The sequence below is a fragment of the Pseudomonas sp. TYF_14 genome (assembly GCF_043105275.1).
In the GTDB taxonomy this organism is placed as follows: Bacteria; Pseudomonadota; Gammaproteobacteria; order Pseudomonadales; family Pseudomonadaceae; genus Aquipseudomonas; species Aquipseudomonas alloputida.
Map to the genome: position 1 here is coordinate 1 of NZ_JBICLK010000054.1, position 57047 is coordinate 57047.

At 62.9% G+C, this 57047-nt stretch carries 47 protein-coding genes; 22 read left to right on the forward strand and 25 right to left on the reverse strand.

The features are described 5' to 3' along the window. On the forward strand, positions 1-999 hold a 999-nt coding region (locus tag ACF8O8_RS13680; RefSeq protein WP_392509846.1), incomplete at its 5' end, for a YifB family Mg chelatase-like AAA ATPase. Positions 1000-1067: 68 nt separating this feature from the next. On the opposite strand, the gene ACF8O8_RS13685 is transcribed toward ACF8O8_RS13680, so the two are convergent. Beyond that, complete coding sequence (locus ACF8O8_RS13685) at positions 1068-1436, reverse strand: response regulator transcription factor (RefSeq protein ID WP_010955756.1); 369 nt, start codon at positions 1434-1436, stop codon at positions 1068-1070. Next, positions 1433-2425: a response regulator gene (locus ACF8O8_RS13690; RefSeq protein WP_049588349.1), complete on the reverse strand. Its 993-nt coding sequence runs from the start codon at positions 2423-2425 to the stop codon at positions 1433-1435. Before ACF8O8_RS13690 ends, ACF8O8_RS13685 begins: the two co-directional genes overlap by 4 nt. A gap of 239 nt (positions 2426-2664) precedes the next feature. On the opposite strand from ACF8O8_RS13690, the gene ACF8O8_RS13695 reads away from it, so the two are divergent. Further along, entirely contained in the window at positions 2665-7713 is a 5049-nt protein-coding gene (locus ACF8O8_RS13695; RefSeq protein ID WP_392509847.1) for an AAA family ATPase, read from the forward strand. A gap of 88 nt (positions 7714-7801) precedes the next feature. Here ACF8O8_RS13695 and ycaC (ACF8O8_RS13700) read toward each other — a convergent pair whose 3' ends face one another. Both ycaC (ACF8O8_RS13700) and ACF8O8_RS13705 read right to left on the reverse strand, forming a co-directional pair. Continuing rightward, positions 7802-8428, reverse strand: a complete 627-nt coding sequence (ycaC, locus tag ACF8O8_RS13700) for an isochorismate family cysteine hydrolase YcaC (RefSeq protein ID WP_003253573.1) — start codon at positions 8426-8428, stop codon at positions 7802-7804. A gap of 71 nt (positions 8429-8499) precedes the next feature. Further along, complete coding sequence (locus ACF8O8_RS13705) at positions 8500-8862, reverse strand: AraC family transcriptional regulator (RefSeq protein WP_020192890.1); 363 nt, start codon at positions 8860-8862, stop codon at positions 8500-8502. A 180-nt stretch (positions 8863-9042) separates the two neighbouring features. On the opposite strand from ACF8O8_RS13705, the gene ACF8O8_RS13710 reads away from it, so the two are divergent. The 3 genes from ACF8O8_RS13710 to ACF8O8_RS13720 all read left to right on the forward strand — a co-directional run bounded on the left by ACF8O8_RS13710 (position 9043) and on the right by ACF8O8_RS13720 (position 12991). Further along, a complete protein-coding gene (locus tag ACF8O8_RS13710) occupies positions 9043-10029 on the forward strand; it encodes a GlxA family transcriptional regulator (RefSeq protein WP_392509848.1) in 987 nt (328 codons plus the stop codon). 198 nt (positions 10030-10227) lie between these two features. Continuing rightward, positions 10228-12015: a monovalent cation:proton antiporter-2 (CPA2) family protein gene (locus ACF8O8_RS13715; RefSeq protein ID WP_010955761.1), complete on the forward strand. Its 1788-nt coding sequence runs from the start codon at positions 10228-10230 to the stop codon at positions 12013-12015. A 682-nt stretch (positions 12016-12697) separates the two neighbouring features. After that, the gene (locus tag ACF8O8_RS13720; RefSeq protein ID WP_392509849.1) at positions 12698-12991 is read left to right on the forward strand and encodes a hypothetical protein; all 294 of its coding nucleotides are present in this window, start codon (positions 12698-12700) and stop codon (positions 12989-12991) included. A 176-nt stretch (positions 12992-13167) separates the two neighbouring features. On the opposite strand, the gene ycaC (ACF8O8_RS13725) is transcribed toward ACF8O8_RS13720, so the two are convergent. Next, positions 13168-13797, reverse strand: coding sequence for an isochorismate family cysteine hydrolase YcaC (gene ycaC / locus ACF8O8_RS13725; protein WP_010955763.1), 630 nt, complete (start codon positions 13795-13797; stop codon positions 13168-13170). Between the two features lie 228 nt (positions 13798-14025). Here ycaC (ACF8O8_RS13725) and ACF8O8_RS13730 point away from each other — a divergent pair, with 228 nt between their 5' ends. From ACF8O8_RS13730 to ACF8O8_RS13740, 3 genes are all read left to right on the forward strand, one after another. Then, the gene (locus ACF8O8_RS13730) at positions 14026-14937 is read left to right on the forward strand and encodes a LysR substrate-binding domain-containing protein (RefSeq protein WP_010955764.1); all 912 of its coding nucleotides are present in this window, start codon (positions 14026-14028) and stop codon (positions 14935-14937) included. Between the two features lie 203 nt (positions 14938-15140). Next, positions 15141-16403: an OprD family porin gene (locus ACF8O8_RS13735; RefSeq protein WP_392509850.1), complete on the forward strand. Its 1263-nt coding sequence runs from the start codon at positions 15141-15143 to the stop codon at positions 16401-16403. A gap of 1 nt (position 16404) precedes the next feature. Then, a complete protein-coding gene (locus tag ACF8O8_RS13740; RefSeq protein WP_392509851.1) occupies positions 16405-18003 on the forward strand; it encodes an MFS transporter in 1599 nt (532 codons plus the stop codon). Positions 18004-18180: 177 nt separating this feature from the next. Here ACF8O8_RS13740 and ACF8O8_RS13745 read toward each other — a convergent pair whose 3' ends face one another. From ACF8O8_RS13745 to ycaC (ACF8O8_RS13760), 4 genes are all read right to left on the reverse strand, one after another. Continuing rightward, complete coding sequence (locus ACF8O8_RS13745) at positions 18181-20163, reverse strand: amidohydrolase (protein ID WP_010955767.1); 1983 nt, start codon at positions 20161-20163, stop codon at positions 18181-18183. A 199-nt stretch (positions 20164-20362) separates the two neighbouring features. Further along, on the reverse strand, positions 20363-21181 hold the full coding sequence (locus ACF8O8_RS13750; protein ID WP_010955768.1) for an alpha/beta fold hydrolase: 819 nt from the start codon (positions 21179-21181) through the stop codon (positions 20363-20365). Between the two features lie 40 nt (positions 21182-21221). Next, positions 21222-21530, reverse strand: coding sequence for a hypothetical protein (locus ACF8O8_RS13755; RefSeq protein ID WP_020193757.1), 309 nt, complete (start codon positions 21528-21530; stop codon positions 21222-21224). A 117-nt stretch (positions 21531-21647) separates the two neighbouring features. Then, a complete protein-coding gene (ycaC, locus tag ACF8O8_RS13760) occupies positions 21648-22277 on the reverse strand; it encodes an isochorismate family cysteine hydrolase YcaC (RefSeq protein WP_003253552.1) in 630 nt (209 codons plus the stop codon). A 320-nt stretch (positions 22278-22597) separates the two neighbouring features. On the opposite strand from ycaC (ACF8O8_RS13760), the gene ACF8O8_RS13765 reads away from it, so the two are divergent. Next, positions 22598-24025, forward strand: a complete 1428-nt coding sequence (locus ACF8O8_RS13765) for a mechanosensitive ion channel domain-containing protein (protein WP_392509852.1) — start codon at positions 22598-22600, stop codon at positions 24023-24025. A gap of 108 nt (positions 24026-24133) precedes the next feature. On the opposite strand, the gene ACF8O8_RS13770 is transcribed toward ACF8O8_RS13765, so the two are convergent. Together ACF8O8_RS13770 and ACF8O8_RS13775 are read right to left on the reverse strand one after the other, a co-directional pair. After that, on the reverse strand, positions 24134-25420 hold the full coding sequence (locus ACF8O8_RS13770) for an FAD-binding oxidoreductase (RefSeq protein WP_010955771.1): 1287 nt from the start codon (positions 25418-25420) through the stop codon (positions 24134-24136). Between the two features lie 157 nt (positions 25421-25577). Beyond that, positions 25578-27068, reverse strand: coding sequence for an aldehyde dehydrogenase family protein (locus tag ACF8O8_RS13775; RefSeq protein WP_003253547.1), 1491 nt, complete (start codon positions 27066-27068; stop codon positions 25578-25580). Between the two features lie 135 nt (positions 27069-27203). On the opposite strand from ACF8O8_RS13775, the gene ACF8O8_RS13780 reads away from it, so the two are divergent. Further along, positions 27204-28094, forward strand: coding sequence for a LysR family transcriptional regulator (locus ACF8O8_RS13780; protein ID WP_010955772.1), 891 nt, complete (start codon positions 27204-27206; stop codon positions 28092-28094). Positions 28095-28269: 175 nt separating this feature from the next. Next, positions 28270-29664, forward strand: coding sequence for a VOC family protein (locus ACF8O8_RS13785; protein ID WP_004575228.1), 1395 nt, complete (start codon positions 28270-28272; stop codon positions 29662-29664). 98 nt (positions 29665-29762) lie between these two features. On the opposite strand, the gene ACF8O8_RS13790 is transcribed toward ACF8O8_RS13785, so the two are convergent. Beyond that, complete coding sequence (locus ACF8O8_RS13790; protein ID WP_010955774.1) at positions 29763-30689, reverse strand: LysR substrate-binding domain-containing protein; 927 nt, start codon at positions 30687-30689, stop codon at positions 29763-29765. A 157-nt stretch (positions 30690-30846) separates the two neighbouring features. Between ACF8O8_RS13790 and ACF8O8_RS13795 the strand changes: the two genes are divergently transcribed. Next, a complete protein-coding gene (locus tag ACF8O8_RS13795) occupies positions 30847-32235 on the forward strand; it encodes a NorM family multidrug efflux MATE transporter (protein WP_392509853.1) in 1389 nt (462 codons plus the stop codon). A 31-nt stretch (positions 32236-32266) separates the two neighbouring features. Here the strand turns inward: ACF8O8_RS13795 and ACF8O8_RS13800 are convergent, their stop codons facing one another. Beyond that, positions 32267-33934, reverse strand: coding sequence for a putative bifunctional diguanylate cyclase/phosphodiesterase (locus tag ACF8O8_RS13800; protein WP_392509854.1), 1668 nt, complete (start codon positions 33932-33934; stop codon positions 32267-32269). Between the two features lie 296 nt (positions 33935-34230). On the opposite strand from ACF8O8_RS13800, the gene rep reads away from it, so the two are divergent. Both rep and ACF8O8_RS13810 read left to right on the forward strand, forming a co-directional pair. Beyond that, positions 34231-36240 (forward strand): DNA helicase Rep, encoded by a 2010-nt coding sequence (gene rep, locus ACF8O8_RS13805; RefSeq protein WP_392509855.1) that lies wholly within the window; start codon positions 34231-34233, stop codon positions 36238-36240. A gap of 64 nt (positions 36241-36304) precedes the next feature. After that, on the forward strand, positions 36305-36877 hold the full coding sequence (locus ACF8O8_RS13810; RefSeq protein ID WP_003253535.1) for a xanthine phosphoribosyltransferase: 573 nt from the start codon (positions 36305-36307) through the stop codon (positions 36875-36877). Between the two features lie 109 nt (positions 36878-36986). Here the strand turns inward: ACF8O8_RS13810 and ACF8O8_RS13815 are convergent, their stop codons facing one another. The 6 genes from ACF8O8_RS13815 to dadA form a co-directional block, all read right to left on the reverse strand. Next, positions 36987-38846: an acetyl-CoA hydrolase/transferase C-terminal domain-containing protein gene (locus tag ACF8O8_RS13815; protein WP_392509856.1), complete on the reverse strand. Its 1860-nt coding sequence runs from the start codon at positions 38844-38846 to the stop codon at positions 36987-36989. A gap of 78 nt (positions 38847-38924) precedes the next feature. Continuing rightward, the gene (locus ACF8O8_RS13820; RefSeq protein ID WP_392509857.1) at positions 38925-39764 is read right to left on the reverse strand and encodes an RHS repeat-associated core domain-containing protein; all 840 of its coding nucleotides are present in this window, start codon (positions 39762-39764) and stop codon (positions 38925-38927) included. 226 nt (positions 39765-39990) lie between these two features. Further along, entirely contained in the window at positions 39991-40395 is a 405-nt protein-coding gene (locus ACF8O8_RS13825; protein WP_033723760.1) for a cytochrome c5 family protein, read from the reverse strand. A gap of 154 nt (positions 40396-40549) precedes the next feature. After that, on the reverse strand, positions 40550-41098 hold the full coding sequence (locus ACF8O8_RS13830) for a cupin domain-containing protein (RefSeq protein ID WP_003253526.1): 549 nt from the start codon (positions 41096-41098) through the stop codon (positions 40550-40552). A gap of 107 nt (positions 41099-41205) precedes the next feature. Beyond that, positions 41206-42279, reverse strand: coding sequence for an alanine racemase (alr, locus tag ACF8O8_RS13835; protein ID WP_010955779.1), 1074 nt, complete (start codon positions 42277-42279; stop codon positions 41206-41208). Between the two features lie 144 nt (positions 42280-42423). Next, positions 42424-43728, reverse strand: coding sequence for a D-amino acid dehydrogenase (gene dadA, locus ACF8O8_RS13840; protein ID WP_010955780.1), 1305 nt, complete (start codon positions 43726-43728; stop codon positions 42424-42426). A 156-nt stretch (positions 43729-43884) separates the two neighbouring features. Between dadA and ACF8O8_RS13845 the strand changes: the two genes are divergently transcribed. Next, a complete protein-coding gene (locus ACF8O8_RS13845; RefSeq protein WP_003253520.1) occupies positions 43885-44373 on the forward strand; it encodes an Lrp/AsnC ligand binding domain-containing protein in 489 nt (162 codons plus the stop codon). Positions 44374-44375: 2 nt separating this feature from the next. Here ACF8O8_RS13845 and ACF8O8_RS13850 read toward each other — a convergent pair whose 3' ends face one another. After that, a complete protein-coding gene (locus ACF8O8_RS13850; protein WP_003253518.1) occupies positions 44376-44729 on the reverse strand; it encodes a YkgJ family cysteine cluster protein in 354 nt (117 codons plus the stop codon). Positions 44730-44859: 130 nt separating this feature from the next. Between ACF8O8_RS13850 and ACF8O8_RS13855 the strand changes: the two genes are divergently transcribed. Both ACF8O8_RS13855 and ACF8O8_RS13860 read left to right on the forward strand, forming a co-directional pair. Further along, the gene (locus ACF8O8_RS13855) at positions 44860-45837 is read left to right on the forward strand and encodes an RHS repeat-associated core domain-containing protein (RefSeq protein WP_392509858.1); all 978 of its coding nucleotides are present in this window, start codon (positions 44860-44862) and stop codon (positions 45835-45837) included. 78 nt (positions 45838-45915) lie between these two features. Further along, the gene (locus tag ACF8O8_RS13860) at positions 45916-47208 is read left to right on the forward strand and encodes an NAD(P)/FAD-dependent oxidoreductase (RefSeq protein WP_392509859.1); all 1293 of its coding nucleotides are present in this window, start codon (positions 45916-45918) and stop codon (positions 47206-47208) included. A 143-nt stretch (positions 47209-47351) separates the two neighbouring features. Here ACF8O8_RS13860 and ACF8O8_RS13865 read toward each other — a convergent pair whose 3' ends face one another. Continuing rightward, entirely contained in the window at positions 47352-47582 is a 231-nt protein-coding gene (locus tag ACF8O8_RS13865; protein ID WP_003253515.1) for a DUF1127 domain-containing protein, read from the reverse strand. A gap of 178 nt (positions 47583-47760) precedes the next feature. On the opposite strand from ACF8O8_RS13865, the gene ACF8O8_RS13870 reads away from it, so the two are divergent. Both ACF8O8_RS13870 and ACF8O8_RS13875 read left to right on the forward strand, forming a co-directional pair. Then, a complete protein-coding gene (locus ACF8O8_RS13870) occupies positions 47761-49191 on the forward strand; it encodes a PLP-dependent aminotransferase family protein (RefSeq protein WP_392509860.1) in 1431 nt (476 codons plus the stop codon). A 60-nt stretch (positions 49192-49251) separates the two neighbouring features. Then, on the forward strand, positions 49252-50805 hold the full coding sequence (locus ACF8O8_RS13875) for a phospholipase D family protein (protein WP_392509861.1): 1554 nt from the start codon (positions 49252-49254) through the stop codon (positions 50803-50805). Positions 50806-50839: 34 nt separating this feature from the next. Here the strand turns inward: ACF8O8_RS13875 and ACF8O8_RS13880 are convergent, their stop codons facing one another. After that, positions 50840-51979, reverse strand: a complete 1140-nt coding sequence (locus ACF8O8_RS13880; RefSeq protein WP_392509862.1) for an MFS transporter — start codon at positions 51977-51979, stop codon at positions 50840-50842. Positions 51980-52089: 110 nt separating this feature from the next. Then, the gene (locus ACF8O8_RS13885) at positions 52090-53583 is read right to left on the reverse strand and encodes an aldehyde dehydrogenase (protein WP_010955785.1); all 1494 of its coding nucleotides are present in this window, start codon (positions 53581-53583) and stop codon (positions 52090-52092) included. Between the two features lie 196 nt (positions 53584-53779). Here ACF8O8_RS13885 and ACF8O8_RS13890 point away from each other — a divergent pair, with 196 nt between their 5' ends. Both ACF8O8_RS13890 and ACF8O8_RS13895 read left to right on the forward strand, forming a co-directional pair. Beyond that, positions 53780-54139 carry a cupin domain-containing protein gene (locus ACF8O8_RS13890; RefSeq protein WP_010955786.1) on the forward strand — a complete coding sequence of 120 codons (360 nt, stop codon included), beginning with the start codon at positions 53780-53782 and terminating at the stop codon, positions 54137-54139. Positions 54140-54234: 95 nt separating this feature from the next. After that, the gene (locus ACF8O8_RS13895; RefSeq protein ID WP_020190325.1) at positions 54235-54438 is read left to right on the forward strand and encodes a hypothetical protein; all 204 of its coding nucleotides are present in this window, start codon (positions 54235-54237) and stop codon (positions 54436-54438) included. A 67-nt stretch (positions 54439-54505) separates the two neighbouring features. Here ACF8O8_RS13895 and rpmG read toward each other — a convergent pair whose 3' ends face one another. Further along, positions 54506-54661 (reverse strand): 50S ribosomal protein L33, encoded by a 156-nt coding sequence (gene rpmG, locus ACF8O8_RS13900; protein WP_003253507.1) that lies wholly within the window; start codon positions 54659-54661, stop codon positions 54506-54508. A gap of 11 nt (positions 54662-54672) precedes the next feature. Beyond that, positions 54673-54909 carry a 50S ribosomal protein L28 gene (gene rpmB / locus ACF8O8_RS13905; RefSeq protein ID WP_003253504.1) on the reverse strand — a complete coding sequence of 79 codons (237 nt, stop codon included), beginning with the start codon at positions 54907-54909 and terminating at the stop codon, positions 54673-54675. A gap of 361 nt (positions 54910-55270) precedes the next feature. Between rpmB and ACF8O8_RS13910 the strand changes: the two genes are divergently transcribed. Further along, positions 55271-56860, forward strand: a complete 1590-nt coding sequence (locus ACF8O8_RS13910) for an ABC transporter substrate-binding protein (RefSeq protein WP_392509863.1) — start codon at positions 55271-55273, stop codon at positions 56858-56860. Positions 56861-57047: the final 187 nt, after the last annotated feature.

Below are 57047 nucleotides of genomic sequence, written 5' to 3' on the forward strand. Positions count from 1 at the left end.
GCCCACCTGAACGGCCAGGTGCCGCTGCCGCCCTACGCTGCCAACGGCCTGATCCTGCAGCAACGCCCCTACCCGGATTTGAGCGAAGTGCAGGGCCAACTGGCAGCCAAGCGCGCCTTGCTGCTGGCTGCGGCCGGGGCGCACAACCTGCTGTTCACCGGGCCGCCCGGCACCGGCAAGACCTTGCTCGCCAGCCGCCTTCCCGGGCTGCTGCCACCGCTGGACGAGCACGAAGCGCTGGAAGTGGCGGCAATCCAGTCGGTCAGCGGGAAAGCGCCGCTGAACAGCTGGCCACAGCGACCCTTTCGCCACCCCCATCACTCTGCGTCCGGCCCGGCGCTGGTCGGTGGCAGTAGCCGACCGCAACCAGGTGAAATCACGCTCGCCCATCACGGCGTGTTGTTTCTCGACGAGCTTCCGGAGTTTGAGCGGCGCGTACTGGAAGTGCTTCGCGAGCCACTGGAGTCAGGTGAAATCGTGATTGCCCGTGCCCGCGACAAAGTGCGTTTCCCCGCGCGTTTCCAGCTGGTGGCAGCGATGAACCCCTGCCCTTGCGGCTACCTGGGCGACCCCACTGGCCGCTGCCGTTGCAGCACCGAGCAGATCGCGCGCTATCGCAACAAGCTGTCCGGGCCACTGCTGGACCGCATCGACCTGCACCTGACCGTGGCTCGCGAGAGCACTACATTGAACAACCAGCCTTGCGGTGAAACCAGTGCCGATGTCGCCGTCAGGGTGGCTGAAGCGCGGGAGCTGCAGCACAGGCGACAAGGGTGTGCGAATGCATTTCTCGACCTTGAAGGTTTAAGGCATCACTGTGGGTTGGTAGCGGCGGACCAAGTCTGGCTGGAAGGGGCCTGCGAGCGGCTGACCTTGTCGCTACGGGCGGCGCACCGGTTGTTGAAGGTGGCGCGGACACTGGCGGACCTGGAGGGATGCGAGACGATTGGCCGGGCGCACCTGGCCGAGGCCCTGCAGTACCGACCGGGGAGCAGTTAGATTGCCAGGGTTGTGATGCCCCCCTGCAGGAGCGGGTTCACCCGCGAAGAGGCCGGCACAGCCATACCTCACTGACCGCCAGCCAAAGCCTCTTCAACCACCTTCAGCAGCACCTCTTCAGAAAACGGCTTGCCCAGGCAGGCCAGTGCCCCAAGGCCCATCGCTGCCCGTACCGAGCCATCGTCCCAATGTGCCGACATACAGATCACCGGCAAGCGCCACCCCCGCTGTGCCAGCTCACGCTGTACCTCCAGCCCGCTCATCCCCGGCATTTTCAGGTCCAGCAACACACAGCCCGCCTCGCCCGCCAGTGGCGAAGCCAGGAATGCGTGCCCGGCGGAAAACGACAAGGTCTCGAACCCCGCCGAGCGCAGCAGGTTGGCCAGGCTTTTGCGCACCGAGGCATCGTCGTCGACGATGCACACCCCTCTGCTCATGCGCCGCCCAGGCTCGCAGACCGCGCTCCGAGGAGGTTGTGCATGGCCGCAAGCTCCAGCAGCGAGCGGGACTGCATCTTGTTCATGATGTTCTTCTTGTGCACCTTGGTCGTCACCTCGCTGGTGCCGATCTGCCTGGCGATCTGCTTGTGCGACAAGCCGCCTACCACCAGCGAGAAGACCTGGCGCTCACGCTGAGTCAGGCGCTGGTACTTTTCCTCGACCTGCCGCGCCTGCAGCCACTTGTGGCCTTCGGCCACGGCCCGGGCGCGCACTGTCTGCAACAGGGTCAGCAACTGGTCTTCATCGAACGGCTTGGTCAGAAATTCCACCGCCCCGGCGCGCATGGCCTGGACGGTCATCGGGATGGTGCCGAAACCAGTCATGAACACGATCGGCCAGGGCAGCGCCAGCCGGCACAGCGCATCCTGTACCTCCAGGCCACTTGTGCCAGGCAAGTGCATGTCCAGCAGCAGGCAGGCACAGGGGGTTTCCAGGCGGGCCTCGAACAGCGCCTCGGCACTGGCAAACAAGTGGTGCGGGATGTCCTGCGAGCGCAACAGCCGGCCCAACGCGGTGCGCACCGACGAGTCGTCATCCACCACCAACACCGGCACATTCACGCGCTCATCGAGCGGCTCGACAGTCTCGGCCAGGCTGCGCAGCAACGACCTGCCCAATGCCTCACCAGGCTCCTCGAGGCTGATCTGCGCGGCCAGGCGATAGCCCCGGCGCGGAACGGTCTGGATCAGGCCACGGTCGCCAAAGGCCTTGCGCAGCAAGGACACCTGAACCTGCAAGTTATTGTCCTCGACCACCGTGCCGGACCACACCTGGCTGAACAACTCGTCCTTGCCGACCACGCGGCCCTTGGCCCTGATCAGCGTGGCCAGCACGTCGAAAGCACGCCCACCCAACAGGATCGGCTTGCCGTCGACAAAGACTTCGCGCCGCTCCAGCGACACCTGGGCATTGCCTATTCGGATCATGGCTTCCTCGCGCGGGCACGGGCGTTTTCGCTGCCCTGGGCAGCCTAGGCCAGCGTTGGCGTTCAGACAATTATCCCGAGGGATAGGTTGGCCCAAGGACTATACAAAAGCCCGCCTGCCCCAAGGGGACGATAACGGACAACAGCGTGCCCGTTCCTGCCAAGCAGGCTGTAACCCGCATCCATGCTGGGCCCGCTGCGTATACTCGCGCCTCAGGATGTCGCTAGCGGGGGTGCTTTATGCTCGATGAACGCCTTGCCCACAGGCCCATCGATTACGACCAGTCAATCGACGAGGGCTGGCTGAAGCGGTGCGAGGTCAGCGCGCTGGGCCAGGAAGGTGAACTCAGCTATTTCCGCCTGCGCGACCCAGCCACAAATCAGGCCTGGATCGCCGTGCGCGCGCCGCTCGAGGCCCCTTCCGCCTGTCAGCGCCTGGAACGTGACTACCGCCTGCAACTGGACCCGCAGTGGGCGGTGATCCCCTCGGCGTTCGTGCGCTCGGCCGAAGGCCCGTTGCTGGTGTACCCGGCCGGGCGCTCAGTCGCCGACCTGATCGCTGAAGGCCCTGCTGCACTGGAGCCGTTTCTCGACATCGCGGTGAACGCTGCCCATGCGTTGGCGCAAGCGCACGAACGCAATGTGCTGCACGGTACATTGCAGCCTGAACATGTGTACCTGCGCGCCCACCAGCGGGTGCGCCTGGGCTTCTTTCGTGCCGACCCAGCAGAGCGGATCAGCGAACAGGGCACCCCGCTCGGCAACTGGGCCTACCTGGCGCCGGAGCAGGTTTGCCCGCACGGTAGCAGCAGCGACCGACGCAGTGACATCTATGCCCTGGGGGCAATCCTCTACCAGTTACTGGTAGGCGAACTGCCGCTGGCCGGGCGCGACACCCTGCACTGGCGACAGCTGCATGCTGGTGTGCAGCCGCGGGCGGCCAGCGAAGCGGACAGCAAGGTGCCGCACTCCCTCAGCCTGGTCCTGGCAAAGGCCTTGGCCAAAGAGCCGGACGCCCGCTACCAGAGCGCGCGCGCCTTTGCAGTGGACTTGGCTCACTGCCAGCGGCAGTGGGCCGCCCACAAAACCATGGCACCCTTCACCCCAGGCTGCGCCGACCCGGTAGCGCCCGGCCACGCGCGCCTGTTTGGCCGCGGCGCCGAGCAAAAGGCTATCACCCTGCTGCTCAAGGCCTTGAATCGCGATAGCAAACCACAAGCCCTGGTCATCAACGGCGCTGCTGGCATGGGCAAGTCGAGCCTGGTCGAAGCCGCTCTCAAGGCCAACGCCGAAGGTTACTGGGCCGTCGGCAAATGCAACAGCCACACCCAAGCAGTGCCCTACACGCCCTGGATCGAAATACTCAGTGCCCTGACTACCCAGTTGCTGGCCAAGAACAGTCAGGACCTCGTCACCCTGCGCCGCGAAATCCAGCGCCGCATCAAAAGTCATGGTCGTCTGCTCGGCAAACTGGCCCCGGACCTGCAACTGATTCTCGGCCCCCTGCCCCAATTACCCGCCAAGCCCACGCGCCTTGCGTTGCAGAAGGAACTGCACGCGATCATTGAATTCCTGCAGGTTTTCAGCCGGCCTGGCCAACCGCTGGTGCTGTTCTTCGACGACCTGCAATGGGCCGACGACGCCACCCGGCAACTGTTGGCCCAACTGCTGGCTGAAGCGCCGGCCAACCTGCTGCTGATTTTCACCCGGTGCAACGATACGCCCACCACCAGCGCACCGCTGGCCATACCCGCAGCGGTGCGCAGCACCACGCTGAACCTGCGGCCGCTGGCCGTTGGGGCGGTGGCCGAGCTGATTGGCGAGCGCTTCCATGTTGCCCCCGAGGCCGCATTTCAACTGGCCGAACGGGTGCATGGCAAGACGGCGGGCAACCCGTTTTTCATCAACCAGATCCTCAGGGCCATGGTCGAAGACCAGCTGTTCATCTTCGACACCCAGGCCATGCGCTGGTCTTGGTGCCTGCAGGCCGTGGCCCGGCACTGCTACTCCGACAATGTCGCCGACCTGATGGTCCACCGTCTGGAGCGCCTGCCGGCACCGCAACGCGACCTGTTGCGGGTCGTCAGCGCGGCGGGCAGCCACTGCGATGAACACCTGCTTCGGCAAGTGCTCGCCCAACCGCCAGGCGAACCCTTGAAAGCCTTGATTGGCGCTGGCTTCCTGCAACCGGGCCAGAACGGCTTGGGCTTCACTCATGACCGGGTGATGGAGGCCGCTTATGCACTCACGCCCGTGCACCAGCGCGCCTCGCTGCATGCACGTATCGCCCTGGCCATGCGCCAGGCTTGGCCAGGGCGAACGCACGAGGTGTTGTTCGAGCTCGCCAGCCAGCTACAACGCGCCAGCCCCTGCGGGTTTGCAGCGGATGACTGCGAAGCGTTCCTGCAGCTTTTACGCGAAGCCGCATCATGCGCACGCGACGCGGGCACCTTCGAGCAGGCCGCTGGTTACCTGCACACCGCCGAGCAGTTGCTGCAGCACAGCGCCACGCTGGAAAGCCGCGCCACGCATGGCTTTGCCATCGCCTGCATGGCGACGGAGTGCGACATGCAACTGTCACGCACGATCGCGGCCGAGGCCCGCCTCACTGAATGCCGCCAGCGTGCTCGCTCGGTGTTGGACCAGGCACGGGCGTGCCGGCTACAGGCGCTGCTGTACACCTTGCGCGGTGACTATCAGGCGGCCATCGACAGCGCCCTGGCCGGCCTGGACTTACTGGGTATCAGCCCGGTGCGGGGCCTCGACTGGCAGCAGGTCGAGGCCAGTCATGCCCATGTGCAGGCGTTGATCGAACAGAAGGACCGGCATTGCCTGGAGTCACTGCCGCGCACCGACTCGGAGGAAGTGACGGTTGCCATCAGCCTGCTGGCCACTCTGTCATCATCCTTCTTCGTGAAGGACGACATCAGCTTCCTGCACCTGGCCAAGCTCATGGAGTTGTCGCTACTGCACGGCGTTGCCCCTGGCAGCACCTACGGCATGGCCTGGTACGGCGTGATGATTGCCGAGCGTTTTGGCGCTTACCATGATGGCCATGCCTGTTGCCTGGCCGCGCTCAAGCTGATCGAACGGCACGGTTTCGACGCTGATCTGACCAGCGCGCTGCTGGCCCTGGATCAGGTCAGCGCCTGGACCTCGCCCATGGAATTCGCCCGACGTACCGCGCTGGACGCGGTCGACTCGGCGCGCCTGAGCGGTGACCTGGCGATGAGCTGCTATGCCTGCAACCACCTGGTTTCAGATTCGCTGTTCATGGGCCGCTACCTGCCGGACGTGGTCGAGGAAGTGGCGCAAGGCCTGGCCACTGTACGTCGCCACGGCTACGGCGATATCGAGCAGATCCTGCTGGCACAGCAAGCGTTCGTCGCCAACCTGAGCGGCACGCCCTGCCCCGCCCCGGCCACCGCCTCGAAGTCGCCCACCACGCGGTTCTTCCAACACCTGTTCGCCGCCATGTGCGCCTTCTACATGGGCAATATCCCAAAGACCATGCGCGACCTGGCATTGGCCGGCGACAACACCTGGGCCGCACCGGCGCACATCAACCTGGCCGACTATCACCTGTTCCGCGGCCTGGCCCTGGGCAGCCCCGAGGCCCACGGCAGCCTTGCCGACAAGCTGCGCGAGCTGCAGGCCCTGCGCGAGCGATTCAGCCGCTGGGCCGGCTTCAACCCGGCCACCTTCCGCAGCAAGCAGTTGCTAATCGAGGGCGTGATCGCCAAGCTCGAAGGCGACGGCCTGGCCGCGATCCGCTGCTTCGACCAGGCGCAAATCGCCGCCACCGCTGCCGGCTTCATCCACGAGCAGGCGCTGGCCCATGAACAGCTGGCCGAGGTGTGCATCCCCAGCGGCCTGATCTCGGGCGCCAACCTGCACCTGCGCATTGCCCGCGACTGCTTCCACATCTGGGGCGCGACCGGCAAGGTGCACCAGTTGGAGACGTTGCATCCGTTTTTGCGTACCCAGCCGATTCAGGAGACCTATCGCGCCACCCACCAGGCCAGGCTGGACCTCGAAGCCGGCATCGAAGCCGCGCGGGCGCTGTCCGAAGAAGTGCTGCTCGAAGGCCTGATCGAAACCCTGATGGGCCACCTGACCCAGCACTCCGGTGCCGACCATGGCGCGCTGCTGATTGTAAGCGGCGCCGAATTCCAGATGGCCGCCCTGGCCTACATCGACGATGCCGGGCTGCACGTGAGCATGGACAACTGCCAGAAGTTCATGACCCAGGCACCGTTGTCGGTCATCAACACCACCATGCGCACCCGCAAACCGCTGGTGCTCAACGATGCCCTCAGTGAGTGCCCGGAGGCCTTCCGCCAACAGCTGCAGGCGCGCAACGCCCGCTCGGTGCTGTGCCTGCCGCTGGTGATCCAGGGCGTGCTGATCGGCCTGGTGTACCTGGAAAACCGCCTCGTGCCCAACCTGTTCGGCAGTCAGCGCCTGGCCATGCTGGAAATCCTCGCCTCGCAGGCAGCGGTGTCGCTACAAACGGCCAAGTTCTACACGCGCCTGGCCGAGGAAAACCAGATCCGCACCCAGATGGAGGCCGAGTTGCGCCGCTCGCGTGCGGAACTGGCGCGCAGTGCGCACTTGCAGGCGATGAATGAGCTGTCAGCGTCCATCGCCCACGAGATCAGCCAGCCGCTCCTGGGCATCGCCTCCAATGCCGCGGCCAGCCTGCGCTGGCTGAAACGCACCAAACCCGACCTGGAAGAAGCGATTGCCGGCCTGGAAGACATCCGCAACGACAGCGAACGGGCCGGCAACATCGTGCGGGCGCTGCGGTCCCTGGCCAAGCAGTCACCGATGCAACTCAAGGCGGTGAAGCTGGACGAATTGATCCGCGAGGTGGTGCGCCTGACCTCGGCCGACGCCGCCAAGGGCAAGGTGGATGTGCAGACACGGTTGAAGGCCGGGGTGTGCGTGACAGCCGACCCGGTGCAGTTGCAGCAGCTGGTGTTCAACCTGATTACCAATGCCCTGGAAGCGTTGGCGGGGTATCGCTGTGACGGGGTGCTGAAGATTACGTCGGCGGTAGTCGAGGACGAGGTGGAAATCTGCGTGGACGACAACGGGCCGGGGATCGCGGCGGACGAGCGTGAGCGCGTATTCGATGCGTTTCATACCACCAAGACCGGTGGCATGGGGATGGGCTTGGCGATCTGTAGTTCGGTGGCTCAGGCCCACGGCGGGCAGCTGCAGGCGCTGGTGTCGCAGTTGGGTGGATGCCGGATTCGTGTCAGTCTGCCTTTGAATCACGCATAGCCTGTGCCGGCCTCTTCGCGGGTAAACCCGCTCCTACGGTCGGCTGTAGGGGCGGGTTTACCCGCGAAGAGGCCAGTACAGGTTTACATCAGCGCGAGGCCAGCGCTGCGTAGCTGTTCATCAGGTTGCGGTAGTTGGGGATACGCTGCGACAGCAGGTTACCCAGCCCTTCGATGTCGTTGCGCCAGTCGCGGTGCAGTTCGCAGGCCACCGAGAACCAGTTCATCATCTGCGCACCCGCCTGGGTCATGCGTACCCAAGCCGCTTGCTGCACGGTTTCGTTGAAGGTGCCCGAGGCATCGGTCACCACGAACACTTCAAAGCCTTCCGCCAGCGCCGACAGGGTCGGGAAGGCCACGCACACATCGGTCACCACACCGGCGATGATCAGTTGCTTGCGGCCCGTGGCCTTGATTGCCTTGACGAAGTCTTCGTTGTCCCAGGCGTTGATCTGGCCGGGACGGGCAATGTACGGCGCATCCGGGAACATCTCTTTCAGCTCGGGCACCAGCGGGCCATTCGGGCCTTGCTCGAAGCTGGTGGTGAGGATGGTCGGCAGGCCAAAGAACTTGGCCAGGTCGCCCAAGGCCAGCACGTTGTTCTTGAATTCGTTGGGCGAAAAATCCTGCACCAGCGAGATCAGACCGGTCTGGTGGTCGACCAGCAGCACCACGGCGTCGTCTTTGTTCAGGCGCTTGTAATCGGGTTGGCTCATGGGGTGACTCCTTGGGTTGGGATAACGGGCCGGCACTGTCCGCAGGGGTTATACCGGTGGATAGCATTGGCTTAAGAAAGTGTCTGCGCCTGCCGCCAGGCCTTGGGTGGCTGGCCGACCAGGCGGCTGAAAGCACGGGTGAAATGGGCCTGGTCACAAAAGCCGCATTCCAGGCTCACGTGGGTGATAGGCGCCTCGGTGGCAAGCAAGCGCTTGGCCTTTTCCATGCGCGCCAGCAGGCGCCAGGCCTGCGGCGAAAGGCCGGTGTTGACTTTGAACGCGCGGGAAAAATGGCTGCGGGTAAGGTTGCATACCGCGGCGATCTCGATGATCGACAACGGGCTATGCAACATCAGCTCCTTGGCCCGGCGCAGCCGCGCGGGCGTGAGTGCGCCGGGGGTTTGCAGCGGCGCTTCGGGCGTCCCAGGGTACATGGCGACTCTCCTGTTCAATGCAGAAAGTCTCGCCCCCGGCACATGACGAAGTCCTGAGCCAAACCTGAATTGTTGTTAATTGTGCGCTGCTGGCCCTGGGCGTTTTGCCGATACCTTAAGATGCGTTTCGTATTCAGCTTCTGGCCGCTACCCGCGGTCGGCATTCAAGGCGAAAGAGGTATGCAGGAAAAACCCGCCCACCGCACCGTGGCCATGGTGCTGTTCAACGATGTGTTACTGCTGGATGTCACCGGTCCCATGGATGCATTCGCCATCGCCAACCGGTTCTTGCCTGCAGCACGGCAATATCGGCTGCTGACCTTGGCCGAGGGGCAAGCAGTGGTACGCGGCTCATGCGGCCTGAAGGTAGTGGCCGACCGGCGCCTGGAAGACTTGCCGGAGGCCGTCGACCTGTTGCTGGTGCCGGGCGGCCCTGGGGCCTATGACATCGCCCTGCCAGGGATCGAGCGCTGGCTGCCCAAGGCCGTGCGCCAGGCAAAGCGCTTCGGTGCCATCTGCACCGGGGTGTTCCTGCTGGGGCGGGCCGGGTTACTGAATGGCTATCGCTGCACCACCCACTGGAACTACGTGGAGCGCCTGGCACAGGCGTTTCCCGAAGCCAAGGTGGAGACCGAGCAGATTTACGTGATGGACCGCTGCCTGATCACCTCGGGCGGTATCACAGCAGGGATCGACCTGGCACTGGCGGTGGTCGCCGAGGACCATGGCAAGGCGCTGGCCCTGGAAGTAGCCAAGGTACTGCTGGTAGCCCGCCACCGTCAGGGTGGGCAGACACCCTACGGGCCATTGCTGGCTGCGGTACCACGCGATGACTCGCCGATTGCCCGGGTGCAGGCCTATATCGTCGACCACATCGATCAGGCGTTCACCGTGCAGAAAATGGCCGAACTGGTGGCCATGAGCGGGCGTAACTTTGCCCGGACGTTTCTGCGCGAGGTGGGCATTACGCCGCTGCAGTACCTGCAGAATGCGCGCATCGACCGTGCGCGCAAGCTGCTCGAATGCGGTGACCTGCCGATGAAGGTGGTGGCGGCGCAGTGCGGGTTTGGCAGTGATCGACACATGCGCAAGGTATTCTTTGAGCGAATTGGCATGACGCCGGCGCAGTATCGGGCACAGTTTGGTGGCGGTGAACAGTCCGATTAGCGCTGCCTTCTTCGCGGGCGCGCCCGCTCCCACAGAGATAGCACAGGCCTTGAGCCCAGGTAAGCGCCGGCACCGATCGTCACTCTGAACAGGACAATGTTTCTTCCCGTCAGATGATTGTCTGACCCCACCCCACCCCTCAGAATTGTCCGTCAAACTGTTCGAACGCTGCCCCGGCAGCTCATGGAGTACGAGCCAATGCCACACGAAGGCAGCCTTCTACAAACCGCGGTGATCTTCCTGCTTGCCGCCGTCCTCGCCGTCCCTCTGGCCAAGCGCCTGCAACTGGGTGCCGTGCTCGGCTACCTGCTCGCCGGTGTGGTCATAGGCCCGCAAGCACTTGGCCTGATCCGCGACACAGAAAGCGTGGCGCACATTTCCGAACTGGGCGTGGTTTTGCTGCTGTTCATCATCGGCCTGGAACTGTCGCCCAAACGCTTGTGGCTGATGCGCAAGTCGGTGTTTGGTGTCGGCACTGCCCAAGTGGTGCTGACCGGCGCAGTCATCGGCGCCATCGCCCTGTTCGGCTTCAGCCAGACGCTACCAGCAGCCATCGTGCTCGGTCTGGGCCTGGCGCTTTCGTCCACCGCCCTTGGCCTGCAGAGCCTGGCCGAGAGCAAGCAGCTCAATGCACCGCACGGCCGTCTGGCGTTCGCCATCCTGTTGTTCCAGGACATCGCCGCGATCCCGCTGATCGCCTTGGTACCGCTGCTGGCCGCCAGTGGCCCGGACACCAGCCAAGGCGACAGCCTGCAACACGGCCTGAAGGTATTCGCCAGCATCGCCGTGGTGATCATCGGCGGTCGCTACCTGTTGCGCCCGGTGTTCCGCACCGTGGCCCGCACCGGCCTGCCAGAAGTGTCTACTGCCACCGCACTGCTGGTAGTGATCGGCACCGCCTGGCTGATGGAAGAAGCGGGTATCTCCATGGCCCTTGGCGCTTTCCTCGCCGGCCTGCTGCTGGCCGACTCGGAATACCGTCACGAGCTGGAATCGCAGATCGAACCCTTCAAGGGCCTGCTGCTGGGGCTGTTCTTCATCAGCGTGGGCATGGGCGCCAACCTGCGCCTGCTGCTGGAAATGCCACTGGTGGTGCTGGGCCTGACCCTGTTGCTGGTGGCCGTGAAGCTGCTGTTGCTGATAGGCGTCGGCCGCTTGGTCGGCGGCCTGAACAGCGCCAGCGCCCTGCGCCTGGGCATGGTGCTGGCGGCCGGTGGCGAGTTCGCCTTCGTGGTGTTCAAGCTGGGCAAGGACCAAGGCCTGTTCGATACCCAGACCTACGACCTGCTGCTGATGACCATTACCCTGTCAATGGCCATCACCCCGCTGCTGATGCTGGGTTGCGCCCGCGCCCTCAAACGCCCGCAACCGGCGCGTGAAGTGCCCGAGCAGTACAAGCAGATCCAGACGGATACACCGCGGGTGGTGATCGTCGGCATGGGCCGCATGGGCCAGATCGTCGCGCGCATCCTGCGGGCACAGAAGATCCCGTTCATTGCCCTGGAAACCTCGGTGGACACCATCGAGATGACCCGCATGTTCGAACAGGTGCCGGTGTTCTACGGCGACCCGCTGCGCCCGGAGGTGTTGCACGCCGCCAAGGTGGGTGAAGCGGAGTATTTCATCATCACCATTGATGACCCTGAAGCCGCCATTCATACCGCCGCACGGGTGAAGCGTCTGTACCCTCACCTGAAGGTGCTGGCCCGGGCGCGTAACCGCCAGCATGTGCACAAATTGGCGGATGTGGGCGCCGAGCCGATTCGCGAGACGTTCTACTCCAGCCTGGAAATGACCCGCCGGGCACTGGTGGGGTTGGGCCTGAGCGATGAACAGGCGGCGGACCGCATTGCACGGTTTACCCAGCATGACGAAGAGGTGCTGGAGGCCCAGGGGCAAGTGCGTGATGACCGGGCCAAGGTGATGCAGACGGCCAAGGAGGCGCGGGTGGAGCTGGAGCGGTTGTTTGATTCGGATGCGGACTGAGGCCTTTTGGCGCATGCCTTGAGGGTTGTAGTGCCTGTGAGATCGAGCGCCGCCCGCGCGGCGCTTCGCGAGCAAGCTCGCTCCTACATCTGTTTCGGGCCAGTATCGCCTGTGCCTGCGCGCGCGACCGCCTTGTTTGTACGACACGATATCGAGCCATGCGCCAAAGCGTTCGCGCGCAAATCCCACAGGAATAATTGGCCCGAAACAAATGTAGGAGCGAGCTTGCTCGCGATGCGCCGCGCGGGCGGCGCTCGATCTCATGGGCGCCCAAAAACTATCGCCAGGCACCTAGAAGCCATCATGCAATTTCCTGACGATCACCTCGCCGCCATTACGCACAAAAAACCATCACAAGATCGTCTAATTCTCAGCGGGGTCCTACTTCCCCGCGAACCATTTCCTACGTTCGCGCCAATCCCGAGGAATTATCCTACGCATCGTGTCGACGCCCGTCTGATTGTCCGGGAAAGGCCTGCTCTCTAGGCTGACCAGGTCGCTGTCGGTTCAGCGATCGGGTGTGGAAACCCGTCTGATCTGAGGTGCTGTCTTCAATGGCAGTTGTGCGCGGGAGGCCGTATGGCCTACCGGGTTGCCTCTCACCGGTTTTCCACCCCGCGTACAACTGCCACCCTTCGCGTGGAAACGGATGGTTGCAGTACAACCTAGAGAGCTTACTGCAATGAAAAAGATTGTTCCGGATCCCCCCCTCCCCAACACCACCCAACGCTCTTTCAGCCGCTGCGATGCCGGCCATCCTGCATTGTTTACCGTAAACCCCGGCGTCTCGGCCCACGATGCCCTGGTGCATGTCGCCCAATACCTGCGCGGCGCCTACGACTGTGGCTACAAAGCCCTGGAGCATCTGGATGACACAGGCAAGAGCCTGTTCTGGAGCAACCTGAACGCACTCGAAATGGCAGAAGGGTTGGTTGAGGCATTGCTGGATGGGATTGAGTCACAGCCCATGAACTGAGTCGCCTGCACCGACCCTTTCGCGGGCACGCCCGCTCCCACAGGTACTGCACTGGCGTTGAATCTTGCGCGATCCCTGTGGGAGCGGGCTTGCCCGCGAAGAGGCCGGTACAGCAAACAAGAAAGGCCGGCTCCCTACAGAGAGAGCCGGCCTTTGTGCACGTTGCTGGTGGTTGATTACTTACCCGCAGTCAGCGCGTTATAGCTGGTCATCAGGTTGCGATAATCCGGAATGTGGTTGGAGCAAAGTGCAGCCAGCCCTTCGACATCGTTGCGCCAGTCGCGGTGCAGCTCGCAGGCCACGCCGAACCAGGTCATCAGTTGGGCACCCGCCTGGCTCATGCGGTCATGCGCGGCATCACGGGTCATCTCATTGAAGGTGCCGGAAGCATCGGTCACCACGAATACCTCAAATTCTTCCTCCAAGGCCGACAGCGCCGGGAACGCCACGCAAACCTCGGTCACAACACCTGCAATGATCAGCTGCTTCTTGCCGGTCGCCTTCACCGCCTTGACGAAATCCTCGTTGTCCCAGGCGTTGATCTGGCCAGGGCGGGCAATGTACGGCGCATCCGGGAACAGGGCTTTCAGTTCCGGCACCAGCGGGCCGTTGGGGCCTTGCTCGAAGCTGGTGGTGAGGATGGTCGGCAGGTTGAAGAACTTGGCCAGGTCAGCCAGCGCCAGCACGTTGTTCTTGAACTTGTCTGGCTCGATATCGCGCACCAGCGACAGCAGGCCAGCCTGGTGGTCAACCAGCAGTACGGCAGCGTCGTCTTTGTTCAGGCGGTTGTAGGTGAATTTGCTCATGGTCTGTGCTCCTAAGGGTTATGAACTTTTCAGCAATCCGGGGTGTTTCGCGTTGATGGGCACAGATTAAAATCATCACCTTTGCGGCGGTAGTTAGCAGAATCTGGCTTTAGCGTTCTGATTTATGAACGATGGATTTGTAGGGGCTGTGTCGGCCTCTTCGCGGCTAAAGCCGCTCCTACGAGCGAAGAGGCCGGTACAGGCAACCCAATACCCGGAGACCGATCATTGGAAGACCTCAACTCCCTCTACTACTTCACCCAGGTCGTCGAACATGGCGGCTTCGCCCCGGCCGGGCGGGCGCTGGACATGCCCAAGTCAAAACTCAGCCGGCGAATCGCCGACCTTGAAGACCGCCTGGGTGTGCGGCTGTTGAACCGCACCAGCCGCCACTGCTCGCTGACCGAAATCGGCCAGGCCTATTACAACCGCTGCCTGGCCATGCGCGTGGAGGCCGAGGGCGCGGCGGAAATCATCGAGCGCAACCGCAGCGAACCGCGCGGCCTGGTGCGCATCAGTTGCCCGACCACCCTGCTCAACTCCTGGGTCGGGCCGATGCTGACCCGCTACATGCTCAAGTACCCGCAGGTGGAGCTGTTCATCGAAAGTACCAACCGCCGTGTCGACCTGTTGCACGAGGGCTTCGACATCGCTCTGCGGGTGCGCTTTCCGCCGCTGGAGAACACTGACATGGTGATGAAGGTGCTGAGCAACAGCACCCAGTGCCTGGTCGGCCAGCCTCAATACCTGGCGCAACTGCCCAAAGGGTTTGACCCACAGCTGCTGGGCACACTACCCAGCGTGCATTGGGGCAGTGCACAGCGCGAGTACCAGTGGGAACTGTTCCAGGGTGAGGACAACAGCCGCAGCATCGTCATCCCGCATACACCACGCATGGTGACTGACGACCTGTTTGCCCTGCGCCATTTCGTGGTGGCCGGAGTGGGGATCGCCCACTTGCCGCGGGTGGCGGTGCGTGAGGATCTGGCGGCGGGACGTCTGGTTGAGCTGATTCCGGACTGGCACCCGCGTTGCGGTATCGTGCATGCGATCTTCCCATCGCGACGTGGGTTGCTGCCTTCGGTGCGAGCGCTGATCGATCATCTGGCTGAGGAGTTCGCCATCAGCGACATGGCTTGAGTGCCTGGCTGGCTGAGCCGGCCTCTTCGCGGGCATGCCCGCTCCCACAGGTATTGCACAAGGCTCGGGGCCAGTGGCAAACCCGTAGGAACGCGCGCGCCCGCGAAAAGGCCGGCACAGGTAAACCGCTCCCCCAGCACACCCTTACAAGACCCCTGGCCTATCCTTGCTCCACAGTCCCGGATCATCCCCCGGAGCTCCCCATGATCCGCGCCACACACGGACCAGGCCGCGCCCTGCTCGCCACCCTCGCCCTCTGGCCGGCGCTGAGCCACGCCGAAGCGCCCGGCTGGTCGCTGCTCAGCCGCAACTATTTCCTGCACAGTGACTTCCGCTCGCCCTCCGGCAGCGGCCAGAACTATCGCCAGGAATGGGCCCAAGGCTTCATCGGCGAGGTGCGTTCCGGTTTCACCGAAGGCACTGTCGGCGTCGGCATCGATGCCCATGGCTTTCTTGGCCTCAAGCTCGACGGCGGCCGCGGCCATAGCGGCACCGGCCTGCTGCCACGCGACAGCGATGGCCGCGCCGAGTCCGAGTACTCCAGCGCCGGTGCCGCGCTCAAAATGCAGTTAGGCAACACCCAACTGCGCTATGGCGAGATGATGGTGGAAACCCCGGTGTTCGACACCGGTGACAAACGCCTGCACCCGGAATACGCCACCGGCTGGTGGGTGGAAAACACCGACCAGCCCGACTGGCGCCTGCAGGCCGGGCGTTTCACTGCCTTCAACAACCAGGACAACAGCTCCACCCACGACGACTTCAGCGGCTACGGCGCGACCACCCACAACCGGGCCATCAGCCTGGCCGGTGCCACCTTCGCACCCAACGGGCCGTTCGGCGCCGCACTGTATGCCGGGCAACTGGAAAACACCTGGCGACAGGCCTACCTCAACCTGAACCTGGCCCAAGGCAACTGGCGCCTGGACGGCAACCTGTACAAAACCCGCGATACCGGCAACGCCAGCGCCGGGGCGATCGACACCCTCGCCTATAGCCTGCTGGCCAAGTACAGCTTCGGCGCCCAGGCGCTTAGCCTGGCCTACCAGAAGGTCGAGGGCGACACCCCGTTCGACTTCGTCGGCGGCGACTCCATCTACCTGGCCAACGCGATCAAGTACGCCGACTTCAACGGCCCTGGCGAGCACTCGTGGCAACTGCGCTATGACCTGAACTTCGCCACCCTCGGCGCACCTGGCCTGAGCCTGATGGGCCGCTATGTCAGCGGCCGCGGCATCGACGGCAGCCATGCGCCTGCGGGCGGCGCCTATGTGAACCAGTACGGCGACGGCGGCAAGCACTGGGAACGCGACATCGACCTGAAATACGTGGTGCAGTCGGGGGCTGCCAAGGACCTGAGCCTGTCGTTCTCCCACGTCAGCCACCGCGCCAACCAAGCCCAGGCGGGCGATGATATCGACCGCGTCTACCTGATCATCGAATACCCACTCAAAGGCAGCTTCTGACATGAGTACATCCCCTTCAGGTGCCTGGAGCCCGTTGCGTAACACCACCTTCCGCATGCTGTGGATCGCCACCATCGCCTCCAACATCGGCACCTGGATGCACGAGGTGGGCGCCGGCTGGCTGATGACCACGCTGTCGGCCAGCCCGCTGCACGTGGCGTTGATCCAGGTAGCCGGCTCGTTGCCGATGTTCTTCCTGGCCCTGCCGGCGGGCGCAGCGGCGGACATCGTCGACAAACGCCGCTACCTGTTGCTGGTGCAACTGTGGATGTCTTGCGTAGCGGTTGTGCTGGCGGCCCTGACCTTGCTCGGGATGATGAACGTCACCTTACTGCTGGTGCTGACCCTGGCACTGGGCATCGGCACAGCGCTGATGATGCCGGCGTGGAGCGCACTGACACCGGAACTGGTGGGCAAGGAGGACCTGGCCAACGCGGTGGCGCTTTCCAGTGTCGGCATCAACGTGTCACGGGCCATCGGCCCGGCACTGGCGGGGGTGGTGGTGAGCATGGTCGGCCCGTGGCTGACCTTTGCCCTGAATGCCATCTCGTTCGCGGGTGTGATCCTGGTGTTGTTCCTGTGGAAGCGCGAGGTGAAGGAACCACTGCTACCGGCCGAACGCTTCGTTGGCGCCATGCGCACTGGGCTTCGCTTTGCCCGCAGTGCCAAGCCTTTGCAGGCCGTGATGCTACGCGCGTTGGCGTTCTTTTTCTGCGCCAGCGCCGGCACTTCGCTGCTGCCACTGATCGTGCGTGGCGAGATGCACGGCACTGCAGCGGACTTCGGCCTGCTGCTGGCGGCCATCGGTATTGGCGCAGTGGCGGGTGCCACCTTGCTGCCGCGCCTGCGTGAGCGCATCAGCCGTGACCGGCTGGTGTTACTGGCCAGCCTGCTGTATGCCCTGTTCCTGCTGGCCCTGGCGTTGGTGCGCAATTTCTATGCGCTGCTGCCCGCGATGCTGCTCAGCGGCGCGGCGTGGATCGCGGTGCTGTCCAACCTGCAGGTGGCTGCACAGACTTCGGTGCCAGCCTGGGTAAGGGCGCGGGCTTTGTCGGTATACATTCTGATTTTCTTCGGCGCCATGGCCTGTGGTGGCCTGCTGTGGGGCACGCTGGCCAGCCATGCAACGCTCACCTTCAGCCTGCTGGTGGCCGCAGGCGGCCTGGCGCTGGGTACCTTGCTGACCTGCAAGGTGGCGCTGCCGGAAACCGAGGCAGAGGAGCTGACGCCGTCGCTGCATTGGCCGGTGCCGGTGTTGAGCGATGATATGGACAAGGAAGCCGGACCGGTGATGGTCACCGTCGAGTACCACATCGCCCCCACCAAGGCCGAGGCCTTCCAGCAGGCGGCGCGGGAGCTGGAAGCGATGCGCAAGCGCAATGGCGCATTGTCGTGGGGGTTGATGCGGGACAGTGCTGATCCGGCGTTGTGGCTGGAGTTCTTCTTCGAGGAATCGTGGCTGGAGCATCTGCGGCATCACCACCGGGTGACCCGTGGTGAACTGAAGATCGAGGCGCGGGTCAGGATGCTGCAGACCGATGGGGTTGAAGTGCGGATTCGGCATCTATTGGCTGGTGGGGAGCATAAGGCACACCATTGATGCCGGCCCTTACGGCCCATTCGCGGGTGAACCCGCTCCTACACATGATCTGCGGTAGACACACACCGGACGTTGGAAACAGGCCGTTGTAGGAGCGGGTTTACCCGCGAAAGGGCCGGCACTGAAGACACAAGAAAGGGGCCAGTTATTGGCCCCCGTTCGTCACATCAGCTCAGCTTAGAAAGCGAAGCACGAACAGCCCAGCGCCCCCCAGAAGCCCTGGAAGTCATTTACCGGCACGCTCGAATGCCGCGCCTTTTCGTGGCTGTGCGCATGCACACCACAAGGCCCGCTGCACTGGTGCACCGCGGCTGCCAACGATGGCGTACCGACACGCCAGTGCCCAGGCACCTTGGTCACCGGCGACCACTCCGGCAGCACCGGCACCTGCGGTGGGCCAAACTTGTCGAACTCGCCAGCACCGTACACCACCTTGCCATCAACGATGGTCAGCACCGACTCGATGCCCTTGATCGCCTCTTCATCGACACTGAAGAAGTCCAGCGACAATGCTGCCAGGTCAGCCAGCTGGCCCACCTTGATCTGGCCTTTCTTGCCTTGCTCACTGGAGAACCAGGCGCTGCCCTGGGTGAACAGTTGCAGCGCGGTGTCACGGCTCAGGCCTTCCGGGTACAGCTCCATGCCACCGACCGTCTTGCCGCTGACCAGCCAGTACAGTGAGGTCCATGGGTTGTAGCTGGACACCCGAGTGGCATCGGTACCCGCGCCAACCGGCACGCCCATCTCGAGCATGCGTTTGATCGGCGGGGTCTGCTCGGCGGCCTTGGCGCCGTAGCGGTCGACGAAGTACTCACCCTGGAAGGCCATGCGGTCCTGGATGGCAATACCACCGCCCAGCGCACGCACGCGCTCGATGTTCTGCGGGGTGATGGTTTCGGCGTGGTCGAAGAACCAGGGCAGGCCGTTGAATGGAATGTCGCGGTTGACCTTCTCGAACACGTCGAGCATGCGCGTGATCGATTCGTTGTAGGTGGCGTGCAGGCGGAATGGCCAGCGCTGCTCGACCAGGTGGCGCACCACCGGCTCCAGTTCTTCTTCCATGGTCTGCGGCAGGTCCGGGCGCGGCTCGAGGAAGTCCTCGAAGTCGGCGGCAGAGAACACCAGCATTTCGCCCGCGCCATTGTGGCGCAAGAAGTCGGTACCGCTGTGCAGCTTGACGCTGGAGGTCCACTTCTTGAAGTCGTCCAGTTCTTCCTTGGGCTTCTGGGTGAACAGGTTGTAGGCGATGCGTACGGTCAATTGATCGTTGTCGGCCAGCTCCTGGATCACGGAGTAGTCGTCGGGGAAGTTCTGGTAGCCGCCGCCGGCGTCGATGGCGCTGGTCAGGCCCAGCCGGTTGAGTTCACGCATGAACTGGCGAGTGGAGTTGACCTGATACTCCAGCGGCAGCTTAGGCCCCTTGGCCAGCGTGGCGTAGAGGATCATCGCGTTAGGGCGGGCGATCAGCATGCCGGTGGGGTTGCCGAACTTGTCGCGCTGGATCTCGCCACCTGGCGGGTTCGGCGTTTCCTTGGTGTAGCCGACGGCCTTGAGCGCGGCGCGGTTGAGCAACGCGCGGTCGTACAGGTGCAGCAGGAACACCGGGGTGTCGGGTGCGGCCTGGTTGATTTCCTCCAGGGTGGGCATGCGCTTTTCGGCGAACTGGTATTCGTTCCAGCCACCGACCACGCGCACCCACTGCGGGGTAGGCGTGCGCGCAGCCTGGTCCTTGAGCATGCGCAGGGCATCGGCCACTGACGGTACCCCTTCCCAACGCAGCTCGAGGTTGTAGTTCAGACCGCCACGGATCAGGTGCAGGTGCGAGTCATTGAGGCCCGGGATCACCGTGCGCTGCTTGAGGTCGATGATCTGCGAGGCTGCGCCCTTGTGGGCCATGGCCTCGGCGTCGCTGCCCACGGCGATGAAGCGGCCGTCCTTGATGGCGACGGCGGTCGCGGTGGGCTTTTCGCGGTCAACGGTGTGCAGTTTGCCGTTGAACAGAATCAGGTCGGCGGTCATGGAACCTCCTTGCGTGGATGCGTGAGCGGAACCGGCTTGGCCGGTAAAAGGCAATGCGGACCAGAGTGCGCCAGCGGCACCAAGCACAGTGCTGGTGGCGAGGAACTGGCGACGGGTCTTGTCGTTGCGATCCTGGGACATGGGCTTCTCCGACTAGGGGCCGGCAGGGGGACTGCGAAGCATGCCGGTTGATGCAAGGCCTGGGCTTGAATGGATGTGCGGTGGGTTGAAGAAGGTTAGCCCTGGTCAAGCTTTTTGCTGCCTGGGCCGGCCTCTTCGCGGGTAAACCCGCTCCTACAACGTCTGTAGGAGCGGGTTTACCCGCGAATGTTTCCCACAATTACCGCTGAAGGAACGCCAGCAAGTCCTCATTCAGCTGCTGCGCATGAGTCACTGCAAAACCGTGCGGCGCCCCGGCATACACCTTCAGCTCGGCGCCACGAATCAGCTCCGCCGCCTGCTTGCCAGTGGTCTCGAACGGCACAATCTGGTCGTCATCGCCATGGATCACCAACGTCGGCACATCGACCTTGGCCATGTCCGGACGGAAATCGGTCTCCGAGAAGGCCGTCACACAATCCAGGGTGCCTTTGATGGACGCCATCAGCGCAATGTTCAGGGTCTGCGTCTGCACACCCTGGGACACCTGCTGCCCATGGTTCAGGCCGTAGAACGGCGTGGCGAAATCGGCGATGAACTGCGCGCGGTCGGCACGCAGGCCGGCCCGGATGCCCTCGAACACCGACAGGTCGACACCGTCAGGGTTATCGTCACGCTTGCCGAACACTGGCGTCACCGCGCCCAGCAACACCAGCCCGGCCACCCGCTCGCTGCCGTGGCGGGCGATATAGCGGCTGACATCACCGCCCCCCATCGAGAAGCCCACCAGGGTGACGTCGCGCAGGTCGAGGTGCTCGATCAACTGGGCAATGTCATCGGCGAAGGTGTCGTAGTCGTAACCGTTCCACGGCTGGCTCGAGCGGCCGAAACCCCGGCGGTCGAAGGCGATGGCGCGGTAACCGCGGCTGGCCAGGAACTCCATCTGCGAATCCCACATGTCGGCATCCAGCGGCCAGCCGTGGCTGAACAGCACGGGCTTGCCGCTGCCCCAGTCCTTGAAATAGATCGAAGTGCCATCGCGGGTAACGAACGTGCTCATAGCGGTATCTCCTTGAAAGTGTCGAGATGAAGGCGTCGGCTCAGCCGCGCAGCCAGTTGGCGCAGCGGCGGGTTACCCAAGGCATGATGTAGAACACCACGGGCAGGATGACGAACAGGTTGACGATCAGGTTGCCGGTAATCACGCCGCCCAGCTGCGGGAAGCGCGCAAACAGCGGCGCCAGCAGTTGCGGGATGACCATGGTCATCGGGCAGATCACCAGGTAGGTCAGCAGTGCCTGCTTCCAGCGCGGCGGTTGCGCTGCCGGGGTGCCCGGCGAGCCATCAAGCACCTTGTGTTGCAGGCATACGGTGACCACTTCGCGGTTGTCATGGAGTGCGGTGTTCATCGGCGTTCCTTGGGATGAGCTTGCCCGCATCCACTGTGCTACGGCGGACGGGCGCTGGATTGAATAGGTGTGCTGCCCTGGGCGGGCACCGATTGGCGGTGCCCGCGGCAATTGCGCTTACTTGTTGGCGTTGAAGGCGTTGTAGCTGGTCATCAGGTTGCGGTAGTCCGGGATGTGGTTGGAGCACAGCGCGGCCAGGCCTTCGATGTCGTTGCGCCAGTCGCGGTGCAGCTCACAGGCCACGCCGAACCAGGTCATCAGTTGCGCACCTGCCTGGCTCATGCGGTCGTGGGCGGCGTCGCGGGTCATGGCGTTGAAGGTACCGGAGGCATCAGTGACCACGAACACGTCGAACTCTTCTTCCAGGGCCGACAGGGCCGGGAAAGCTACGCACACTTCAGTCACAACGCCGGCGATGATCAGTTGCTTCTTGCCAGTGGCCTTCACGGCCTTGACGAAGTCTTCGTTGTCCCAGGCGTTGATCTGGCCAGGGCGGGCAATGTAAGGGGCGTCCGGGAACAGGGCTTTCAGCTCTGGCACCAGTGGGCCGTTGGGGCCTTGCTCGAAGCTGGTGGTAAGAATGGTCGGCAGGTTGAAGAACTTGGCCAGGTCGGCCAGGGCCAGCACGTTGTTCTTGAACGCGTCCGGCTCGATGTCCCGCACCAGGGACAGCAGGCCCGCCTGGTGGTCAACCAGCAGTACAGCGGCGTCGTCTTTGTTCAGGCGGTTGTATTTGAAGTGGGTCATGGGGGTAGCTCCTAAGGGTTTTGATGTTCAGTAAGTTGGGTGTTTCGCGTTGATGGGAGAAGATTAAAACCACCACCTTTGGAGCGGTAGATAGTGGTTTTTGCCTTTAGCGTTCTGTTTTAGGAACGATAGATTGGCGTTGGTTTTGCTGGCCTCTTCGCGGGCACGCCCGTTCCCACAGGGATCGCACAAGATTCAAAACCAGCGCTTTACCTGTGGGAACGGGCAAGTCGCGAAGGGGCCAGCACAGGCTTGCATTGCCTGCCTGGCAAACCTGCTCTATTACTACCCACAGCCCTCCCCTCACCCCCGAGATCACCATGCTGGCGTTCATCCAGTCGTCCCCGTTGTTGCTCGGTTGCGCCTTGATCCTGCTCGACCTCGTGCTTTGGCAACTGATCCCCATTCAGCACCATGCCTGGCGCATCAGCGCGCGCCTGGTGATCTTCCTGCTGTTCAGCTCAGTGCTGATGGCCGCTGGCATGAGCCCGCTGCAACCACCGCCGTGGCCCGACGATGTCTCGCGCAACCTGATGGCCACGGTATTGGCCATCGGCTGGTGGCTGTTCGGTGCGCGCACGGTAACCGTGGTATTCGGCCTGTTGCTGGTGGCCCGTGGCAGCCATGGCGGGCGCTTGCTGCAGGATGTGCTGGGGGCGTTGATCTTCCTCGCCGCCGTGGTCGCGGCCGCAGGCTACGTGCTGCAACTGCCGGTAAAGGGCCTGCTGGCCACCTCCGGGGTAATGGCCATCGTCATCGGCCTGGCGCTGCAGAGCACACTGGCTGACGTCTTCAGCGGCATCGTGCTGAACACCACGCGGCCCTATCAGATTGGCGACTCAATCTCCATTGACGGCACCGAAGGCAAGGTCCTGGATATCGACTGGCGCGCCACGCGCCTGCTGACCGGAACCGGCAGCCTGGCGGTGATCCCCAACTCGGTAGCGGCCAAGGCGCGGCTGCTCAACCACAGTCGCCCGGCCGATGTGCACGGGGTATCGATCAGCGTGGTGGTCCCGGCCAAGGTGCGGCCCAAGCGCGTGTTCGATGCGCTGGAAAAAGCCTTGCAGGGCGTCAGTGCCATCCTTGCAACCCCGAAGCCGAAGGTGACGGTAAAGGCCTCGACTCTGGAGTCGGTGGAGTACGAGGCCAGCGGCTTCGTGGCCGATGCGGGCGCCAAGGGCGATGCACGTAACCAGCTGTTCGACCTGGCGCACCGGCACCTGGAGGCCAGCGGGGTGATGTGGAACGTCGACCTGGCCGTGCCGCCGCGCAGCCGCCAGCGCGAGGTGCTGGATGAGGTGCGAGTGTTCCGCTCGCTGAGTGACGAAGAGCGCGATGCGTTGAGCCAGCGCATGACTGCAGTCGAGTACCTGGCGGACCAGGTGATCCTGGGGGTGGGCGAGCATTCCGATCATCTGCTGGTGATTGGCAGCGGTGTGGTATCGGCCTCGGTGCGCGACGGAGACAAACTGTTGGAAGCCGGACGCATGGGGCCGGGTGAGGTGCTGGGGATCGAGGGGATCATCGACGAAGAAGATTCGCTGGCCGAATTCCGCACGCTGACCAGTTGCGTGCTGTACCGGATCGACAAGGAACAGGTGAAGAGCTGTTTGCAGCAGCGTGGCGAAGTGCAGACGGCGTTGAGCAAATTGCAGCGGTTCCGGCGGCAGAGCCGGGAGTCGTTGTTGTTGCAGAAGCCGGCTTCAATCAAGAAGGGTGGCTTCCTGAGTTGGTTGCACAAGTGAGCCTGTGCCGGCCTCTTCGCGGGTAAACCCGCTCCTACAAGTAGTGCACCGCCTGAGAGGGCTGTGGTGAACCTGTAGGAGCGGGTTTACCCGCGAAGAGGCCAGTACTTACAACACAACCCTCAGGCACTGCCCCGCGTGGTACAGCGAAAAACCGGACTCATAGAACGCTGTCCGCAGCGAAGGCGCGCTCACACCGCTCATCGGCGAAAACGGAATCGGCAGGCTGTCCGCCTCGCCCTTGAGCAGGAACTCGGCAAACGCCCGGCCAATCACGGTGCCGGTCGTGTTACCCCGCCCGTTGTACCCAGTCACCGCCACCAACCCAGGCGCCGGCTCGAACAGGCGCATCAGGTGGTCAGGGGTGAAGTCGATGCAGCCGGTCCAGTGCATTTCCCACTCGACCTTGCCCAGCTCCGGGTAATAGTGGCTCTGGATGCGATCGGCCCAGCTGCGCACGAACCAGGCTGGCTTGTTGTCGACCCGGCCCAGGCTGCCGAGCAGCAGGCGGCCCTGATCGTCGCGGCGGATGCTGCTGAGCACGGTGCGGGTGTCCCACGAACCTTGGCCATGTGGCAGTACCTTGTCGGCTGCGATGCCCTGCAGCGGTTTGGAGGCTACCTGATAGTAATAACCGCGGAAGAACTGCTTCTGCAGGTTGCTCCAGTCACCTTCGGTGTAGGCGCCGGTGGAAATCACCACCTTTTCGGCGCGCACAGCGCCACGCGCAGTCTTCACTCGCCAGCCATCACCTTCACGCTCCAGGCCTTCGACCGAAGACTGCTGGAAAATCTTGCCGCCCAGGCGCGTTACAGCAGCCGCCAGGCCCTGGGTGTAGCCCATGGGGTTGATGGTGCCAGCACGGCGATCAAGCAGCGCAGCGGAAATCTTGTCGGTACCGCAGTATTCCTGGCACTGGGCACCGGTCAGCAGCTCGACGTCGGCACCTCGGCGGCGCCATTGTTCGTGACGCGCTTCGAGGTCGGCGATACCGGTGGCGTTGTGCGCCATGTGCAGCGTGCCTTTGTGCTGGGCCTGGCAGTCGATGCCGAGGCGCTCGATCATGGCGAACACTTCAGCCGGGGCTTCGCCAAGCACCTTGTTCAGGCGGCTACCCTGCTTCTGGCCAAGGGTGGCCTCGACGTCGTCGGGGCGGATCCACGTGCCGGCGTTGACCAGGCCTACGTTGCGCCCGGAGCCACCGTGGCCGATCTTCCAGGCCTCCAGCACGATCACCGACTTGCCCTGTTCGAGCAGGTGGATGGCCGCCGACAGGCCGGTAATACCGCCGCCGATCACACAGACATCGGCCTTGTGCTCACCGGCCAGGGCCTGGGCGGCGACGGTCGGTTTGCTGACGTGTTCCCACAAGCATTGTTGACGCAGTTCGGACATGGCCGGCTCCAGCAATTTGTTCTTGTTGGGGCCGCAGGGCGGCCCTTTCGCGGGTAAACCCGCTCCTACAGGGGTCGGTGTCGCTTGGACGAACCCTGTAGGAGCGGGTCTACCCGCGAACCGGGGGCCAGGCCCCCGGCCATGCAGCATCAATACATCAGTCGAACACGATACCCTGCGCCAGCGGCAGCTCGCGCGAGTAGTTCACGGTGTTGGTCTGGCGACGCATGTAGCCTTTCCAGGCATCCGAGCCCGACTCACGGCCACCGCCGGTTTCCTTCTCGCCACCAAACGCACCACCAATCTCGGCGCCGCTGGTACCGATGTTGACGTTGGCGATGCCGCAGTCGCTGCCCGAGGCGCTCTGGAAGCGCTCGGCTTCACGGATGTCGGTGGTGAAAATGCACGACGACAGACCTTGTGGCACTTCGTTGTTCAGGCGCAGGGCCTCCTCGAAGTCGTCGTAGGCCAGCACGTACAGGATCGGTGCGAAGGTTTCGTGGCGCACCACGTCACTTTGCGCCGGCATTTCAGCAATGGCTGGCGAAACGTAGTAGGCGTTCGGGTACTGGTCGGCCAGCTGACGCTCGCCACCGAATACCTGGCCACCTTCGTCGCGGGCCTTGGCCAGTGCGCCCTGCATGGCGTCGAACGACTGCTTGTCGATCAGCGGGCCGACCAGGTTGTCTTTACGTGGGTCGCCGATGCGCACTTTGCCGTAGGCGGCTTTGACGCGGGCAACCACTTCGTCCTTGATCGAACGGTGCACGATCAGGCGGCGCAGGGTGGTGCAACGCTGGCCGGCAGTGCCGACAGCCGAGAACAGGATGCCGCGCACGGCCAGGTCCAGGTCGGCGCTCGGGGCCAGGATCATGGCGTTGTTGCCGCCCAGTTCCAGGATGCTGCGGCCGAAGCGGGCAGCAACGCGTGGGCCGACTTCGCGACCCATGCGGGTGCTGCCGGTGGCGCTGACCAGCGGTACGCGCGGGTCGTCGACCATGGCTTCGCCAGCTTCACGGCCGCCGATCACCAGTTGTGCCAAGCCAGCCGGAGCATCGCCGAAGGCTTTCAGGGCTTTTTCGAACAACGCCTGGCAGGCCAGGGCGGTCAGCGGAGTCTTCTCGGACGGTTTCCATACCACCGAGTTGCCGGCCACCAGGGCCAGGGCGGTGTTCCAGGCCCACACGGCAACCGGGAAGTTGAAGGCGCTGATCACGCCGACCACACCCAGCGGGTGCCAGGTTTCACGCATGTGGTGGCCTGGGCGCTCGGAAGCGATGGTCAGGCCGTACAGCTGGCGCGACAGGCCAACGGCGAAGTCGCAGATGTCGATCATTTCCTGCACTTCACCCAGGCCTTCCTGGGTGATCTTGCCGGCTTCGATCGAGACCAGCTCGCCGAGGTCGGCCTTGTGCTCACGCAGCACTTCGCCGAACAGGCGCACCAGTTCGCCACGGCGCGGAGCCGGCACACTGCGCCAGGCTTCGAAGGCGCTCTGGGCCTGATCGATGCGGGCGATGGTCTCGGCCTTGCCGAGCAGTTTCACCGAGGCGATCTGGCTGCCGTCGATCGGCGTGTGAACAGGGTAGTCGCCCTGGGTGTAAGCCTCGGCGGCAACGCCAAGGCGCTCGAGCAATCCAGCAACCATTTGTGCATCTCCTACATCGGTGATGGGGTGGAAAAATGATGTGGATCAGTATTAATCCGATCACATAGGTACAACAAACGACCTTTATTCCGCATATCATTCCGTCAGGTAATGATTTGAGCCGCAGAGACCGCTATGTCAAAACGCCTGGTACCCTCCATGACCGCCCTGCAGTGCTTTGAAGCTGCAGCCCGCCATCTGAGTTTTACCCGTGCCGCCGAAGAACTGCACCTGACCCAGAGCGCGGTCAGCAAGCAGGTGGCGCAGCTGGAAGACATGCTGCGCCACCACCTGTTCCTGCGCATCCGCCGGCGCTTGCAGCTGACCCCGGCCGGCAGCCTGTACCTGGCCGAGGTCAACAAAATCCTGACCCAGGTGGATATGTCCAGCCGCTATGTGCTCACCTACGGCGAGCAGACCGAGATATTGAAGGTAGCCACTCAACCGAGTTTTGGCGTGCGCTGGTTGATCCCGCACCTCAAGGGGTTTGGCAAACGGCACGGCAATATCCACCTGGACATTCGCAACGAGATGGAGCCGTTCGCCCTGCTGCAAGGCTCGGCTGACGTGGTGTTCTTCTATGGCCAGGGCACCTGGCCGGGGGCCACTTGCGTGGAGTTGTTTCGCGAGGAGGTGGTGCCGGTGTGTGCGCCAGAGCTGCTGGCCGGGCGCAAGCTGGCCGGTGCCGAGGAGCTGGCCGAGCTGGTGCTGCTGCAAAGCACCTCGCGCCCGGAGGCCTGGCATGAGTGGTTCCTGGAGCAGGACCTGCAGAGCGTCAGCGCTTACCACGGGCCGCGCTTCGATACGTTCTATATGGCGTTGAGTGCAGCACAGGCCGGGTGCGGGGTAGCGCTGGTGCCGCGCTACCTGGCGGCGAAGGAACTGGCCGACGGTAGCCTGGTGGTGCCGTGGAACCATGCAATGCGCAGTGCCGGAGCGCATTACCTGGCGTATGCCGAGCATGCGGCAGAGGTGCCAAAGGTGCGGGCGCTGGTGGAATGGATTGGCGAGCAGTTGCAGGTTTGACGGCCTCTTCGCGGCTAAAGCCGCTCCTACGGGGACCGCGTAGGCGCGGCTTTAGCCGGGAAAGGGCCGTCGAGGTCGATCAAAAAAGGAATGACACACTCACTTTTTTTCGCTTGTGAGCAAAGTGCATTCCCAGCTTTCATGTAAGCGTCCGAACCCAACCAGGAAGCTAGCGATGCCCGCCAACGATTTCGTCAGCCCAGACAGCATCCGCGCGCAGTTCTCTGCCGCCATGTCGCTCATGTACAAACAGGAAGTGCCGCTGTACGGCACGCTGCTGGAGCTGGTGAGCGAAATCAACCAGCAGGTGATGGCCCAGCAACCCGAAGTGGCAGAGGCCCTGCGCTGGACCGGCGAAATCGAGCGCCTGGACCAGGAACGTCACGGCGCCATCCGCGTCGGCACCGCCGAAGAACTGGCCACCATCGCCCGCCTGTTCGCCGTCATGGGCATGCAACCGGTCGGCTATTATGACCTCAGCTCCGCTGGCGTACCGGTGCATTCCACTGCCTTTCGCGCGGTGCACGAGCAATCGCTGCATGTCAGCCCGTTCCGTGTGTTCACCTCGCTGCTGCGCCTGGAGCTGATCGACAACCCGCAGTTGCGCGAGCTGGCACAGAGCATCCTGGCCAAGCGCCAGATCTTCACCTCCCGCGCCCTCGAACTGATCGCCCAGTGTGAGCGCGAGGGTGGCCTTGACGCCGCGGATGCAGAGACGTTCGTGCAGGAAGCGCTGCACACCTTCCGCTGGCACCAGGACGCTACCGTCACGGCCGAGCAATACCAGCAGCTGCACGACCAACACCGCCTGATCGCCGATGTGGTGGCCTTCAAGGGCCCGCACATCAACCACCTGACCCCGCGTACCCTGGATATCGATGCAATCCAGCTCGGCATGCCTGCCAAGGGCATCCCGCCGAAGGCCGTGGTTGAAGGCCCGCCCACCCGCCGCCACCCGATCCTGCTGCGCCAGACCAGCTTCAAGGCCCTGCAAGAAACGGTCGCCTTCCGCGACCAACAAGGCCGCGAAGGCAGCCACACCGCGCGCTTTGGCGAAATCGAGCAACGCGGCGCGGCGCTGACGCCGAAAGGTCGCCAGCTTTACGACAAGTTGCTCGACGCTACCCGCGCTGCGCTGGGTGGCGCTCCGGCCGAAGCCAATGCCGAGCGTTACATGGCGCTGCTACAGGCAAACTTTGCCGAGTTCCCGGATGACCTGGCGCAAATGCGCGAACAGGGCCTCGCATATTTCCGCTACTTCGCCACCGAGAAAGGCCTGGCCGCACGCGACCAGGAAGGCCGCCCGACCACCCTGCAAGGCTTGATCGACGCGGGCCACGTGCACTTCGAGGCGCTGGTGTACGAGGACTTCCTGCCGGTGAGTGCGGCGGGGATCTTCCAATCCAACCTGGGCGACGATGCGCAGGCCGAATACGGCAGCAACGCCAACCGCGAAGCGTTCGAAGCGGCGCTGGGGTTGCAGGTACAGGATGAGCTGGCGCTGTATGCGCAAAGCGAGCGCCGGTCGCTGCAGGCCTGTGCACAGGCGTTGAACCTGGGTTCGATGTAAATCTGTACCGGCCTCTTCGCGGGCTCGCCCGCTCCCACAGGTACAGGGCATACGACCTGTGGGAGCGGGCGAGCCCGCGAAGAGGCCGGTGCAGGTGATCAAAGACGCGGCAGGATTTCCACATCCGGCAAATCCATTGCCGCCACCTCGCCTTCCAGGAACGCACTCAACCGCCGCAACCGCTCGCCGCCTCGCCGGGTGCGCGGCCACACCAGGTAGTAATCCATGCCGCTGGGCACCGCCGTCGGCCATGGCAGGCTCAAGCGCTTCTGCGCCACATCTTCGGCCACCATCAGCAGGTCGCCCATGGATATCCCGTAGCCACGCGCCGCGGCAATCATGCCCAGCTCCAGGGTATCGAACACCTGGCCGCCCTTGAGCGACACCTGGTCGCCAAGCCCCATCCGCTCCAGCCATTCCCGCCAGTCACGCTTGTCCACCGTGGGGTGCAGCAGTTCGACAGAGGCCAGCCTGCAAACATCCCAGGGCTCCTCGTCGAGCAGGTCCGGCGCGCCGACCGGGATCAGTAGCTCAGGGAACAGCTTGCGCACCTCCCACTCCGGCGGGAATACCCCGTCGCTGAGCAACACCGCGCAATCGAATGGCTCCTGGTTGAAATCCACATGGTCGACATCCATCCAGGCGCTGGTCAGCTGCACTTCATTGCCCGGCTGCAGATGCCGAAAGCGGCTAAGGCACGCCAGCAACCAGCGCATGGTCAGGGTCGAGGGGGCTTTCATGCGCAGTATGTCGTCTTCACCACACAAGGTTTCACAGGCCCGCTCAAACGCCGCGAAGCCCTCGCGCACGCCCGGCAGCAGTACCCGCCCCGCTTCGGTAAGTTGCAGGCTGCGGCCACTGCGCACGAACAGGCGGCAGGCAAAATGCTCCTCCAGCGTACGGATATGCCGGCTGATGGCGCTTTGGGTGATAGAAAGCTCTTCGCCCGCACGGGTGAAGGAGCTTAGCCGCGCGGCAGCTTCGAATGCGCGCAGGGCATACAGCGGTGGTAGCTGGCGTGGCATGAGGCACCTGCAATATGGGCGTGTGAGGCAAATCACCGAGAAGCCTATATACATGAGTTCAACTCATGCCAACTATCGCTTTTATCCTTTTGTGCAAAGTTGACCGAAGCCTCAGAATCGCCCTTCGTTGATCACCCCAGAATGAAGGACTGCCCCCATGCACGTCGCGCCCACCACAGAACTCAAGGCTTTGCTGCGCCTGGCCGGGCCGCTGATTGCCTCGCAGTTGGCGCACATGCTGATGGTGCTGACCGACACCCTGATGATGGCCCGCATCAGCCCTCAGGCTTTGGCGGGTGGTGGCCTGGGGGCAGCCAGCTATTCGTTCGTATCGATCTTCTGCCTGGGCGTGATCGCCGCCGTCGGCACGCTGGTGGCCATTCGCAAGGGTGCCAACGACATCGAAGGCGCCACCCGACTGGCGCAGAACGGCCTGTGGCTGGCCTGGGCCTTGGCGCTGTTCGCCGCGCTGGTGTTGTGGAATCTTGAACCTGTGCTGCTGCTTTTCGGGCAGAAGCCCGAGAACGTGGCCTCGGCCGCCGAATTTCTCACCCTGCTGCCACTGGCCCTGCCCGGTTATCTGACCTTCATGGCCTTGCGTGGCTTCACCAGCGCGCTGGGTCGCTCGACCCCGGTGATGGTCATCAGTTTGTTCGGCACGGTGCTCAACTACCTGTTCAACGTGGCACTGATCGAAGGCATGTTCGGCTTGCCCAAGCTGGGCCTGATGGGTATCGGTCTGGTCACCGCAGTGGTGTCGATGGGCATGGCCACTGCCTTGGCGTTGTATATCCGCTGGCATCCGGCCTATACCGCCTACCCGCTGCGCAAGGGCCTGTCACGCCCATCACTGGCGGCCCTGCGCGAGCTGTGGCGGCTGGGCCTGCCGATTGGCGGTACCTACATGGTGGAAGTGGGCCTGTTCGCCTTCGCCGCGCTGTGCATGGGCGTGCTGGGCAGCACCGAACTGGCGGCGCACCAGATTGCCCTGCAGATCGTGTCCACGGCATTCATGGTGCCGACTGGCTTGTCCTATGCGGTGACCATGCGCGTCGGCCTGTACTACGGCGCTGGCAACCTGCTGGCGGCGCGCAGCGCCGGGCGGGTGGGCATCGGGTTTGGGGCCATGATCATGTTTGCCTTCGCCACGCTGTTCCTGCTGCTGCCCGAAGCACTGGTAGGCCTGTTCATCGACCGTAATGACCCGGCCTTTGCCGCGATCTTCCAGGTGGCCGTGCAGTTGTTGATGGTGGCGGCGTGGTTCGAACTGTTCGACGGCATGCAGACGATTGCCATGGGCTCGATCCGTGGGTTGAAAGATGCCAAGACCACCTTCCTGATCGGGCTGGTGTGCTATTGGCTGGTGGGGGCGCCGAGTGCCTGGCTGTTCACCTTTACGCTGGGCGGTGGTGCAGTAGGGATCTGGTGGGGGCTGGCGCTGGGGCTGGCATGTGCGGCGGTGGCGCTGACCTTTGGTTTTGAGTGGCGGATGAAGCGGTTGTTGGGGAAGGCTTGGGCTACCGGGAAGGCGACGGCTTCGGCCTGACGTGGGGGCCTATTCGCGGGTAAACCCGCTCCTACAGGACGGCCTCCAACTGGCGTCCGGGCGCCTGCAGCAAATACGCCATCAATTCCCCTATCGGTAGCGGTTTGCTGACCAGGAAGCCTTGCACCTGGTCGCAGCCAAACCCGCGCAACAACCCCAGCTGCTCTTCACTCTCCACACCCTCGGCCACCACCTCGAGGTTGAGGTTGTGCGCCAGGTTGATCATGGCGTGTACCAGCTTGCGGTTCTCTTCGCGCATTTCCATTCCCGCAACAAAGCTGCGGTCCACCTTGAGCAAGGTGATCGGCAGGCTGTTGAGGTGCACGAACGAAGAAAACCCGGTGCCGAAATCATCGAGCGAGAAGCGCACGCCCAGGCGGCCCAGCGCGTCCATGGTCTGGCGCACCACCTCGTTGCGGCGCATCACCGCTGTCTCGGTCAGCTCGAACTCAAGCCAGCGGGCATCCACACCGTGCTCAAGGATCAGGCGACTCAACGTGGCCAGTAGCTGGCTGTCCTGGAACTGACGGAAACTCAGGTTGACCGCCATGTGCAGCGGTTCCAGGCCACGCTCGCACAATGCCTGCATGTCGCGCAGGGCACGGGAAATAACCCAATAACCCAAGGGCACGATCAGGCCGCTCTGCTCGGCCAGTGGCACGAACTCACTGGGTGGCAGCAGCCCACGCTCGGCATGGCGCCAGCGCACCAGCGCCTCCAGGCCAACAATGCGCCCGTCAGCCAGGTTCAGGCGGGGCTGATAGTGAAGCTCCAGTTCGTCGCGGCGCAGGGCGCGGCGCAACTCGCTTTCCAGGTCGGCAAGGCTGCGGGCGTTGCGGTTGATGCGTTCGTTGAACACATGGAAGGTGCAGCCCTGGCTGCCCTTGGCCTGACGCATGGCGATGTGCGCGTGCCACATCAACGGATCGGCGCCGCTCTGCGCGCGAGCATGTGCAAGGCCCAGGCTGCAGCCCAGCAGCAGGCTCTCGCCGTCGATCCAGTAGGGCTCGGCCAAGGCCTCGACGATGCGCTCGGCAATCCATTCGGCGCGATTGGCATCGCGACGGGTGTCGATCAGCAGGGCGAACTCGTCGCTACCCAGACGTGCCAGCTGGTCACCCGCCTCCAGCTGATGCTTCAGCCGTGCCACCACCTGCAGGATCAACCGGTCACCGCTCTGGTGGCCCAGGGCGTCGTTGACGTGGCGGAAGTTGTCCAGGTCCAGGTGGCCAAGCGCGACACCACGGCCTTCGTTTTCGGCCAGGCGTGCATTGAGCAAAGCCTGGAAGCCCTGGCGGTTGGCGATGCCGGTCAGCGGGTCCTGCTCGGCAAGGCGCTGCAAGGTGGCGACCAGCACCCCTCGCTCTCGCACATGGCGCAGTGAGCGGCGCAGGGTATCGGCGTTGAGCTGGTCGCGCACCAGCCAGTCACTGACAGCGCTGGGCGCTGCCTCAGGCTCGTGTTCAAGCAGCAGAATAGTCGGCAGCTCGCAACGCCCGGGGGCGGGCTGCAAGGCGGGTGTTGCCAGCACGACGGCCTGGCGATCATGGCTGAACAGGCTGTCGACCGCCTCCCAGTTTGGCGCAGTCAATAGCACGGCGCTGCCACCGAGTGCAGGCATGCACGCGTGCAACGAGGCAGCCCATTCCGGCTCATCGGCCAACAGCAGCAAACGCAGAGGTTCGACAGGCGTGGACAAGCGGGCTCCTTAGGGCTTGACGGTGCAACGAGATCTGGCGGGCATGCTACTGCATTCAATGAAAATGATTTTCAATTTTATGCATGTTTTTTCGATCGTAGCATTCCGACGTATTTTGTCGTGCATCCTGCGCGAAACGAATCAAACCGGCAAATATGATTTTTTCAGCTACTAGCATTAGTGACACTAATAATTAGATGGACAAAAGTCTGACTCAGACGTCAGACGGTCGCGCCACAACGGCCCCATGCCTGTTAGAATGCGCGGCTATTTTCTGGCGACCCCCGGTTTCTAGCATGTCCCGACTCAATCCCCGGCAGCAGGAAGCCCGTGACTATGTCGGCGGCCCTCTTTTGGTGCTCGCCGGTGCAGGTTCGGGCAAGACCAGCGTGATCACGCGCAAGATTGCCCACCTCATCCAGAACTGCGGCATCCGCGCCCAGTACATCGTGGCGATGACCTTCACCAACAAGGCCGCGCGCGAGATGAAGGAGCGGGTCGCCACCTTGCTGCGCCCGGGGGAAGGCCGTGGCCTGACCGTGTGTACGTTCCACAACCTGGGCCTGAACATCATCCGCAAGGAACACGAGCGCCTGGGCTACAAGCCGGGTTTCTCGATCTTCGACGAGTCCGACATCAAGGCGTTGCTGTCGGACATCATGCAGAAGGAATACTCCGGCGACGACGGCATCGACGAGATCAAGAACATGATCGGTGCCTGGAAGAACGACCTGGTCCTGCCGCCAGAAGCCCTGGAAAAGGCGCGCAACCCACGCGAGCAGACCGCAGCCATCGTCTACACCCACTATCAGCGTACGCTCAAGGCGTTCAACGCAGTGGACTTCGATGACCTGATCCTGCTGCCAGTCAAACTGTTCCAGGAGCACCCCGAGGTGCTGGAACGCTGGCAAAACCGTGTGCGCTACCTGCTGGTAGACGAATATCAGGACACCAACGCCAGCCAATACCTGCTGGTGAAGATGCTGATCGGCATGCGCAACCAGTTCACCGTGGTGGGCGACGACGACCAGTCGATCTACGCCTGGCGCGGCGCACGCCCTGAGAACCTGATGCTGCTCAAGGAGGACTACCCCTCCCTGAAGATCGTCATGCTCGAGCAGAACTACCGCTCCACCAGCCGCATCCTGCGCTGCGCCAACGTGTTGATCGCCAACAATCCGCATGCGTTCGAAAAGCAGCTGTGGAGCGAAATGGGCGTGGGCGACGAGATCCGCGTGATCCGCTGCAAGAACGAGGAAGCCGAGGCCGAACGCGTGGCCATGGAAATCCTCACCTTGCACCTGCGCACCAACCGCCCGTACAGCGACTTTGCCATCCTTTACCGCGGCAACTACCAGGCCAAGCTGATCGAACTGAAGTTGCAGCACCACCAGGTGCCGTATCGCCTGTCGGGCGGTAACAGCTTCTTCGGCCGCCAGGAGGTCAAGGACCTGATGGCCTACCTGCGCCTGCTGGTGAACCCGGACGATGACAACGCCTACCTGCGGGTAATCAACGTGCCGCGCCGCGAGATCGGCTCCACCACCCTGGAAAAGCTCGGCAACTACGCCACCGAGCGCGGCATTTCGATGTACGCCGCCAGCGAAGAGCTGGGCCTGGGCGAGCACCTGGACGCGCGCTACACCGAGCGCTTGCAGCGTTTCAAGCACTGGCTGGACGGGGTGCGCCACAAGGTTGCCCTGGAAGACCCGATTGCCGCACTGCACGAGATGATCCGCGACATCGACTACGAGAACTGGATCCGCCAGCAGACCGCCAGCGACAAAGCTGCCGAGTTCCGCATCAGCAACGTCTGGTTCCTGGTCGAAGCGCTGAAGAACACCCTCGAGAAGGACGAAGAGGGTGACATGACCATCGAGGACGCCATCGGCAAGCTGGTGCTGCGCGACATGCTCGAGCGCCAGCAGGAAGAGGAAGAGAACGCCGAGGGCGTGCAGATGATGACCCTGCATGCCTCCAAGGGCCTGGAATTCCCCTACGTGTTCATCATGGGCATGGAAGAGGAAATCCTCCCGCACCGCTCCAGCATCGAGGCCGACACCATCGAAGAGGAACGCCGCCTGGCCTACGTGGGCATCACCCGCGCGCGCCAGACCCTGGCCTTCACCTTCGCCGCCAAGCGCAAGCAGTACGGTGAAATCATCGACTGCACGCCCAGCCGGTTCCTCGACGAACTGCCACCGGACGACCTGGCCTGGGAGGGCCTGGACGATGCGCCGGTCGAGGTGAAGGCCGCTCGCGGCAACAACGCCCTGGCCGATATCCGGGCAATGCTCAAACGCTGATCAACCATTACTCTTTAACTTTGCCGCCTCCAGCGGCAACCTTTGTTACATCGAGGAAATCACAGTGGAAGCACTGCATCAGAAGATTCGCGAAGAAGGCATCGTGCTTTCCGATCAGGTTCTCAAAGTCGACGCGTTTCTCAACCACCAGATCGATCCGGCGCTGATGCAGCTGATCGGTGACGAGTTTGCCCGCCTGTTCGCCGATGCCGGCGTGACCAAGATCGTCACCATCGAAGCCTCGGGCATTGCCCCAGCGGTGATGACCGGCCTGAAACTGGGTGTGCCGGTCATCTTCGCTCGCAAGCACCAGTCGCTGACCCTGACCGAAAACCTGCTGACCGCCTCGGTGTATTCCTTCACCAAACAGACCGAGAACACCGTGGCCATTTCGCCGCGTCACCTCAACAGCAGCGACCGCGTGCTGGTGATCGATGACTTCCTGGCCAACGGCAAAGCCTCCCAAGCGCTGATCTCGATCATCAAGCAGGCAGGTGCCACCGTGGCGGGCCTGGGTATCGTGATCGAGAAGTCGTTCCAGGGCGGCCGTGCCGAACTGGACAGCCAGGGTTACCGCGTTGAATCGCTGGCCCGGGTGAAGTCGCTGGAAGGTGGTGTGGTCAGCTTCATCGAATAAACGCGACACCTGCTTCGCGGGCACGCCCGCTCCCACAGGTGCAGCACAGGTCTCGAACGCTGTGCCGTACCTGTGGGAGCGGGCGTGCCCGCGAATGGCCGCAACCCTTTTATCTGGTTGCCGCCAGCCCCGCCAACAACAAGCGCTGGTAAAGTTCTTCTTTAAGCCCCTGCGGCTGCCCCAACTGCATCCGCTCCAGGTGGCTTTCATACCCCTCCGGCCCCGGTGCATCCAACGCTGCCTTGCCCAGCTCCAGCACCTCGCTCAGCTTGAACTTGCTCTTCAACCAGTTCAGCGCCCGCAACAGATCCCGCTCCTCGGCCGTAAAGTCCGTGCCCATCGGATACTCCGGGAACAGCCGCGCATGCTGTGCCCTGATGGCCTCCAGGCGTTGCGGGGTATTGTCGGTAAAGCGCGCCTCCAGCTGAAAGTCGTCGGCAAGCTTGCCAGCGTCTTTGGCCTGCTTGATCAGGCCCGGCTGAAACCGCGAATCGCTCACCGCCAACAACCGCGCAATCACTTCGCTGTCAGTCTGCCCACGCAAGTCCGCAATGCCGTACTCGGTCACCACGATATCGCGCAGGTGCCGGGGAATGGTGCAGTGGCCATAGGTCCAGAACAGGTTCGAGGTCACCTCCCCGCCTGCCTCGCGCCAGCTGCGCAAGAGCAGGATCGAACGCCCGCCCTCCAGCGCATGGCCCTGGGCAACGAAGTTGTACTGCCCGCCCACGCCACTGAGCACGCGGCCGTCTTCCAGCTGGTCGGCCACCCCGGCGCCGAGCAGGGTCATGCCAAACGCGGTGTTGATGAAGCGCGCATCACGACGTTGTCGGCGCTTGAGTGCCTCCTGCCCATAGAGCTCGTTGATGAAGCTGATACGGGTCATGACAAACTGCGCGCGCTGCTCCAGCGGCATCTCGCGCAAGCGCTGGTAGAACGCTTGCGGGCCGAGGAAAAAGCCGCCATGCAGTATTGCGCCTTGCTCGTCCGCCGGGCGTCGTAGCAGTCCTGCTTCGGCCAGCACCAGCAAGCCGTTGACGAACATCTCGCTGCAGCCGTACAAGCCGTGGGTAAGGGTGTCCAGGCCCCCTTCTCGCTCGATCAACGCCTGCCACGGTCCGACATCCAGCGCCTTGAGCACCGCACGGTAACCGGCGTTGTCGCCCTGACGTGCCAGCAATGCCGCGGCAACCGCATCGCCCATGGCACCAATGCCGATCTGCAGGGTGCCGCCGTCACGCACCAGGCTGCTGGCGTGCAGGCCGATGCAGTGGTCCTGAATGCCAACCGGCATGTTTGGTGTGGAAAACAGCCGACGTTGCTCGACTTCATCGAGCAGCAGGTCGAAGGCATCGATGGGCAGCTCGGCATCGCCTGGCATGTAGGGCAGTTCGGCATGCACCTGGCCCAGCATGAGGATGGTTTCGCCTGCAGCGCGGCGCTTGGCGATCATCGGCAGCAGGTCGAGGGTGATGTCTGGATTGCAGGCCAGGCTCAGGTGCACGGGCTTTTCGGGGGTGGCGGCCACCAACTGGGCTATCAGGTTCAGGCCCTTGGCGTTGATATCACGTGCGGCGTGGCTGTAGTTGCTGCTGACGTAGTCCTGCTGGGCCGATTCGCTGTGCAGCAGGCTGCCGGGCTGCATGAAGAACTGTTCGACCCGAATATTGGGTGGCAACGTGTCGTTGCGCAGGTCTGCGAGGTAACTGAGCTCTTCGTAGTCAGCAAAGACACGCTCGACGAAGGGTTCGAGAAAGCGCCGCTGCAGGCCATCGCCCAGTGGCGGGCGGCCGAGGGAAAGTGCAGTATAGATGGTCAGGCGCCGTTCGGGCAGCTCGCGTACGCGGGCGTAAAGCGCGTTGACGAAGGCGTTGGGTTTGCCCAGGCCCAAAGGCAGGCCCATGTGGATATGGGTTGGCAGCCGGGACAAAACCTGCTCGACAGCCTGGTCGATGGCGCAGAGGTGCATCAGAGCCTCCTGAAACATCGGTGGGTTCAGGGGTTGGACATGAGCTCAAGCGGGTTGGTTGCCTAGGGCAAACTCTGGTCACCACCTTACTTTAAGCGTCTTACTAATTAAAAATGGAAATACCACTTCTTCGCTCACATGAACCTTGTGATACGCGCTCTTATCGATCGCTATCGCATTTTTATGAACATACCAATAGTCCTTACCGCGAACCCAGGACTCAGACTCATGCACGTAAAACCCTACTAAAGATCCGTCCTGACCTGTGAAGTTGCTGGCCCCATAAATATTCGTTGTTCCATAAACGTGCGCGCCGTAAGATCCATCCTTTGTATAGCCAGAATCGAGCCCGCTCAACAGTGATTGAACATGCTCTTTCTGAGTACCATGCACCATTCTCAATACATAGCCATCCGGCACACTTTTCGGCGATTTGACCACCTTGATCTTTGTATCGGAAGTTATATCACTGTATGTCTTGGTAATCACTTCGGTTTCAAAAATAATCGCCCGGTGCAACTTACCATACGTCGTAGGCTTTTTCTTTGGAAAAAAATACCTGAACAATCGCGAGACAAATTTGAAGAAAGAGAAATAACCGCTCGGGTCTTCCCGGTTAACCGGGTCTCCTAGGCAGTAGGCATAAGAGTTCAGACCACCCGCTGCGAACGGGCTCATGCTGTCCGGGCTAATAAAGCGCATCAATGATGGGTTAAATGCTCGACGACCGTTACCCAGTAGATAACAGCCGGTAGCAGGGTCCTGTCGGCCACCATTAAAACCGAGCATGCTCTGGGACGTCGAGAGATAGCCATAAGGCGAATAGGCCAGAGGCCGAAGGGCGCTGCCGGGGATCAGCTTTTGCGGCTGTGTTCGACCGGCTGCATGTTGCTCGGGACAGTTATCGCCCAGATCCATTGTTAGCCACCACTTCAATCAGAAGCGTCAGTGTTCTTCAGAACCCTGAAAAATAGAACTGGTAAAAATGCTAGTTCTCATGGAATCAGGCTCAGCCCGATTGGGGCTTCTGGAGACATCCATGGACATGGCTCTAGCGGGTTGGTTGCCTGTGCTGGACCTTTCTCGGGCACCACAAAAACAAAGCCCGCCATCAACGGCGGGCCTCATGCAATTCAGCTGTAAATCACAACCCGGACATTTTCTTGATCGCCCCTTTCAGGTCTTCATCCGAGCAGTCTGCACAGGTGCCCTTTGGCGGCATGGCGTTGATACCAGTAATGGCCTTGGCCAGGATGCCATCCAGACCGCCCTGGTGGTCGGCGCGTTCTTTCCACGCGGCGGTGTCACCAATTTTAGGCGCGCCGAGCAAGCCGCTGCCATGGCAGGCATTGCAGTGCTTGGCGATGATTTCATCCGGCGTCTTGGCTCCCCCGCCACCCGCTGCAGCGGCCACTTCCATGCCTTTGCACTCCTGGCCCTGGACGCACACCTGGCCAACCGGCTCCAGGCGTTTGGCAATGTCGTCATTGGTCGCAGCGGTTGCGCTCATTGCCCAGAGGGCGAATACGGCTGCTGGTACGGCCAGCATCTTCTTGATTTGATTCACGCGAACACCCTCATGGTGGCTAATCACGCTCGCGGCCACGGATCGGCGAGCGTTGAAAAGTATAGCGGGAACCCAGAGGCCGTGAAACGACCCCACACAGGAAAGGGGTATTGCCGAATCAATGCACTGCGCTGGATCAAAAGTTTGAAGGCGTCGCCGCACTGATCAGCCGCGCCGGCTGGTCGAATGGGTTGCGGAAGCGGTGCGGGCGGGTGCTTTCGAAGTAGTAGCTGTCGCCTTCTTCGAGAACGAAAATCTCGTTGCCGACCACCAGCTCCAGGCGGCCTTCAAGCAGGATACCGGTCTCCTCGCCGTCGTGGGTGAGCATCTCGGCACCGGTGTCCGCACCTGGCGGGTACACCTCGGTCAGAAAAGCGATGGCACGGTTGGGGTGCGACTTGCCCACCAGCTTCATGGTCACAGCACCGTCTGAGATATCGATCAGCTCATGGGCCTTGTAGACGATCTGAGTGGGGCTTTGGGGCTCCAGCTCGACCGAAAAGAATTCGACCATGGACATGGGAATGCCGCTAAGCACTTTGCGCAGCGAGCTGATAGAGGGGCTTACGCTGTTCTTCTCGATCATCGAGATGGTGCTGTTGGTCACGCCAGCACGCTTGGCGAGTTCGCGCTGCGACAGGCCCTTGAGCTTGCGGATGGCTTGCAGTCGTTCGCCGACGTCCAAAGCTGGAGCCTCCTGAAACGGTGAAAGGGGGGTGGATGTGAACGATATCATGGCAATGCCGTTCAGTATTTACAACACACCGCCCCCAACCTGTCCGCTTCAGCGTCTCATTCGCCGATGTAGTCCCGTGGTACCCGCTTCAGGTTACAGAAGATCTGATAGGGAATAGTGCCCGCATGCGCGGCCACTTCACTGGCCAGCACCTGCTTGCCCCAGAATTCGACCGGGCTGCCGACAGTGGCTTGCGGTACGTCGGTGAGGTCGATGCTGAGCATGTCCATCGACACCCGGCCGATCAGCTGGGTGCGCTTGCCAGCGACCAGCACCGGGGTGCCGTTAGGCGCCTGGCGCGGGTAGCCATCGGCATAGCCCATGGCGACCACACCCACGCGGGTCGGCCGAGGGCTGACGAACTTGGCACCATAGCCAACCGGCTCGCCGGCAGGCAGCTCGCGCACGCTGATCACCCGCGATTGCAGGGTCATCACCGGTTGCAGGCGTGCGGCCTCGGCCTGCGCCACTTCGAACGGCGTGGCGCCGTACAGCATCAGGCCTGGGCGCACCCAGTCGCTGGGCGCTTGCGGCCAGCCCAGCACGCCGGGCGAGTTACGCAGGCTGCATTCGGCGGCCAGGCCCTGTCGGGCAGCTTCGAACACGGCGATTTGCTGGGAGGTAGCGTCAGCGTCCAGTTCGTCGGCGCGAGCGAAGTGGGTCATCAACACGATGCGCGAAACCTTGCCGCTGGCCAGCAGTCGCTGGTAGGCATCGTGGTAGTCCTTGGGGTGCAGGCCAACGCGGTGCATGCCACTGTCCAGCTTCAGCCAGACGTTGAGCGGTTTGTGCAGCGGGGTTTTCTCGATGGCTTCCAGTTGCCACAGCGAGTGCACCACGCACCACAGGTCGTGCTCGGCGATCAGCGCCAGTTCGCTGGCTTCAAAAAAACCTTCCAGCAGCAGTACCGGGGCTTTGATACCGGCGGCGCGCAGTTCCAGCGCCTCTTCGATGCAGGCCACGGCAAAGCCGTCGGCTTCGGCCTCGAGGGCCAGGGCGCAGCGCACGGCGCCGTGGCCGTAGGCATCGGCCTTGATCACGGCGAGGGCTTTGGCACCCGTCAGTTCACGGGCCAGACGGTAGTTGTGGCGCAGGGCCTGGAGGTCGATCAGGGCGCGGGCGGGACGCATAGCGGCTGCCTTATGGTGGTTCGGGTTGAAATCGGTGGTGGATTATTCGCGGGCTTGCCCGCTCCCACAGGTCGTGCACAGCTTTCAAAAGCGGTGGTGTTCCTGTGGGAGCGGGCAAGCCCGCAAATGGGCCGGCACAGGCTGTTACTGCTGGTGAGCCGGCGCGCTTTGCCCGTGCTTGGCCACTTCCCGGCTATTGCCATAACGGGAGATATCCAGGCCTTCGGCACTGATCTGCGGCTTCTTGCGCGCAATCAGGTCGGCCAGCAGGCGGCCGGAACCGCACGCCATGGTCCAGCCCAAGGTACCGTGACCGGTGTTCAGGAACAGGTTGCGGAACGCCGTGGCACCCACGATCGGTGTGCCGTCCGGGGTCGCCGGGCGCAAGCCGGTCCAGAAGCTGGCCTGGCTCAGGTCACCGCCGCGAGGATAAAGGTCGTTGACGATCATCTCCAGCGTTTCGCGCCGACGCGGGTTCAGCGACAGGTCAAAACCAGCGATTTCAGCCATGCCCCCAACGCGGATGCGGTTGTCGAAACGGGTGATGGCAACCTTGTAGGTCTCGTCGAGAATGGTCGAAGTCGGGGCCATGTCGCTGTTGGTGATCGGCACGGTCAGCGAATAGCCTTTCAGCGGATACACCGGAGCCTTGATGCCCAGCGGCTTGAGCATCTGTGGCGAGTAGCTGCCCAGCGCCAGCACGTACCGGTCTGCCGTTTCCAGCTTGCCGTCGATCCACACGCCATTGATGCGGTCACCCGCGAAGTCCAGGCGCTGGATGTCCTGGCCGAAGCGGAACTCCACGCCCAGCTTCAACGCCATGTCGGCGAGCTTGGTGGTAAACAGCTGGCAGTCGCCAGTCTGGTCGTTCGGCAGGCGCAGGGCGCCGGCCAGGATATCTTTCACGCCGGCCAGGGCGGGTTCGACGCGGGCAATGCCGTCGCGGTCGAGCAACTCGTAGGGCACACCGGACTGTTCGAGTACGGCAATGTCCTTGGCCGCAGCATCGACCTGGGCCTGGGTGCGGAACAGCTGGGTGGTGCCCAGGCTGCGGTTTTCGTAGTTGATGCCGGTTTCGGCGCGCAGCTCGTCGAGGCAGTCACGGCTGTACTCGGACAGGCGCACCATGCGCTCCTTGTTCACCGCGTAGCGGCTGGCAGTGCAGTTGCGCAGCATCTGTGCCATCCACAGGTACTGGTCGACATCGCCCGTGAGCTTGATGGCCAGGGGAGCGTGACGCTCCAGTAGCCATTTGATGGCTTTGAGCGGTACACCAGGGGCAGCCCAGGGCGAGGCATAGCCGGGCGAGATCTGGCCGGCGTTGGCAAAGCTGGTTTCCATGGCCACCGCTGGCTGGCGGTCGACCACCGTGACTTCGAAACCTTGCCGGGCCAGGTAGTAGGCACTGGCGGTTCCGATTACACCGCTACCAAGTACCAGAACTCGCATCGTTTTATCCCTCACACGCGGCGCGCCGCACACTTTTATTGAAATGGCATGAATGGGCGCAGTATAGGAATTTGAGACCAGTGCAATTCACTATATAAAAGCCTATTATTGGCGAGAATTCTCGGCAAAATCGCCTTTCACGGAGGGGCATCCCCTATGAGAACCCAGCACCAGACCAAGCGTGAACTGGACAAGATCGACCGCAACATCCTGCGTATCCTGCAGAATGACGGGCGTATTTCCTTCACCGAACTGGGCGAGAAAGTTGGGCTGTCCACCACCCCTTGTACCGAGCGGGTTCGCCGCCTTGAGCGCGAGGGCATCATCATGGGCTACAACGCCCGCCTGAACCCGCAGCACCTCAAGGGCAGCCTGCTGGTGTTCGTGGAAATCAGCCTGGACTACAAGTCGGGCGATACCTTCGAGGAGTTCCGCCGCGCGGTCTTGAAGCTGCCCCACGTGCTGGAATGCCACCTGGTGTCGGGTGACTTCGACTACCTGGTTAAAGCGCGTATTTCGGAAATGGCCTCATACCGCAAGCTGCTCGGCGACATCCTGCTGAAACTGCCGCACGTGCGCGAATCGAAGAGCTACATCGTGATGGAAGAGGTGAAGGAGAGCCTTTGCCTGCCGATCCCGGACTGAGGCTAGACCAGCACCTGGCGGGTGGTGGCAATGAACTGGTGGACCAACTGTTCAGCGGCGGGGTCGATCATCGGTTCAGGGCCACGACCACGCGGGCAGGCCATGCGCGGGGTGGTACCGAACAACCGGCAGATCATCGGCCGCTCTTCATACACCGTGCAGCCGTTGGGGCCCAGGTGCACGCAGTCCAGACGCTCCAGAGCAGCGTCCTGCTCGGCCTGGGACTTGCGCGGCAGGCGGGCCATTTCCTCCGCCGAGGTAGTGACCGGGCCGCAGCAGTCGTGGCAGCCGGGCTCGCACTCGAAAGAGGGGATGAGTTCGCGCAGGAAGTGAATCTTGTGGCGGTTGCAGGACATGGCTGTAATATTTGCGTAACGCTTGTGCTGGATGGAAGCAGTGGACCTGATAATTTTGGCAGTTGTGGGAAAGCCTACTCATTCTACAAACTGACGAGACATCCCCCTTCAGCTAAGCGAGCACCAGCTGATGAAGAACCACATTCTGTTCTTTTACAGCGGACTGAAGCTTACCGTGCTGAAAAGCACTCGGGAAACACAACGCATCTTCCGGGCATCAGATTTCTCCCTCGCCGAAATTAAGCCCACAGTCACCCATCTGCAAGCTATTGATCATCGGAAAACACCTTTGATGGGAAACTCGGATGGTGCGGGTCGACCATTCACCTTTACTCCTTTTGGCCATATTTTCGCTCACTGCTCAACAAACATTGGCTTCACCGGGGAACGTTTGGATCTTGCCAGTGGATGCTATCCGCTCGGCGCCGGTCGCCGCAGCTATAGCCCTGTGTTGATGCGCTTCCTTAGCGGTGACTCACAGAGCCCGTTCTTCAAAGGTGGGACCAATGCTTATGCCTATTGTTTGAACGACCCCATCAACTACACCGACCCGTCGGGGTGCGCTGGAGAGTTCAGGAACTGGATCAGTTCAAAAGTCCTGCGCCGCCATCACCGGGCCCCGGCTACTCCGCCTCCCTACTCACCAACCCCTCCCGGCGTCCCAGCTCAACCGCTTGGGGCCGCAAACAATGAACAAGCTCCTCCTTCCTACTTTGGCTGGGGGGAAGCTCCCCCCCTGTACGATCAAGATGCGCCGCCCATCAACAGCAACAATCGATCACGGCCATACAGCAGTACACCGCAGCCAAGGGAGTCGGTTCTGGAACTGCGTGAAGGCAAACTGATAATGGTCAACTCACTCGCCGAGATTACTCAGGCGAAGTCGCAAGCCAATGACCCAGCGCTTTCACCGACTATCCGCCTCAGTGCGTCAAACACGCTGATACGCATGAGTCGCAACAATCTGCCCGCACAAACCGACAGCGGAATACTTGCCGCAATCCGTACCGCTCATCAGCTATACGACATTCGTGGTGCCGGCACTATGGATGCGCCTGAGCCAACGCAGGCCTTTGCCTTGCCGGTTGAGAGAGCCAGACGCCCCTGAATGGGCCGTTTGGTTGCCCCCTTCTTGATCCCGAGCTTATCCTCCATTTTTGGCCGATAACAACTCAGGACCTACCCAATGATCCACAGCGCGCAGCACGCCGCCTCCTATTACGCCGCCAGCAGCGCGCCACACCCCGACCACGCCTACCTGCAAGGCGAACACAACGCCGACGTGTGCATCATCGGCGGCGGCTACTCCGGCCTGAACACCGCCATCGAGCTGGCCGAGCGTGGTTTCTCGGTCATCCTGCTGGAAGCGCGCAAACTTGGCTGGGGCGCCAGTGGGCGCAATGGCGGTCAACTGATCCGAGGGGTCGGCCATGGTCTGGAGCAGTTCCTCCCGGTCATCGGCGAAGAAGGCGTGCGCACCATGAAACTGATGGGCCTGGAGGCCGTACAGATCGTGCGCGAGCGGGTTGAAAAGCATACCATCGCCTGCGACCTGGCCTGGGGCTACTGCGACCTGGCCAACAAACCCGCCGAGCTGCTGGGCTTTGCCCAAGACGCCGAGGACCTGCGCAGTCTGGGCTATGCACATGAGCTGCGGCTGGTCGGCAAGGACGATATCCACAGCGTGGTGGGTGCCGACTGCTATGTGGGCGGGTTGGTCGACATGGGCTCCGGGCATCTGCATCCGCTCAATCTGGCATTGGGTGAAGCCGCCGCAGCCGCCCGCCTGGGCGTGAAGTTGTTCGAGCAATCCGAAGTCACCCGCATCGACTACGGCACTGAAGTGCAGGTGCATACTGCCCAAGGCCGGGTACGCGCCAAGACCCTGGTACTGTGCTGCAACGCCTACCACAACGACCTCAACCGCGAGCTGGGCGGCAAGGTGCTGCCGGCCGGCAGCTACATCATCGCCACCGAGCCGCTGGGCGAAGAACGCGCACGCACATTGCTGCCGCAGAATATGGCGGTGTGTGACCAGCGTGTGGCGCTGGACTACTACCGCCTGTCCGCCGACCACCGCCTGCTGTTTGGCGGTGCCTGCCACTATTCAGGCCGCGACCCGAAGGACATCGCCGCCTACATGCGGCCGAAGATGCTCAAGGTGTTCCCGCAGCTTGCCGACGTGCGCATCGACTACCAGTGGGGTGGCATGATCGGCATTGGTGCCAATCGCCTGCCGCAGGTTGGCCGCCTGGCCAGCCAGCCGAACGTGTATTACGCCCAGGCCTACTCGGGCCATGGGCTCAACGCCACCCACCTGGCCGCGCGCCTGCTGGGTGAAGCCATCAGTGGCCAGGAAAGCGGGCGCTTCGACCTTTTCAACAAGGTGCCGCACATCACCTTCCCTGGCGGCAAGCACCTGCGCTCGCCACTGCTGGCGCTGGGAATGCTGTGGCATCGCCTCAAAGAGCTGACTTGAAAGTCCCCATCCTTGTGGCAGCAACTGTCTTGCTTAAAATCTAAAAGCTGACGCGCCCCCTGTGGGAGCGGGCGTGCCCGCTCCCACAGGGTCGGTGCAAGTTTCAAGTCTGGGGCACAACAGGCCCTCCAGCGACCACCGTGTCAGTCCTTCCAGAAGGGTTTCCGCCCTTCGATCCGGGCCTGCTCCCAGCTCAGCCCGACATCGCGCAACTCGTCATCGGTCAGCTGCAGCAACGCCCTGCGGGTATGCCAGCGATGCAGCATCAGCCCCCAACGCCCCAAACCCTCTGGCGCGTTGAACACCTTGGCCTGCTGCCCGGCTTCCAGTTCCTTGGCCAACAGTTGCAAGCGCACATCGCTCATGCCACCCATCACCGCATCCTCCCGTTCAGTTGTTACCGTGGAGAAAGCATGCGCGTCGGCACCCTCGACAATACAGATCCAATACAGCCTTATTATTCCCATACAGAATTGGCCGCTGGCCGACTGAATGCTGTATTTTCAGCCCAACTGTACCGGTCGCTATGCCAATGCAGCGCAGGAGTATGCCGTGACCCTCTACCTGAATCTCGCCGAAATACTCGGCGCCCGCATCGAGCAGGGCCTCTATCGCCCTGGCCAGCGCCTGCCGTCCGTGCGCGCACTGAGTGAGGAGCATGGGGTCAGCCTGAGCACCGTGCAGCAGGCCTATCGCATGCTCGAAGACAGCGGTATGGTCTCGCCGCGGCCCAAGTCCGGCTACTTCGTCAGCGACCAACGGCAGTTGCCGGCACTGCCCGCAGTCAGCCGCCCGGCCCAGCGCCCGGTGGACATCTCGCAGTGGGAACAGGTGCTGGAGCTGGTGCGCAGTACGCCGCGCCAGGATGTGGTGCAACTCGGCCGCGGCATGCCCGACATCGACAGCCCTACCCTGAAGCCGCTGCTGCGCAGCCTTGCCCAGTTGAGCCGGCGCCAGGACATGCCTGGCCTGTACTACGACAACATCCACGGTAACCTGGCCCTGCGCGAACAGGTGGCCCGGCTGATGCTCGACTCCGGCTGCCGCCTGGGGCCGGCCGACCTGGTGATTACCACCGGCTGCCATGAGGCGCTGTCATGCAGCATCCGCGCAGTCTGCGAGCCAGGCGACATCGTCGCGGTCGACTCGCCCAGCTTCCACGGCGCCATGCAAACCCTCAAGGGCTTGGGCATGAAAGCGCTGGAAATCCCCACCGACCCGGTCACCGGCATCAGCCTGGAGGCGCTGGAGCTGGCCCTGGAGCAGTGGCCGATCAAGCTCATCCAGATCACCCCCAGCTGCAACAACCCGCTGGGCTACATCATGCCCGAGGCACGCAAGAAGGCCCTGCTGAGCCTCGCCCAACGCTATGACGTGGCGATTCTGGAAGACGATGTGTACGGCGACCTGGCCTATACCTACCCACGCCCACGCACCCTGAAGTCGTTCGACGACGATGGCCGCGTGCTGCTCTGCAGTTCGTTCTCCAAAACCCTCGCGCCCGGCCTGCGGATCGGCTGGGTGGCGCCCGGGCGCTACCTGGAGCGCGTGCTGCACATGAAATACATCAGCACCGGCAGCACCGCCAGCCAGCCTCAGCTGGCCATCGCTGACTTCATCGCCGCCGGGCACTACCAGCCCCATGTACGGCGCATGCGCAGCCAGTACCAGCGTGGCCGCGACCTGATGGGCGACTGGGTGACCCGCTACTTCCCGGCGGGCACCCGGGTCAGCCGGCCCCAGGGCGGCTTCATGCTGTGGGTGGAATTACCCGAACATCTCGATACGCTTCGGCTGAACCGCGCTTTACTGGAGCAGGGCGTGCAGGTTGCCGTGGGCAGCATCTTTTCGGCCTCGGGCAAGTTTCGCCACTGCCTGCGCATGAATTTCGCCGCCAGGCCAACGCCGCAAATCGAAGCCTCCGTGCGCAAGGTTGGTGAAACCGCCCTTCGTCTAGTGGATGACGAAAGCGCCGACGCGTAACTTTGCGCCGCCCGTCACGGTCAAACCCCTAAAGCCCTTGCTGCACAGGACGGTTCACCCTTGAGACTCCAGCGAGCCTTGCCTCTGCTGCTGGTGTTGTTGCTCGGCGTTGCCGGTTGCACAAGCATCAGCGCGCCCCGCGAAACCAGCCAGGCGTTGCCTGCCCACGAATCGGCCTTTGGCCGCTCGGTGCTGCGCCAGGCCGCGCCCTATGGCGGCCGCTCGGGCTTTCGCCTGCTGCCCAACAGCAACGAGGCATTTCGCGCCCGCGCCGAACTGATACGCAACGCCCAGGCGAGCATCGACCTGCAGTACTACATCGTCCACGACGGCCTCAGTACCCGCGCCCTTGTGCATGAACTGCTGCGCGCCGCCGACCGTGGCGTGCGCGTGCGCATCCTGCTCGACGACACCACCAGCGACGGCCTGGACACCGTCATGGGCACCCTCGATGCCCACCCGAACATCCACATTCGCGTGTTCAACCCACTGCATCTGGGGCGCAGTACCGGCGTTACGCGCGCCGTGGGCCGGCTGTTCAACTTGTCGCGCCAGCACCGGCGCATGCACAACAAGCTGTTCCTGGTGGACAACAGCATGGCCATCGTCGGCGGGCGCAACCTGGGCGACGAGTATTTCGATGCCGAGCCCAACCTCAACTTCACCGACATCGACCTGCTGGGCGTGGGCCCGATAGCCGAGCAACTGGGGCACAGCTTCGACCAGTACTGGAACAGCGCCCTCAGCCGGCCGATCACCGACTTCCTCTGGCATGACCCGGATGCCAACGACCTGCGGGCCAGCCGCCAGCGCCTGGAAGTGTCGCTGGCCAAAGCCAGGACCCAGCGCAAGGCCCTGTACGACCGCTTGATGGCCTATCAGTCGCAGCCGCGCCTGGATGTGTGGCGCAACGAGCTGATCTGGGCTCACGCACAGGCCCTATGGGATGCGCCCAGCAAGGTGTTGGCCGAAGACGAACCGGACCCGCAATTACTGCTGAGCCAGCAACTGGCTCCGGACCTGGCTAACGTGCACCGCGAGTTGGTCCTGGCATCGGCCTACTTTGTACCGGGCGAACCGGGGCTGCTGTACCTGACCGGCCGCGCCGACGCTGGCGTTTCGGTGAAGCTGCTGACCAACTCGCTGGAAGCCACCGACGTGCCGGCAGTGCATGGAGGCTATGCACCCTATCGTCGTGCCTTGCTTGAGCACGGGGTGCAGCTTTACGAGCTTCGCCGCCAGCCAGGCGACCCCAGCGCGGGGCGACTGAGTTTCCGTGGCAGCTCGGATTCGAGCCTGCACACCAAGGCGATCGTGTTCGACCGGCGCAAGACCTTCATCGGCTCGTTCAACTTCGACCCGCGCTCAGTATTGTGGAACACCGAGGTCGGGGTACTGGTGGACAGCCCGGAGCTGGCCGAATACACCCGCGAACTGGCCCAGCAGGGTATGGCGCCTGCGCTGAGCTATCAGGTGAAACTGATAGGTAACAAGCTGGTGTGGGCGACCGAGGACAATGGCCAACGGCACGTGCTGACGTCTGAGCCGGGCGGGATCTGGCGACGCTTCAATGCCTGGATCAGCAAGGCGGTTGGCTTGGAGAAGATGCTATAGCGGCGATTCCGGGGCCTTGCGGCCCCCAAAATCATCAGGCAGAAACCGGCTCAAAGACTCCGCGCCGCCGGGTCAATACCACCAACCCCGCAGCCCCGGCCGCCATCAGGAACAGCAACGCATGCCCGCTGATCCACTGGCTCCCCGCCCCCGCCAACAACGGCCCGAGCAAACAGCCAATACCCCACAGCTGGGCCACGTGGGCATTGGCCCGTACCAACTCATCATCGCGGTAGCGCTCACCGATCAGCACCAGCGACAAGGTGAACAAGCCGCCGGCACTGGCGCCGAACAACACCCACAACGGCCAGATAACCGGGGTGTGCAACAGCAGCGGGATCGCCAGACTGGACACCAGCAGGGTCACCGCACAGCCAGTGAACAGGGTACGTCGCGACATATGGTCGGCCAGCGCGCCGATGGGCAATTGCAGCACCGCATCACCCACCACCACGGTACTCACCATGAACAAGGCGATTTCGGTGCTGAAGCCCTGCTGCAGGCAATACACCGGCAGCAAGGTGAGGATCATCGCCTCGAACGAGGCGAACAGGGCAATGGCCCAGGCAATTACCGGCAAGCGTCGGCAGAAGGCGAACAGGTCGCCAAAGGTGACACTGCAGGCTTCCGTGCTCGGCGCTCCACCACGCCCCAGCAGAACCAGCGGCGCGGCCAGCAGCAGGCCGGTCGCCGCCCAGAAGCCGAAGTCGTCATCAGAGCCGAGGAAACCCAGCACCAACGGCCCGGCCAACTGGCTCAGGGCGTAGCTGCTGCCATACAGCGCCACCAACCGGCCACGCCACTGTTCGACCACCAGTTGGTTGATCCAGCTTTCGCCAAGGATGAACACCACGGTCAGGGACATGCCGATCATCAGCCGCAGCAGCAGCCATAACGGGTAACTAGGCAGCAGCGCGAGCAGGCCAATCGACAGCGCCCCACCCCACAGGCACAGGCGCATCGCCGACGGTACGCCAACCCAACCTGCCAGGCGGCTGGCCAGGCTGGCGCCGGCCAGTACGCCCAACGCCGGCATTGCCGCCATCACGCCGATGGCGAAGCTGCCGTAGCCCCAGGCCTCCAGGCGCAGGGACACCAGCGGCATGCTCACGCCAAGCGCCAGCCCGACACTGAGCACCGATGCCAGTACGGCGAAGTAGGTACCCCAACGCATTACAGCCTCCCAGCCAATATTTCCAGGGGCCCATTTGCGGGCAAGCCCGCTCCTGCAACGGTCGCGAAGACCTGCAGGAGCGGGCTTGCCCGCGAAAAGGACCTACCGGGTTACAGCTTGATCCAGGTCGCCTTCAGCTCGGTGTACTTCTCCAGTGCGTGCAGCGACTTGTCACGGCCGTTGCCCGACTGTTTGAAGCCACCGAACGGCGCGGTCATGTCGCCACCATCGTACTGGTTGACCCAGACGCTGCCTGCACGCACGGCACGGGCGGTCTTGTGGGCCTTGGAAATGTCCGAAGTCCAGATACCAGCGGCCAGGCCATACGGGGTGTCGTTGGCAATGGCCACGGCTTCTTCGGCGGTGTCGAAGGCAATCACCGACAGCACCGGGCCGAAGATTTCTTCCTGGGCAATGCGCATGGCGTTAGTCACGCCGTCGAAGATGGTCGGCTCGACGTAGGTGCCGCCGGTCTCTTCCAGGGTGCGTTTGCCGCCGGCCAGCAGCTTGGCGCCGTCCTTGTGGCCAGCCTCGATGTACGACAGCACGGTGTTCATCTGCTGGGTATCGACCAAGGCACCGACAGTGGTCTGCGGGTCCAGCGGGTTGCCTGGCTTCCAGCCCTTCAGGGCCTCTACCACCATCGGCAGGAACTTGTCCTTGATCGAACGCTCGACCAGCAGGCGGGAGCCTGCAGTGCACACTTCGCCCTGGTTGAAGGCGATGGCGCTGGCTGCGGCCTCGGCGGCTGCTTGCAGGTCCGGGGCGTCGGCAAAGACGATGTTCGGGCTCTTGCCACCGGCTTCCAGCCAGATGCGTTTCATGTTCGACTCGCCCGCGTAAACCATCAGTTGCTTGGCGATCTTGGTCGAACCGGTGAACACCAGGGTGTCCACGTCCATGTGCAGGGCCAGTGCCTTGCCCACGGTGTGGCCATAGCCTGGCAGCACGTTCAGCACGCCAGCGGGGATACCGGCCTCGATCGCCAGTTGGGCGATGCGGATGGCGGTCAGCGGCGATTTTTCGGACGGCTTGAGCACGACCGAGTTACCGGTGGCCAGTGCAGGGCCGAGTTTCCAGCAGGCCATCAGCAACGGGAAGTTCCACGGCACGATGGCACCAACCACACCCACGGGTTCGCGGGTAACCAGGCCAAGCTGGTCATGCGGGGTCGGGGCAACTTCGTCGTAGACCTTGTCGATGGCTTCGGCAGTCCAGTGAATGGCTTGGGCCGCACCTGGGATGTCGATGCTGGAGGAGTCGCCGATCGGCTTGCCCATGTCCAGCGTTTCCAACAGCGCCAGCTCTTCGACGTTCTTGCGCAGCAGGTCGGCGAAGCGGATCAGCTTGGCCTTGCGCTTGGCGGGGGCCAGCTGCGACCACACGCCGGAGTTGAAGGTGGCACGGGCGTTTTCAACAGCGCGGTTGGCATCGGCCAGGTCGCAGCTGGCAACCTTGGCCAGGAAGCGTCCGTCGACCGGGCTCAGGCACTCGAAGGTTTCACCGGATACGGCATCGGTGTATTCGCCGTTGATGAAGGCACGGCCTTCGATCTTCAGTTGCTGGGCACGTTGTTCCCAGTCCGCACGGGTCAGGGTGGTCATACGAAACTCCTCCTCTTGTTTAGGTGCAACGCCGCACTGAGGACTCACAGGCGTTGTCAGAATTCTGGCCGGGCGCCAAGCGCACACTGGCAAGCGATACCCTAAACCAGCCGGTGTAAACTATCAATATATTTGACATGAGAGGCTCAAAAGCCTACTGATGTTCATTTTATTAAACAACAACAGGAGCCGAACCATGAGTATTGATAGCATCATCGACTTCGCGCAGGTCATCACCGAGGCCGAACGCTACCGCCCGGCTGCAGAGAAAATCCTCAAGGGCGAGCCGGACCAGGCGGTCTACAACCACTATTCCAGCCCGTGCGGGCAGTTTGCCGCTGGCGTATGGGAAGGTGAGGTGGGCCAGTGGACAGTGAACTACACCGAGCACGAATACTGCGAGATCGTCCAAGGCGTTTCGGTGCTGCGCGACGAGGATGGCGGGGCGAAAACCCTGCGTGCCGGCGATCGCTTTGTAATCCCCGCCGGCTTCAAAGGCACTTGGGAGGTGCTGGAGCCTTGCCGCAAGATCTATGTGATGTTCGAGCAGAAGTAACCACAGCAGTATCTATGTAGCGCAGGCAATTCGCAGGCATGCGTGAGGATGGCCCTGCCCATGTCGGGCCATCCAACTTCAACAGGAAGAACACCATGACCAACGAAGAAGTGCTGCGAACCCTCGCCCACCTGGTCGGCACCCCTTACGCGCCAGCGCTCAAAGACACCATCCGCACCCTTACCGGCCGCACCCGGGTGGTCGGCCCCAACGAAATGTGCACCCGCGAGTACGACGTCGAGCGCATCCAGATCAAGGCCGGTGCCGACCTGCTGATCCAGGGCTTCGACTTCAACTGACCCTGCAACAGCCAAAAAAAAAACCCGCCTCCTTTCGGATGCGGGTTTTTTTCAGGTCGCCGATCAATTACTTGATCTTGGCTTCCTTGTACACCACGTGCTTGCGAACAACCGGATCATATTTCTTGATCTCGATTTTGTCCGGGGTGGTGCGCTTGTTCTTGTCGGTGGTGTAGAAGTGGCCGGTACCGGCACTCGAAACCAGACGGATCAATTCACGCATGATGCTCTCCCTTAAACCTTGGCGCCAGCTTTACGGATGTCAACCAGAACGGCGTCGATGCCGCGCTTGTCGATGATACGCATGCCTTTGGCGGAAACGCGCAGACGCACGAAACGCTTCTCGGATTCAACCCAGAAACGGTGGTGCTGCAGGTTCGGCAGGAAACGACGACGGGTTTTGTTGTTTGCGTGGGAAATGTTGTTCCCGGTTACTGGACCCTTACCAGTAACTTGACAGACTCTCGACATGACTCAGCCCTCTAAAACCACATGCCCAACCCGGCATGGGTTGGCCGCTTAATCTCTCAGTCTTTGGCGCCTGGGCGCCGTGATTCTGGAGGCCTTATCGACCGGATCCGCTTATGCGACAGGCCGAGCCCCTAGAAAAGAGCGCTGCTTTATACCAGAAAGACTTGGCTGCAACAACAGTAGATGCACATTACCGCTAGCCAGAACGCGCCGGGCCAGCATAGCGGCAGGCCCCGCCAGTCGTCGACCGCTCGTCGCAAGATTTGCAAAAAAGGGTGTGGTCATTTGCCGGCGGGCGCACTAGGGTAAGCCTTTTCCAGACTGCACTGGCAGATGGGCCACTGACAGCCAAGGAGCCACCATGCGTGTCGCCGCACTTTCCTTATTGTTCACCACCCTGTTCGCCGCTGGCGCTGCCCAGGCCGCTCCGCTGAGCGTTTGCAGCGAGGCCAGCCCCGAAGGTTTCGACGTGGTGCAGTACAACTCGCTCACCACCACCAACGCCACCGCCGACGTGCTGATGAACCGCCTGGTGGAGTTCGATGCGGCGCAAGGCAAGGTGGTGCCGAGCCTGGCGACCAGCTGGACGGTATCGGCCGACGGCCTGGTGTATGACTTCACCCTGCGCGATGACGTCAAGTTTCACAGCACCTCCTATTTCAAGCCAAGCCGCAAGCTGAATGCCGACGACGTGCTGTTCAGCTTCCAGCGCATGCTCTACCCGGCCCATGCCTGGCACAAGACTGCGCCGGGCGGCTACCCGCATGCCCAATCGCTGCAGCTGGGCAGCCTGATCAAGGCGATCGAGGCACCGTCGCCGAACACCGTGCGCTTCACCCTCAGCCACCCGGACGCCACCTTCCTGGCCACCCTGAGCATGGGCTTCGCCTCGATCTACTCCGCCGAATACGCCGACAAGCTGCTCAAGGCCGGTACGCCGGAGAAGCTCAACAACCAACCGATCGGCACCGGGCCGTTCGTGTTCCAGCGCTTCCAGAAAGATGCCGTGGTGCGCTACCGCGCCAACCCGGACTACTTCGCCGGCAAGCCGGCGGTCGACCCGCTGATCTTCGCCATCACCACCGATGCCAACGTGCGCCTGCAGAAGCTCAAGCGTGGCGAGTGCCAGGTTGCCCTGTCGCCCAAGCCGTTGGACATTGCCGAAGCGGGCAAGGACGGTAACCTCAAGGTGGCCACTACCCCGGCATTCATGACTGCCTTCGTCGCCATCAACAGCCAGCACCCGCCGCTGGACAAGCCGGAAGTGCGTCAGGCAATCAACCTGGCCTTCGACAAGCAAGCCTACCTCAAGGCCGTGTTCGAAGACTCTGCGGTGGCTGCCAATGGCCCCTACCCGCCCAATACCTGGAGCTACGCCAAGGACCTGCCCGGCTACCCGCTGGACCTGAAGAAAGCCAAGGCCCTGTTGGCCAAGGCCGGCCTGGCCGAAGGCTTCAGTACCACCATCTGGACCCGGCCCTCGGGTAGCCTGCTCAACCCCAACCCCAGCCTTGGCGCGCAGATGCTGCAAGCCGACCTGGCGAAGATTGGTATCAAGGCTGAAATCCGCGTGATCGAATGGGGCGAGCTTATCCGCCGCGCCAAGGCCGGCGAGCATGACTTGCTGTTCATGGGCTGGGCGGGCGACAACGGCGACCCGGACAACTTCCTCAGCCCGCAGTTTTCCTGCGCGGCGGTCGAGTCAGGGACCAACTTCGCACGCTTCTGCGACAGCCGCCTCGACCAGCTGATCAGCGCCGGGCGCACCACCAACGACCAGAGCGTACGCAGCCGGCTGTACCAGCAGGCGCAGACACTGATCCAGCAGCAGGCGCTGTGGGTGCCACTGGCGCACCCGACGGCGGCGACCTTGCTGCGCCAAGGCGTCGAGGGGTACCAGGTGAGCCCGTTCGGGCGGCTGGATTTCAGCAAGGTGACGGTGACCAAGTAAGTTCTGGTGCCCGCCTTGAGGTTTGTGGCGCCTGGGAGATCGAGCGCCGCCCGCGCGGCGCATCGCGAGCGAAGCTCGCTCCTACATCTGTTTCGGGCCAGTTATTCCTGGTAGAGAGACGCGCGGCGCCTTGGTGTCCACCTCGATATCGTGCCGGACAAACAAGGCGGTCGCGCGCGCTGGCGCA

Excerpts from the sequence above, each read along its gene's own strand:
- ACF8O8_RS13735 (WP_392509850.1), top strand. The coding sequence starts at position 15,141 with ATGATCCGCGCCACACACGGACCAGGCCGCGCCCTGCTCGCCACCCTC.
- ACF8O8_RS13710 (WP_392509848.1), top strand. The coding sequence starts at position 9,043 with ATGCAGGAAAAACCCGCCCACCGCACCGTGGCCATGGTGCTGTTCAAC.
- dadA (WP_010955780.1), bottom strand. The coding sequence starts at position 43,728 with ATGCGAGTTCTGGTACTTGGTAGCGGTGTAATCGGAACCGCCAGTGCC.
- rpmB (WP_003253504.1), bottom strand. The coding sequence starts at position 54,909 with ATGTCGAGAGTCTGTCAAGTTACTGGTAAGGGTCCAGTAACCGGGAAC.
- ACF8O8_RS13750 (WP_010955768.1), bottom strand. The coding sequence starts at position 21,181 with ATGAGCACGTTCGTTACCCGCGATGGCACTTCGATCTATTTCAAGGAC.
- ACF8O8_RS13720 (WP_392509849.1), top strand. The coding sequence starts at position 12,698 with ATGAAAAAGATTGTTCCGGATCCCCCCCTCCCCAACACCACCCAACGC.
- ACF8O8_RS13770 (WP_010955771.1), bottom strand. The coding sequence starts at position 25,420 with ATGTCCGAACTGCGTCAACAATGCTTGTGGGAACACGTCAGCAAACCG.
- ACF8O8_RS13755 (WP_020193757.1), bottom strand. The coding sequence starts at position 21,530 with ATGAACACCGCACTCCATGACAACCGCGAAGTGGTCACCGTATGCCTG.
- ACF8O8_RS13705 (WP_020192890.1), bottom strand. The coding sequence starts at position 8,862 with ATGTACCCTGGGACGCCCGAAGCGCCGCTGCAAACCCCCGGCGCACTC.
- ycaC (WP_003253573.1), bottom strand. The coding sequence starts at position 8,428 with ATGAGCCAACCCGATTACAAGCGCCTGAACAAAGACGACGCCGTGGTG.
- ACF8O8_RS13845 (WP_003253520.1), top strand. The coding sequence starts at position 43,885 with ATGAGAACCCAGCACCAGACCAAGCGTGAACTGGACAAGATCGACCGC.
- ACF8O8_RS13740 (WP_392509851.1), top strand. The coding sequence starts at position 16,405 with ATGAGTACATCCCCTTCAGGTGCCTGGAGCCCGTTGCGTAACACCACC.
- ACF8O8_RS13780 (WP_010955772.1), top strand. The coding sequence starts at position 27,204 with ATGTCAAAACGCCTGGTACCCTCCATGACCGCCCTGCAGTGCTTTGAA.
- ACF8O8_RS13890 (WP_010955786.1), top strand. The coding sequence starts at position 53,780 with ATGAGTATTGATAGCATCATCGACTTCGCGCAGGTCATCACCGAGGCC.
- rpmG (WP_003253507.1), bottom strand. The coding sequence starts at position 54,661 with ATGCGTGAATTGATCCGTCTGGTTTCGAGTGCCGGTACCGGCCACTTC.
- ACF8O8_RS13820 (WP_392509857.1), bottom strand. The coding sequence starts at position 39,764 with ATGGATCTGGGCGATAACTGTCCCGAGCAACATGCAGCCGGTCGAACA.
- ACF8O8_RS13695 (WP_392509847.1), top strand. The coding sequence starts at position 2,665 with ATGCTCGATGAACGCCTTGCCCACAGGCCCATCGATTACGACCAGTCA.
- ACF8O8_RS13785 (WP_004575228.1), top strand. The coding sequence starts at position 28,270 with ATGCCCGCCAACGATTTCGTCAGCCCAGACAGCATCCGCGCGCAGTTC.
- ACF8O8_RS13885 (WP_010955785.1), bottom strand. The coding sequence starts at position 53,583 with ATGACCACCCTGACCCGTGCGGACTGGGAACAACGTGCCCAGCAACTG.
- ycaC (WP_003253552.1), bottom strand. The coding sequence starts at position 22,277 with ATGACCCACTTCAAATACAACCGCCTGAACAAAGACGACGCCGCTGTA.
- ACF8O8_RS13715 (WP_010955761.1), top strand. The coding sequence starts at position 10,228 with ATGCCACACGAAGGCAGCCTTCTACAAACCGCGGTGATCTTCCTGCTT.
- ACF8O8_RS13895 (WP_020190325.1), top strand. The coding sequence starts at position 54,235 with ATGACCAACGAAGAAGTGCTGCGAACCCTCGCCCACCTGGTCGGCACC.
- ACF8O8_RS13745 (WP_010955767.1), bottom strand. The coding sequence starts at position 20,163 with ATGTCCCAGGATCGCAACGACAAGACCCGTCGCCAGTTCCTCGCCACC.
- rep (WP_392509855.1), top strand. The coding sequence starts at position 34,231 with ATGTCCCGACTCAATCCCCGGCAGCAGGAAGCCCGTGACTATGTCGGC.
- ACF8O8_RS13855 (WP_392509858.1), top strand. The coding sequence starts at position 44,860 with ATGAAGAACCACATTCTGTTCTTTTACAGCGGACTGAAGCTTACCGTG.
- ACF8O8_RS13910 (WP_392509863.1), top strand. The coding sequence starts at position 55,271 with ATGCGTGTCGCCGCACTTTCCTTATTGTTCACCACCCTGTTCGCCGCT.
- ACF8O8_RS13685 (WP_010955756.1), bottom strand. The coding sequence starts at position 1,436 with ATGAGCAGAGGGGTGTGCATCGTCGACGACGATGCCTCGGTGCGCAAA.
- ACF8O8_RS13795 (WP_392509853.1), top strand. The coding sequence starts at position 30,847 with ATGCACGTCGCGCCCACCACAGAACTCAAGGCTTTGCTGCGCCTGGCC.
- ACF8O8_RS13865 (WP_003253515.1), bottom strand. The coding sequence starts at position 47,582 with ATGGGTGGCATGAGCGATGTGCGCTTGCAACTGTTGGCCAAGGAACTG.
- ACF8O8_RS13790 (WP_010955774.1), bottom strand. The coding sequence starts at position 30,689 with ATGCCACGCCAGCTACCACCGCTGTATGCCCTGCGCGCATTCGAAGCT.
- ACF8O8_RS13765 (WP_392509852.1), top strand. The coding sequence starts at position 22,598 with ATGCTGGCGTTCATCCAGTCGTCCCCGTTGTTGCTCGGTTGCGCCTTG.
- ACF8O8_RS13880 (WP_392509862.1), bottom strand. The coding sequence starts at position 51,979 with ATGCGTTGGGGTACCTACTTCGCCGTACTGGCATCGGTGCTCAGTGTC.
- ycaC (WP_010955763.1), bottom strand. The coding sequence starts at position 13,797 with ATGAGCAAATTCACCTACAACCGCCTGAACAAAGACGACGCTGCCGTA.
- ACF8O8_RS13690 (WP_049588349.1), bottom strand. The coding sequence starts at position 2,425 with ATGATCCGAATAGGCAATGCCCAGGTGTCGCTGGAGCGGCGCGAAGTC.
- ACF8O8_RS13850 (WP_003253518.1), bottom strand. The coding sequence starts at position 44,729 with ATGTCCTGCAACCGCCACAAGATTCACTTCCTGCGCGAACTCATCCCC.
- ACF8O8_RS13860 (WP_392509859.1), top strand. The coding sequence starts at position 45,916 with ATGATCCACAGCGCGCAGCACGCCGCCTCCTATTACGCCGCCAGCAGC.
- ACF8O8_RS13825 (WP_033723760.1), bottom strand. The coding sequence starts at position 40,395 with ATGCTGGCCGTACCAGCAGCCGTATTCGCCCTCTGGGCAATGAGCGCA.
- ACF8O8_RS13815 (WP_392509856.1), bottom strand. The coding sequence starts at position 38,846 with ATGCACCTCTGCGCCATCGACCAGGCTGTCGAGCAGGTTTTGTCCCGG.
- alr (WP_010955779.1), bottom strand. The coding sequence starts at position 42,279 with ATGCGTCCCGCCCGCGCCCTGATCGACCTCCAGGCCCTGCGCCACAAC.
- ACF8O8_RS13775 (WP_003253547.1), bottom strand. The coding sequence starts at position 27,068 with ATGGTTGCTGGATTGCTCGAGCGCCTTGGCGTTGCCGCCGAGGCTTAC.